We start from the raw sequence: 57,671 nt of genomic DNA, 5'->3' as shown, positions 1-57,671 counted from the left end.
TAGATAAAAGCGCTAAATAATTAAGCTAGTCGCAATTAGAGGCACAATAAAAATTAGGATAAAGTTGATAATGTTCATATAGCAATCAGGAATTAGTTGTGAGAATTGAGATGTTCCTTAAAAGTATAGAATATAGCAATTATTATATTCATATGATATGTTTTTTATTCTTCTCTGTTCCCTGTTCCCTGTTCCCTAAAAGTTTTCAATATCTAACAACTCAAATCATATTGCTATAGTTATTAACTGAAATGTAGATAGAGATACTTCTGAAGTAAGGTTAAGGGTTTTCCTCCGGAATGCTCCGCAAATATGTCGGCGACAGCCGAAAACGTTATTCATGTTATCATCGGTGGATAAAATTGACTAGGGATTAACAAATGCCGGATGATTTAGTACCATTTCTTATCGGTATAAGTATTTTGATTTTTTATCTAGTATTCTCAGCTATGACTGAAATGGGAACAAAATGGTTTGATAGGAAAAAAAATGATTAATACTGTTGCTCTAACTCTTCCTGAAAAAAGAATTGTTTTCTATAACTTGAATTGGCATAAATACCAAAAAATTCTTGAAGCTCTGGGAGAAAATCGCAATGCCAGAATTATATATGACCAAGGAATATTGGAAATTACTATGCCTCTGGAAGAACATGAATTTGCTAGAGAAATAATTGGTTTATTTATCAGAATTTTAGTTTTTGAAATGGGTTTAAAAATTAAAACTTTAGGTTCGACGACTTTGAATTATCCACAGTTAGACAGAGGTGCAGAACCTGACAATTGTTATTACATTCAAAATCAATCAAAGGTGGCAGGAAAAAAAATTGATTTAACTGAAGATCCTCCGCCTGATTTAGTAGTAGAAGTTGATATTACTCATACCGATATTAATAAAGTTAATCTTTATGCGAGCATGGGAATCTCAGAATTTTGGCGTTATAACGGAGAAGTTTTACTAATTTATAAACTGCAAAATAAAAAATATGTTGAAGTTGAAACTAGCCCTACATTTCCTAAGATTGAAAAAGCAATATTTTATGAGTTTATTGAACAATCAAAACTAGATGAAGTAGAAGCAGAAAAAAAATTAAGAGCTGATTTAAGTAATTAATAATTAATAATTAATAATGACTAATTAGGTAGGTGAGCAGAAATAAACACAATATTAGAGGGCGGGTTTTTAGCACTCGAGCGTGCTTAAGTCAAAGCTTTCGTTTTGGTTAAATCCGCTCATACAATTTTTTTAACGTTTAATTAGACTTACCTACTTAATAATTACCGAAAAATCGTGGTCTAAAGCCTCCCTTTTTAAGGGGATAAAAAAAGAAAATACGGAATTTTCTTGCTTCCTTATTACAGAGGCGCTGTTAACTGATAACTGAAATTACCTCTCCTAAAAACTGATAGGACTGGCGAACAGGATTTTTTTTGTTTTAAAGAAGAGGCTTTAAACCTTAATTATTCGGTAACTGAAAGAAGGTAAAAGTTATAACAGGGAACACTTAATTGGGAACAGCGGAAAAAACATTATCTAGTCTAAGATTCATCATTCATCATCAGCATAAATCTTAACAGCTTTGGCTATTGCTATATCTGAGATTTAAAATTTAAAACTTGAAGCTAGTGGGAATTAGTTGTTAATTGAAAAAAAGTAAAAATTATCTAAAATTTAAAATTTAAAACTTGAAGCTAGTGGGAATTAGTTGTTAATTGAAAAAAAGTAAAAATTATCTAAAATTTAAAATTTAAAACTTGAAGCTAGTGGGAATCAGTTGTTAATTGAAAAAAAGTAAAAATTATCTAAAATTTAAAATTTAAAACTTGAAGCTAGTGGGAATCAGTTATTAACTATTAGGTAAAAAAGAGTAAAAGTTATCTAAAAGTTTCTTGAAAATTATTGTTCAACTTACGAAATTAATTTGTAATGTTTTATAGCTTCCTATTTTGTATGTAGCGTTTCCCAAGTTACTGAGGTACAGTTGTTTTTGTTCTTTTCTATTCCCTACTCCCGATTTCCTAAAGATATTTTTGCCCGCAACTGAAATAGAATTGCTATAGATTAATAAAACTGATAAAAACTATTTTTATTTTGTTATAGCAGTCGAAGCAAAGGGCGCGGACATATCAAAAGCTGAAAACTCAGACAACGCAATATTTTTCCTTCTTCCTTCTTTCTTTTTCCTTCTTTCTTCTGCTATAAAATACAAAAGTTGAAACTGAATTTGTAATAAAAATGAATAGTACTGAAAAGGCAAAAAAATACCAAAACAAAATTCAGCGAGTGGGTGTCATTGGTGGAGGTCAGTTGGCATGGATGATGGCGGATGCTGCTAAAAAATTGGGAGTAGATTTAATTATTCAAACTCCTGAAAAAGATGACCCGGCAGTATCTATAGCAAAAGATACTATTTTGGCAGAAATTGATGATGCTCGGGCAACTGCTCAGTTAGCAAATAGTTGTGATGTGATTACTTTTGAAAATGAATTTATTAATATAGATGAGTTGTCGCTTCTGAGTAAAAAAAATGTAATTTTTCGTCCTAATTTATCTGTGTTAAAGCCCTTATTAGATAAATATCAACAGTTGTGTTATTTACGAGATTTAGGTTTACCTGTTCCCCAATTTTGGGAGTGGGAAACAGAAGCTGAAGCAATAAAATTTCCTCTAGTATTAAAAGCACGTCGTCATGGTTATGATGGTCATGGTATTTCTGTTATTCAAGATATTAATAGTTTAAAATATCAGAGAAATTCAAATATTTTCATTCAAGAATTTATCCCTTTTGACCGGGAAGTTGCAATTATTGCTGCTCGTTCAGTGACTGGTGAAATTAAAGTTTACCCAGTAGTAGAAACACAACAAGAAAATCAGGTTTGTCGGCGGGTTTTTGTATGTGATGAAAATTTAGAATTAGTCAAAGAAATTCAAGCGATCGCTCAAACTCTCCTCAATAGTTTAGAAGTTGTGGGAGTATTTGGTATTGAATTATTTATTACTAAAAATCAAACAATTTTAATTAATGAAATTGCTCCGAGAACTCATAACTCTGGTCATTACACTTTGGATGCTTGTGAGACTTCTCAATTTGAACAACATCTACGGGCAGTTTGTGGTCTACCTCTGGGTAGTACCGCTCTTAAGTCTAGGGGTGCGGTGATGGTGAATTTGTTGGGTTATGAATTTGCGGTAAATGACTACTTGACAAAACGGCAACAATTAGCTCAGATTCCTAATGCTTCAGTTTGGTGGTATGGCAAAACAGAATCTCGTCCAGGACGAAAGTTGGGTCATGTAACAGTATTGGTGCATAAGGAAAATTCCACCAAGTGCCGTCAGAAAGCTGAGGCGATCGCCCACAAAATTGAAAGTATCTGGCAGAGTTAACGAAGTCAGAAGTCAGAAGTCAGAAGTCAGAAGTTAACCCACCCCTAACCCCTCCCAGGAGGGGAAGTAGGGGATGTGTGAGCAACTCTCCAAAAATATTTCGACTTAGAAGGCGGAGTTTTATACCAATTTGATAAATGTTTGCTACATTTTATTGAGAGGGGGAGTAGGGAAGTGAGAGAGTAGGGGAGAGGTAAAAATAAGAATAATTAACAATAACTGGCTAATAATTATCAAAAAAAATATTCAGTCTGTGTTAATTACTTAATAATTGAAGTGTCACTTAAATATAGCATTCTTTTTTGACGCTTGGTATTAGACCCACATGATTTTGATAAAAATTAAGTGTCAAGGCTCCAATTTATGACTTTTAACTTTTGACTTTTAATTTTTGACTTTTGAGTTTCCTGATAGGGGGTGACATTCAAAAAATAATCGCTATAATAGTTTCTAGGTTCTACTGCGACGTTGGTGACTGCCAAAAATGTTTTTTTGACCTACAAATCAAAAAACATCGGGACCTAGATGTTTGAGTGGCAGTAAACTGAGCTTGCACTCAGAAACTTTAAACTTGAGCCGAGGAACCCACCTGGTATTATCCAGGTCAAAAGCTGAGGTAAGACGGCGTTGCGGTGAACTATTTTTTTTGTGAGCAGGATATAGAAAGGTATTGCCAAAAAATTAAGCTGGGCAATGGTTATCCTAAGGCCAATAATTCTGTAATTTACAAGAAAACTTGCAGCAAGAGTTATGCTCAATACTTGATAAGGTAGCGAAACAAAAAGTTACTTATTAAAGTGGCAAACCAAATAATTTATAAAGTTAAAAATTTAAAATAAAAAGCTAATAAACTAGGGCAAAATCAAAATAATAAATAGAGGAAAAATATTGTAGTTAATTAGGAAGTATACTCGTTAAGTGGCATCATAATTAGAAGAAGTTCCTCTAAACTAAACCAATAGTCTTAAAAACTTAGGGATAGATTCAGTAAATCTAGCATAAATTATTATGATGGTGATGGAAGAATTATCCTTAAATATCCCCCACATTGAACTAGCTGGAGCAAAAAATATTGGAGAATTAGCTGATTTATTTTCAGCCAAGTTATAACTACATAAATCAATGGTTCAAATTCATTAGACATCTCCAATAATAAAAAATCGAATCAATTATCGCACAGAAATTATCAATTCTTTCTCCCTACTCCCTACTCCCTATTTTCTGGAGATGTGTATTAATAAATTAGGTTGATTTAGGAAAAAGTAACCTAAAGATATTCTGAATCAATTTTTCTGCTCCTGATAAAGTGACTTGAATATTTGTTGTCGTTTTTTATGGTCAACAATAGGCGCAGGATAACCTATACCCTCTCTTTCATCTGCGGGAATTTTACCAGTAACCAAATATTTCGTATCCACACTCCGCAACTCTGACACCCACTCCCGAATATATTCTGCTTCTGGGTCATATTTTTGTGTCTGAGATGAAGGATTAAATATTCTCAACGGTTTTGGGTCCATTCCACTCGATGCACTCCACTGCCAACCCCCATTATTTGCAGAAAGGTCTCCATCTATCAACTTCTGCATAAAATATTTCTCCCCCCACTGCCAATTAATTATTAAATCTTTGGTCAGAAAACTAGCAACTATCATTCGGCAACGGTTGTGCATCCAACCTGTTTCATTTAACTGACGCATGGCAGCATCAACAATAGGATAACCTGTTTTACCTTCACACCAAGCTTGAAAATATGCTTCATTATTCTCCCAGGGAAAATTTTTCCAATGTGGGCGATAAGGACCTGTTTCTAGTTCGGGATAATGATACATAACATATTGATAAAATTCGCGCCATGCTATTTCTTTTTGCCAAGTTTCGATATTGTCAAATGCTTCATCGCTGGAACAATTTTCGATTAATTCTTGAGTTTTTGCCCAAACTGTCCGAATACCAATAGCACCAAATTTTAGGGCAGGACTGAGTTGGGATGTACCATCAATGCTAGGGAAATTTCGTTGTTGTTGGTATGAGTATATTGCCCCTTGGCAAAATGTTTCTAATTTTTCTAATGCAATAGTTTCTCCGGGTTCGAGAATGAGTGGGTTTTCCCAATTCAATCCTAATTCTTTCGCAGTGGGTAAGTCAATAGTTGCTACTTTTTTGGTTTGTTGAAGTTGCTCTTCAGTTAACCCTTTAAGTAGGGGAGTATTGACTGGTTTAGATTTTTTTTTGCCACTCCAAGTTCTCCAGAATGGGGTATAGACACTATAGGGTTTTTTAGTAGAAGTAAATATTTCTTCTGGGCAATGGAGGAGTTGATCCCAAAATGTTTTTACTTGAATATTTACTGTTTCTAAATTTTCAGTAACTTGGCGGTCGCGTTCCCGACTATAAGGTTCAACATCTCGATTCCAATATACTGCTTTTGCCTCCAAAAAAGTTGCTAATTTTGGTATAGCTTCGGTAGGTTTTCCTAAGAGTATTAATAGTTGACTTCCTATTTCTTGGTAGCGTTTTTGTAGATGTTGTAAACAACCAATCATATAGGTTATTCTTGCGGGTGCAATGTCGTCTCGTTTAAGAATATTTTGGTCAAGGCAAAATATACCTACTACTTTTTGATTTTGTTGAGATGCTTGTGTCAGTCCGATATTATCTGAAATGCGTAAATCGCGTCGATGCCAAAAGAGAATTAAGTTAGACATTTATTTTAATTTTATTGTTATAGTAGAAGAAAGAAAGAAGAAGGAAAAAGGAAGAAGAAAAAATCTTACCTTGTCTTAATTTTAAGCTTTTGATTTTTCCTAACTTTTCCTTCGACTGCTATAATTTTCAGTTTACTGTTAATTAGAAAATTTTTGTTTATAGGTAAGCATTTCCTGTGGAATGCTTACGTTTATAGTAATTCCAAGTCAGCTATAATCTCGATCTTAACAAAATTATTAATGATTAATTATTTTAGGTTTTAAGTCTCTAATTTTCACGAAAAAAATCATTCTTTTGTCTTTTTAGTTAATCCTCTTATTTTTCAGGAGAGGTCATTTCAGTTATCAGTTATCAGTTATCAGTTATCAGTTATCAGTTATCAGTTATCAGTTATCAGTTATCAGTTATCAGTTATCAGTTATCAGTTATCAGTTATCAGTTATCAGTTATCAGTTATCAGTACCTCCTGCAATAAGGAGTCTTTAGACCAAAATTTTTCGGTAATTGTTAATTATCGTTTTTATTTATGGGTTTAATACCATTTATCAAAAAGAATGCGATGCTGATGCAAAACTTCAATGATTAAGTAATTAGTAGGATTTAATAACCTTAAGAGCGATGATTAGCCAGTAAGTGCATATTATTCTTATGTTTACTACTCCCTGAGTCCCTTATACCAATTACCAAAAGTAATGCTATACTTAGGTAACACTTCAGTTATTAAGTAATTAAACTATCCTAATAAACTTTTTGCTAATTTGAGTCAATTTAATATTAATTATTATTATTTTTATTTCTCCCTAACTCCCCAACTCCCCAACTCCCCAACTCCCCAGCTCAAGAAAATGTAGAAAAGTTTTTGAGAAATGGTATTACTCTCCCACTCCATTCTGGTAGATAACTAAATATCTTCTTCCTCCTTCAATAATTGTTAACTGTTAATTTTTGAACTGTAGTTTAGCTAATAAATATTTCTATTTGTCAAATCAAATAGGTTTTGCAAATTAATTTTTTCTACTTCGCTACTCCTTTACAGTCTTCATTTTTGTTATTTGCTTGCTTTGTTCAAAGGAAAAATTTCATTTTAAGCTTAATACCAATTTTCAGGCGTTGATACTAAATTATTGGTTAATATAGCAGTCAAAGCAAAGCTTAGGAAATATCAAAAACTTAACATTCAGAGAACCCAAGCTTTTTCCTTCTGTTATAGATAACTCATCGCCTAGATAACTAAACGCCTTATTCCTTCTTCCTTCTTACTTCTTACTTCTTACTTCTTATTTCCTAATAAAAATGGTTTAGCCAAGAATAAACTACAGATTGACTTAGCATCAACAATTTCTCCATCAAAGATAGCCTGTTCTAATTCTTGAAGTGTCATTAAAACTGTTTCTATATCTTCATCAATATCTTGCGCTGGCGGACTTTCCAACTTTTCTAAATCTTCTGCTAAAAAAGCATAAATAAATTCATCCGAGTATCCAGGAGCGAGAGGAAATTCTCCTAACTTTCGCCATTTATGAGCGCGATAACCTGTTTCTTCTTCTATTTCTCGTTTGATAGTATCAGCAGGATTTTCATTTTCTTCTATTGTACCTGCTGGAAATTCTAAAATCCTATCTTTAATGGCAAATCGATATTGTTTTACTAAGATTAATTTTCCATCTGAAGTAACAGGAATACATAAAGCTCCACCCGGATGACGAATACATTCCCAGTCTCCTTCAACTCCATTGGGTAGACGTAGATGGTTAACGTCAAAGTTAAATTTTCTACCCTGATATTGCAGACGTTGTTTAATAATTTTGGGTGGTTCTTGATTGTGCATAAAATATCATCAAAAATAAGTTTTAAACATCATATCATCTTTGTCTGAATAAAAGGTAGCTGATTAAAATCTATCTTCTATAAAATGATAATTAGAGATACTTATACAGCTCGAGCTATTGATTTTTTGCCAGTCCATAAATGAATTAAATAACACTATGAGCGATGGGCGAAACTTGATATTTTTTTAGGTATAGCAGGTCTGATTTTGAGTTGCACCTTGTTTTTGTATAAAAATTATACTAATCAACTAATCTACAAAAAATCAATCTTAGTAAAGCTTCAAATAATACTTTTTAATATTAAATTTTAAAGCTTGATAGTAGAGGCATTGAATCGGTTATCCTCCTGTAGACGAACTGCCTTAATAGCGATTGTGTATAGGATCAGGAATGGCTGATCCACCACAAAGATGCACCTGTTATTTTTAAGTAGAAACATGGGCATCTTCAAGCTAATTAATGCGACCGGTATAGATATAGAAAAAACTGAAAAACAACGTCTAAAATAATTTTTCATAAAAACATATTTATAGATAACATTTTCAAATTAAATGTCAAACAAAAGTTAGTTATTTACTAACAGTAAAAAATCCGGCAAACCTTCTTGCCTGTTGCCTAAAAGCGTTCGGTTTTTTTAACGCAAATCAAATGAAATTACTAGAGTGAGCTTTTGATATAAATGATATTAATTCCAAGTGATATGTTTATGCTTAATTTTTCCAAAATATAGACTAAAAAATTATTGAGTGAAAGACCTCAATATCAAGTTACTATTGCTTCATTTTTAACGAGAGATAATTATTAATTTTTGAAGAGTAGAAAGCAGATGAAGATATAAAGCTAATGAATTTTGTGCCAGAATATCTTAGAAAATAAGTAGATAGGCATGAAAAAAATTAAGTCTTTAACAAAAAGTAAAGTAGTTTATAAGCCTTTTCCCTTCTGCCTTCTGCCTTCCTAAGTACGATAAATTTTAACGCCTACCTACTTAATTAAAAACCATCGTTTACTTAGTGAAGCTGAATGGGAATATATCTGTCCGTGCAAATACAACTACACCTTTTTACCTAATTAAAGTGGAAATTATACTGATGAAAAAGTCTCTATAGTCATCAAATATTGTCAAACAACAAAAATCGATAGTTTTTCAGATAATGCTTTTAGTTTATGTGATATAGCAGTCGAAGCAAAGGTTAGGATATATCAAAAAGCTTAAAACTCAGACAACGCCAAATTTTTCCCTATTCCTTTCTTCTTCTGCTATATGCACAAAAATGTTTAGAAATAATCCGCTAATTGTTGGCATAATGATTATAATTTTTCCCTATCAAATGGCAAGGTTTGGGAATATAAGTCAAAAAATTAATATAAAATTTCATAGAGCACACTCTTGGAATATTGGTGCTAGGCATTGTCGTAGTGCATCCTCTTATGCTCTAATTCCTGATAGTAAAGATAATTTTTCAGGATTTCTAGTAGTTTATTGAAGAAGATTTTAAGTAGTAGGTTAAAGTGAAAATAAGATTGTAAGTCTTAGGTAGTAGGTATGAGGTAAAAAAAGTTGAGCCACCTAAAACTTAACATCTAATACCTTATACAGTGTAGCAAGAATAAAAATTATGAGAGAGTTACCTAGCAATCAAACAAATATAGTTCATAAGATAATTTGGGGCACAATTGGTGGTACTGTTTGGGGTGTTTTATTTGGTGCTACTTTGGCTGGTTTATCCATAGGAATTAATCAAAATTTAGTCACTATTGTAAGTGCATTATTAATGGGTATCTTGTGGTGTACAGTTATTAGCCTAATTTGGAAATCATTAATGGGAAGACAGGATGAATCTAGCAAAAATTATATAATATTTGGAATTATTGGTGGCTTTTTCCTGGGCAGCGTTATAGGAGGATTAATGTTAGCAATATTAAATCGGGATGCTAATGTTGGTAAAGCATATATATCAGGAGCATTTTTGGGAGCAACTTTTGGTTTTGTTTGGAGTTTATTTAAACCTCCTATGTTTTTGGGAGGTGCGAGAATTTGGGGTAAGTCGGGAGCAATTTTAGGTGCAATTTGGGGGTCTTTTTTTGGCACAATTATAGGTATAATTGCCACAGTTTGCTTATTGTTTTGGAGTCAAGCAAATATGGATATTACTTCTAGTAACTTGCCTCAACTATTAATAGCTACAGTAATTTTTGGTGGTGGTAATGGTGCTATTGGTGGAGCAATATCTGGAATTATATTAGGTGGATTAATTATGGCTCCTCCTTTACCTTTAGCATTAGAATTAATTGGGATCAGAGGTGCAATTGTTGGAGCAATTTGGGGTTGTTTTTTGATGGCGATCGCTTGGGGAATTATTGGAGCTATTTTGTCTACAACTATGGGAGATGATTTCTTTTTAAGTTTAGGAATTATTCGTCAAGTTACTTTACTTAGAGGAGTAATTATTGGTGCAGGTATTGGTTCAATTTGGGGCATAATTTCTGGGGCAGTATGGGGTACTTTTGGTAGATGGTAATTTTCAACAATTAATAATTAATAATTAGGGTTTGCTGAAAAAGTCTTATGGGTGAGGGTAGGAGTCAACCCACCCCTAACCCCTCCCAGGAGGGGAACTCAGGATAAATGGGAATTATAGAGGAGATAGTAGGAAGAATCGCCCCTTGATTTTTCTGCCCAACTCTTGACAAAAATCCTAAATTTTTGAACCATTACCACCTAAAACCTCGCACTTTTATCAAATTGGTATAAGAAGGTTTGCCGGATTTTTTACTGTTAGTAAATAACCAATTCTTGTTTGAAATCTCATTTGAAAAGGCTATAGAAGAAGTGATCTCTTAAAAATTTGCTATTGCAACATTTAAGATTAAACAGTCCAATACTAGAATACTAGGTTTTATAGCAACTGTCATTACTACTCTTTACTTCTAGAATATCTAAAACAAAAAAATATCAATAATCAACCTTCCTTCTACCTTCTTTCTTCCCTCTACCTTCTACCTTCTTTTTTCTTCCTTATCCCCTCTTTCCTCTACCTTATTCTTTCTTCCATCTTCCCTCTTCCTTCTTCATTAATTTCTCAATTTAGGATTAACAAACTCATTCCATCCTTCCCCTAATAAAGATAAACCAATTACCATTAAAGTTAAAGCACAACCAGGGAAAAAAGCAGTCCACCAAATACCTGTAGGTAAAGCATCTAAAGCTAACCTTAAATCATTTCCCCATTCAGCAGTTTCAGGAGGTAATCCTAATCCTAAAAATCCCAATCCTCCTAATACTAAAACTGCATCCGCAGCATTAAGAGTAAATAACACAGGCACACTCTGAATAACATTAAGAAATAAATAACGAGTTAATACTCTCCAAGTATTAGCACCCATCGCTTTTGCTGCTTCAATAAATAGTTCATTTTTTACACTAACTGTATGGTTACGAACTACTCGATAATATTGTGGAATATAAGCAATACTCAGAGCGATCGCTGCATTTAATATTCCTTTTCCCACAACAAAAGCTAGAGTTATTGAAAGTAATAATCCTGGCAAAGTATAAACAGTATCCATAAAAAATATTAAAACCTTATCAATTATACCGCCAAGATAACCGCTTACCATTCCTAGAGGTACGCCAATAATTAAACTTAATGCTGTGGCTAAAATTACAACTTTCCAAGCAACTTGTACCCCGAATAATGTTCGAGAAAATACATCATAACCTTGACGGTTTGTACCAAACCAATGTTCAAAAGATGGTGATTGATGAATGGGGTTACTGAGAAATTCTTGGGGGTCTTGGAGCAAGTCTAAATTTTCTAAAAGTGGAGATAAAATAGCAATTAATATAAATAAAATTGTAATGATTAAGCCGACCCACATCATCTGCATTGAAATAGTTGGTTTACTAGACAGGTTAAACATTTTATTTGCTGAAAATCTACTTGCCATAATTCTATAATTTCTCTGGTTTCAGAAATAGCATTTTAGCATATACAGAGTTGACATTTGAGATATGAACGGAGAATAAAGGAAGGTTATTTCAGTTATCAGTTATCAGTACCTCCTGCAATAAGGAAGCTTGACATTAGGAATATTCTATTTTTTTATCCCCTTAAAATAGGAGGCTTTATACCACAATTTTTAGGTAATATAACGTTTCTCAAGTTACTGAGGCACAGTTGTTTTTCTTATTTTCTACTTCCTACTCCCTACTCCCTATTCCCTACTCCCTAAAAAAAAAGGAATTTTGTACCTCACCAGCATAGGAATTGCTATAAGAGGGATTTTATTGTCACAAAAATGACGGACAAAATGACAGACAAAAAGTATTTCATAATTTATCTAAATATTATCTCGCAATAGTAGGTTTTTTTTTCGGAAATTATCAAATTTTGTAAGCATTCAGCTGTCATCTATCAGCCATCATTTATTGATTTTTTTAGTTCTAGATAAAAGCTTTACTAATTGAGTGAGAATTAAATTTTACGCCTAAAAACTGGCTTTAAAGTCTATATATTAAAATCTCCTTATAAGAGCTGAGAGCTGACAGCTAATAGCTGTTTGCGCAGCATTCCGCAGGAAATGCTTACCAATTTTTTTTTACCTCATTAAATAAAAAAATCTTTTTAGTCAATTCTCTTGTTTGAAGTAAAGGTCATTATTAATTATTAATTGTTCATTATTAATTGTTCATATCCTTCCTTTTTCCTGACTCCTGACTCCGTCTTCCGCTAATCATTGGATAACTAATTATCCGGATACTATATCAAGTCTCTCCTTAACAGCGCCACTGACTTTTGCCCGACAAGGAGAAAGAGAAAAGAAAAAAAATCTTTTGAGTCAATTCTCTTGTTTGAAGTAGAGGTCATTATGAATTATTAATTGTTCATTATTAATTCTTCATAGCCTATCTTTAACAGTTTAATTTCTCCAGATCCAACCATTAATAGTAAAGCGACTATCTGCAAAAGTTTTAGAAGGACAATTTACTGGTAAAACTTCATGCCAGTAACGACTAGGAAAGAAAATAATAGTATTATTTATAGGTGCAATTTTTTTGAATGAATTTGCCTGAGTATAATAATTATTATCTATTTTTCCATCATATAGCACTAATTCTCCACCAGAAAATTTTTTAGGTTGTTGGTAAAAATAATAAATGTAGGTAATTTCTCTTTTAGCAACTTCAGGCATTCCATTATCATTATGAGCTTGATAATAATGACCATGATTATGAGCTGTTACTTGCCCTTCTATTTTAGCTATGGGAAATATTTGATGACTCAGTTTCGATAAAACTTGAGGTAAAACTAATTTAATTCGATTACTAATTCTAACTTTGGAAATAGGCGCTAAATGTAAGACTCTTGATTTGCGAAAGTCAGAGTCATTTATGCTAGTAGTACTTTTTTCAAAATATGCTTCTAGTTTAATTACAGATGCTAGAATTTTTTGATTTTCTACTTCTGTTAAAAAATTCTCAATTTTCACACATTTTGATTTAATCAGATTTTGATTATCTTTGTCACTCAGCATAATTACACCAATTTAATAAACGTATACTTTCTTGAGGAGGGAAGTGGGGGAGCGAGAGATAAGTAAATAGCAAGAATAATTAACACTAATTAGGGTTTGTCGAAAAAGTCCATTGGTAAAGGTAGGAGTCAGGAGAAATGAGAATTATAGAGGAGGAAGTTGTAATTATTAATTATTTTTGTTGTAAGCATTCAACCTTCAGTTATTAGCTAGTCTCCTATGGTCAGAACTGCGTTAACAGCTATTAATTTTGAGGAAGATAAAAGCAACCTTTGAAATTGAGGAAAGAATAAAAATTACTGGTAAATTTCCCTGACTAAACCTTAGAAGTAATTATTTATTGCTGATAGCTGACTGCTAATAGCTGTTTGCGCAGCATTCCGCAGGAAATGCTTACTTTTTGTTTGCCCGAAATATGTTGTAATTATTAATTATTAATTATTAATTATTTCTCCGTATCCAACCATTAATAGTAAATCGACTATCTGAAAAAGCTTTAGAGGGGCAACTTACTGATAAAACTTCGTGCATATAACGACTGAGAAAAAATATAATACTATTATTTTTAGGTTCTATAGTTTTAAATGTGTCAGCTTTGACATAATATTTTCCTTTGATTTGACTATCGTAAATTATTAAATTACCACCTGTAAATGCTTTAGGTTCTTGATAAAAATAATAAACATAGGTAAAAACTCTAGTAGCAGTATCCGGAGAACCATTATCATTGTGAATTTTATAGAAATTATTATCATTATGAGCTGTTAACTGACTTTCAATTTCGGCAATTGAAAATTCTGGGATACTTAACTTTTTTAACGCATCAGCTAAAACTTCTTGAATTCTGTTGACTATTAATTCTCTGAATTTTGGGAACGAGTGCAATACTAGAGAGCGACGATAATTTTCTGCTTTAGTTGATGTTGTAGTTGGTACAAAATCAGATTGTCTTTGCAAAACATAATTAAATAGTTGTTGATTTTCTGATTGGGTGAGAAAATTTTCTATGAGTAAATAACGAGATTCTAAATTGTCTGTTTTAGAGGGAGGAGGAGGAGTAGAAGTTTTGATATTAGATTGAGTATCTTGTGACTGTAAATGCTGCAAATATATTGGTGGTTCCGTCACCATTCCGACTAAATGTTCGCTAGGAAAACATAAAGCAGAATGACCTTCTACTATGGGAATTTGAAATAGAGTAGAATTTTCTGTTTTTTGATGTTTAGATAATAGTGTTTTGGCTAAAAGTTGGAGTAGTTGTGCATCAGATTTGAGATAAATAGTATATTGATGTCCTCCTGCTAATAATAGGTTAATTTTTACTTCTTGAGGTAAATTTTGTGGTGGAGTAAATGTCATAATTTTTGCCAAATAATCAATTGTTTTAAAGAGTAGGGAGTATGAAAGTAGGGCAGTAGGGAGTATGAAAAACTTTTACTCTTTATTTAATTTTCCTATATGCCAAATCTAGGTCTTCCCTAACTACAAAAAAAGTTATAGCGCTACATGCAAGGCAACAGGAAATAGGCAACAGGAAAATACAAAAGGGTTTTAGCTTTATTTATGTCCTAGCCTTAATGTGTAGCGCTATAATCGTAATATTTGATATTAAGTTGGTTAATACTGTGTAATACTTCAAACCACATCCGACTTTTTTCTCATCCTAAGTAGACTATATTTTGCCTTGCCACTTCCAGAACCAAGAGTCAGAAAAATTATATGAATTCTCACTGACAACTGATAACTGAAATGGCGACTTTTATACTTATACATACAGATTTTTACTGGGTTACTTATACCAAATCCGGTTATTTCTCCTACAACAGAAATAAAAAGTCATGCATTAAGATTTTATAGGCTAAAAATTTTACCTTTTTCTCATCTCAAAAGTTCTGATAAGTAGGCAGACAAAATCAACTACAGAAAATTAAAACTCAAACCTTTATCTACTTACGAATAACCCAGTATTTAACGAAGTCAGAAGTTATTTTTGTAAGGAGGATTTGAGCTTCGCTCCAAAAATATTTCGCCTTAAAAGGCGGGGTTGCGCGACCCAATTCTTTTGATAAATATTTCTGTCCAGGTACTTATTGTACAGAAATTATCAATTATTTCCGCCTATTCCCTATTCCCTATTCCCTATTTTATTAATGTAAAAAATGACGCATTCCAGTTAGTATCATTACCAAACCTAACTCATTTGCAGCAGCAATAGAATCTTTATCTCGCATACTACCTCCTGGCTGAATAATAGCAGTTATTCCCGCTGCTGCTGCCGTTTTTACCGAATCATCAAAAGGGAAAAAAGCATCACTAGCTAATACTCCTCCAACAGCCTTTTCTCCTGCTTGTTCCAAAGCAATTTTTACTGCCCCAACTCGATTCATTTGACCAGCACCAATACCAGCAGTTGCCAAATTTTTAGTCACCACAATAGCATTAGACTTAACGTGCTTTACCACCTTCCAAGCAAACATTAATTCCTCCATTTCTTCCGGAGTCGGTTGTTTTTCAGTAACAACTTTCCAATCACTAGAATTTTCTACTGCATCATCACTATCTTGTACTAAAAAACCACCAGCAATTACCTTTATAGTTTCCGACGGACTCTGTTTTAAATCAGGTGAAATTAACACTCTTAATTTAGATTTTTTCTGAAAAATTTCCTCCGCTTCTGGTTCGCATCCCGGAGCAACTACACATTCCAAAAAAGTCTTAGTCATAGCAGTCGCAGTAGGAGCATCAATAGACTTATTCAAAGCAACAATTCCCCCAAAAGCAGAAACCGAATCTCCAGCAAAAGCTTTTTCATAAGCCTCCAAAAGAGTTTCACTAATTGCAATTCCACAAGGATTTGTATGTTTAAGAATTGCCACAGTCGGAGCATCAGAAAATTCCGTAATAATACGTCTCGCTGCCTCTAAATCTACTAAATTGTTATAACTTAATTCTTTACCTTGAAGAATTTTACTTGCCGCCCACCCACTAGGAATAATTCCGCTTTGATACCAAGTAGCAGATTGATGAGGATTTTCTCCATAACGCAGAGATTTAATATTTTTACCAGAGAGGAAAAATGTTTCTTTTTCCTGTTCAGAAGTTGTTTGTTGCTCTTGTAAATAAGTAGCGATCGCCTGGTCGTAAGTTGCTGTATGTTTAAATCCAGCTAAGGCACATTTTTGACGAAATTCTAATGATATTTCACCCTGATTTTTCCGTAGTTCTTCCAAGTATGAATTATATTGATTAGGCTTACATAAAACTGTTAGATGAGCAAAATTTTTAGCTGATGCTCTTAACATTGCTGGTCCGCCAATATCAATTTTTTCAATTGCTTCTACTAAGGTAACTCCCGGCTGAGAAATTGTTTGTTCAAACGGGTATAAATTAACTACAACTAGATCGATAGGTCGAATATTATTAGCATTTAAGTCTTCAATATCTTGCTCTAAATCTCTTCTTGCTAATATACCTCCATGAATCCGAGGATGTAAGGTTTTAACTCTACCTCCAAGAATTTCTGGAAATCCCGTATAGTCAGATACTTTTGTCACAGAAATTCCTGCTTCTTTCAGAGTTTTAGCAGTACCGCCACTACTAATTATTTCATAGTCAAATTCTGTAACTAGAGTTTTTGCTAAGTCAATTAGACCTGTTTTATCTGATGTGCTGAGTAATGCTAAACGTGCCATTTTTTTCAAATCCTGATATAGGAAAACTAACAGTCTATATTTTAAGAATTAAAATTAGAATCTTCAAACTTTGCGGATTCTTTTAATGTTTTTGTCAGACATTTTAGTTAAATAAGTGCCTGTTCATCAATCAAGTTAATTTTGACTCTTGAGATGTTAAGTAGGGTAGCCGTCAGATGGGAAAAATACAGCTATTTTGTGTTTAATTTTCCCTCGCTACTTATGATTAATATCAAATCTGTTTAATGTTTAATTAGTCCTAAAAAAATCATTTTGAAAAGCTCCAAAAGCACAAAATACATCTCGAGCTATAATAACTTAAAATTTGTGGTATCGTAATGTTTTTATATGTAATTTGTCTATTTAATTGACTTTTTAGTCAAATAAGATGCTATAAAAAAAATAATTATCAATTAAATTAATTAGCTATAAAAAAAAACATTTTGCAAAGCTCCAAAAGGAAAAAAGCATCTCAAGCTGTAAGAATTTAAAAATTGTGGTATTGTAATGTTATTGAATGTAACTCGTCTATATGCATGACTTTTTATTCAACCAAAATAAAGGTGTATTTGATTATAATTAGTAGAATAATTATCAATTATTAATAGTCGATTGACTACCTCTATCTGGAAAGCCTTGACCTTTATGGAAACCTCCAGCTTTTATCGACTGAAAAAAATCTTCAGTTACTTATTAACCACAGGAATTATTATTACTACTCTGTTTTCTCTAGGAGGTTATTGGCAAAAAGGTATCATTTTCGAGCTAATCTCTCATTTTAAAGTTCAATATTTTGTCATCAGCTTAATTTTGTTATGTTGCTTAGGTATAACAGGCAAAAAGAGATTATTATTAGTAGGCATATTTTGCACAATTATTAACCTCACCCCAATTTTACCTTGGTATATTCATAAAAATGGTATTAGCCAAGAAACTCCTAACCTGCGAATTTTAGTTTATAACCTTTATGGAGGCATAAATTATCAATATTCACAAGTTACCAGAATGGTAAGACAAGAAAATCCAGATATAGCAATTTTTTTAGAACCTACTAATAAATGGTTTCAAAATCTACAAACATTATCTGATATTTTACCTAATTCAATTAATTCTGTTTCTCAGTCTACCTATGGAACTCTTCCCTATGGACTTGTTGCAGTTTACAGCAAATTTCCTCTCAATAATTACTCAATAGAATTTTTTGCTCCCAACAAACCTACTATTATTACCAACTTCAACATTAATCAGCAAACCATTTATTTAATAGCAACCCATCCTACTGTTCCGATATATAGAAGCACCTTTAAACAACGCAATCAAATATTAAAAAAACTTAGTAAATATATTCAACAATTAAATCATCCAGTTATTCTTGCAGGAGATTTGAATATAACTATGTGGTCTCCTGATTATCACAAATTAGAACAAGAAACTGGATTAAGAAATAGTCGTTTAGGTTTTGGTATTATTCCCACTTGGCCTGCAAGATTTAATAACTCTGTACTCTTGTATATTTTATCTAGATTTTTTCAAATTCCCATAGATCATTGTTTAATCAGTTCAGAAATTAAAGTTGTAAACGTTAAGACCAGAGCTAATTCAGGTTTAAATTTCGGTTCAGATCATCTCCCTTTAATTACAGATTTATTTATTAGTAAATCAGGAAATTAATAATATCATGCCCAGATAATTAGTTATCAAAAAAACTATCCTTTCACTAGCGATCGCAAATCTCTTTTTGCTCCCTACTCTCTACTCTCTACTCCCTAATCATTTATTTATTTATAAATATTCAACCGGACATGATATAAGGTTCAGTTTTCTGCTCCGTTTCCAATGAATTTTTCCTACAATACATCAAAGCTTATATTCATTATCTAAATTAAATTTTTATTGATGTCATAGCAAATTAGCATTAGTTAAACCAGAATAAAAAGCTATTAACTTACCATCTTAAGTCAGTATTGCCTCTTTCATTTTGTCTCGCTCATTTTGTATTAAATTAAGTAGCGGTCTTTGTAGATTAGTTCTTAATAACTAAGGATATGTGCCAACTAATATCACTACTTTGACAAGACTAACTAGAATCTATCTCTAGAAATAAAATAAATTTAGCTAAAAAAAATCTCAATGTTAATTTTCAAAACTAACTCAAAGAAAGTAAGTATATTTTAGTTAACCAAGATCTTATGTTTTTCTTTCAGAGAAAATTTTCTACCGAATAATTAAAGTTTAAAGCCTCTTCTTTAAAGGAGAAAAAAGAAAAAATTTTACTTAAGCTTCAATCCTCTTCTTTTAAAGGATAGGTAATTGTTAATAATTAATTATTAATTGTTTAACTTGGCTCCACTATCAAATTAATCTCAAATAAATCAATTTTTTGACCGATACTCTTCAATTTGTTTTGCATTAATCTCCACCGCAGATACATCAATAGTACCAGGAGGAGTTAACCTACTAAAATTACCCCCTTCAACCTTAAGTGGTTCTCCACAACTAGGACATTGAAATTGAGTCTGATTTAAAGCAGTAAATTCATAACTACAAACAGGACATTTATCTATAATTAAATTACGATTCAACCACCAACGTAACCCAATAAATGCAATTATAGGTGCAATCAATATAAAACCAATTAATATCAAAACAGAATTAACTAACCATCCTAACCCTACAGACCCTAAAAGCCAAACAACAGCTAAAACAATTATCCAATTACCAATACTGGCCAGTGTTAATTTAAATACCTTTGAATTGCCTTGATTCACTTCATGATCTCCTTAAATATCCATCCTTTTTATATCCTAATCACAAATCTAAAAGTTGTTTGACCCTTTTAGTAAAAGCAACCCTACCAAACACTTTTACGCTTTCTTCTCGCAACCAATTACCATCAGACCTTCGGTCCTCTCCCTTCAACATCTCAATGCAAGCATTAGTTACTGCTTCTGGATCTCTATAGGGTACGCGCCATCCTAATTTTCCATCCTGTAAAGGGTCTGCCGATCCATCTGCATCACCTGATAATACTGGTATTCCACAGGCCATTGCTTCTAAATAAACTATACCGAATCCTTCCTGAGAAGGCATCACATAAGCATCAGCTACTTGATAATGTCTGACCAAATCTTCTGTAGGCACAAACCCAGCAAATATAACTTGTTTCTCCACCCCTAAATCTTGAGCTAACTTGGCTAACCGAGGTTGGTCGTCTCCTCTTCCAATGACTAAATACTTTACTTCTGGGAATATTTGTAGTATCTTAGAAAGGGCACGGATAGTAACATCAACACCTTTATAGGGGTCTCCTGACCAAAGTCTAGCGACAGTCATTAACACCTTTGCCCCTTCCAGGTTGTAACGCTCAATCAAATCTTTCGGTTTAGGCTGAGGAATAAAAGTATTCTCATCCACCATACAAGGTAACAATTGAAACTTTTCTTGATCTAGATGATTATTTTCACAACAGCGATCGCGACTATAACGACTAATAGTTAAAATACGAGCTGCTTGTTTTAATGCCTGTTGATATTTATTTGGTAGTGGTTCCCACACTTCCTTACCATAAGTCAAAACTGTGTAGGGAATGCCGAGAGGTACACACAAAATTTGAACTAAGGGAGCTAAATTAATATGACCACAAAAAACTTGTTGAGGTTGTTTTTTCAGCAAACACCATAATAATTTTGCTGCTAACCTAAAACGCCCTAACCAAAGAGGCTGAGTTTTTAAATAATAGAAATTTATATTCTTCGACTGATAGGGATTTTCACATTCTAATCCATCTCTCAGTAATAATATATCAGTATCTAGAACCGAATCAGAAGCATTTGTAGAATTTGTTAGGTCTTGGTAAGCCTGGAAAATATCTCTAACATAAGATTGAATGCCACCTTCACGAGATAAAATTTCCAGAAAAACAAATGTATTTCCTTTTTTTTGATTAATCTTGTTAGCCAACTTAATCTCCACATTGTTAATTAAATTTTTTATTTCCAAGCACCTCTAGATACTATTTATAGCACAACCTAGTAAAAGCCAATTATATGTAACTTTTAACCAGGGATAATTAATGATAATTAATATCAACTATAAATTATAATTTATCTAACTTTTGGCGATCATATTACAATTACAACTCAAAAAAAGGCGATCCACAACGATCGACCTATGCCAGTAATAATATTTTTCCTAAAAACCCTAAATATTTTGAGAGTAAAAAATGAAAAATTAAGCTTTTCAAACATATTTTACTTAAATAAATAAGCCTGTTGAAAATAGTGAGATAGATTGATGAATTATTTGATATTTTTGATGAAAAGCATTGTATATTTGAGAATTGCTTGAACAATTAATATTAGGTTTTTTTAGTCAAAGTATCAATGAACTTTTGGCAATATTATTCCATAATTTGCAACCCCAAAAAACTTTGACAAAAGAACTGGCGGAACTTTGAAAGTCCCTACCCTTTAGAGAGGGGTAGAAAACAGACACTGGGAGACAAATCCCGCAGTATCCACATAATCTTAACATTACAAATACATAAAAATGAGATAATTCATAATATATATTCAATTAAGGAGGTAATTTATTTGTATGGCTGTCAGCACAATCTAATCAAGCCCGATTATGACTTAAAATCAATTCTTGAATTTATTTGTTCTCAATCCCACAAGCTAACCAATTGTGGTATTTATTATGGCCGTCAATTGTTTTTTAAAGCTAAGAAAATAATTGGTAAGTATGACCTAGAAAAAGAGTACAAATCAAATAAACATTATCAAGTTTTGCATTCACAGGCAGCACAGCAAATACTTAGGTCTGTCGCTGAATCTTTTAAGTAATTTAAGGAGTTAGACAAAAAATACAAAAAAGGCAATCTGCATTTTAAACCAAGGGTTCCTAGCTATCGTAAAAAAGATGGTTTAGCAATGGTGACTTATCCCAAGCAAGCTTTAAGAATTGTTGAGGATAACATGATAATGCCTCTGGAACTGTAAAATGATGATTTAAATTAGACAGTTTTTTGATACCCATGCCATCTAAGTCTACAGTTTTCAGATATCAAACATTTGTGAATACTACCACACAATCAGTGTTTTTATGCTGAGTTTGTTGATCAAAAAGAGATTGTAATTCAACACAAGTTAAACCCGAAGAACGTCTTGGGTGTAGACCCCGGAATTAATAATTGGTTAAGTAGCCGTGTAAAAATAACTTGAACAATTTAAGTTATTGTTCTCGGCTTAATCACATAATTCCATTCACCATCAAAAAAGTCTGGCTCAATTCTAATGGCATTAAATTCTTCGCGACTTACTTTAATTCCTGTTTCGTAAAAATTTTCGTCTAGGTGAGCAACTACATTCAATACTTGTGTGGTAGTAGTATTGTTAATAAGATTAATCACGACTTGCAAGCTAGTTAAAGGTCTGCCACGCCAGTTTTGGGTGATCTGGCAACACAAGCGATGTTCAATTTTGTTCCATTTACTTGTACCGGCAGGAAAATGAGACACATGAATAGTCCGATTAATCTCGTCGGCAAATTCTTGTAGTTTTAACTTCCACAGTCGGGAGCGATAACTATTACTACCACAACTGTCGGCTTCCCTCTTGAACTTTTGACTATCTGGATCAAGTTCTTCACCCATTGAGTACCACCAATGGCGAATCGACTCCACTGCAAAGCAGGCTGTGTCATGGTCGATACCAACATTGACCCATCCAGTATTAAAACTTAAGTCATAAATTCCATAGGGAATTGCTTTACTTAATTTTGGGTCAGCAAAGTCGTGCATTCGTACTTCTACTGGTTGTCCATTAACACACCATTCATGACCAGAGTTCTGAAAATCCCCAATTAATTCTTTTTTCTTGGTATCAACAGAAATGACTGGTTGATTTTCAGATTGGAAATATTTATTGAGCAATATGTAAAAACTGAGCATCTCGATCTGGGTGAGATGAGCGATCGCGAGTCTTACGATTTGATTGTAGGCTGTAACCAAGAGACTCCAGTAAATGATCAACACTTTTAGGGCTGATTCTGTGTCCCCCTTGATTCAATCCTGCTGCTAATTTAGCTACACTTTTTGAGGTCCATTTCAGAGGAGATTCTGGGTCTCCTAAAGTTGCGGGTTCAATCAGTAATTCCAAATCTGTTCACAGAGTTGGGTCTTTTTCTTCTAGTAGTTTATGGCCACCACCAAATTCACGAATTCGATCGCTGTAGTCCGATCTTGTTGTTCCATCTGATTTACAGAGATTATCCATACCAGCATGAATTGTTGTCCGGGAAAGTCCAGTTGCTTTGGCTACCAAGGTGATACCTCCCCAACCCAGGCTTTGAGCTTCAATGGCTGCCCATATACGTCGTGTTTTTTTCGTTTAAGTAAGGCCACAACAATTCATACTTGTCTTGAATAGTTTTGACTACAGAGTGATCAGACATATTACCCAACAATAAACGTGATACTTTGATTATTTAGCTTTGGGAGTAATTTGTTCAAGTTATTTTTACACGGCTCCTAAGTTGCGTTTCTAACGTTGGTACTAGCTTGATTATTGATGGGCGTAATGTTAAAAGCCTTAACCAGTGGTATAATAAACGGGTTTCCACTCTCAAAGAGGGTAAACCCCAGGGTTATTCGGATGAGCAATTAGCCCACATCACAGAAAAACGTAATCGCCAGATGAGAGATGCAGTTAATAAAGCTGCAAAAATGGTGCGTTGGTGAATCAAGCTATGAAACCTAAATTTAGCCAAATAAATATAAAATGCTTTTCAGTTAATAGTAGAGTCTAAGCTAGGTAAAACAACACAGTCATTCGTACAAATTCCCACAACTAAACTTAAAGAATGAGTTAAACAACTGTGCCTTGAGTACGGGATTAAGTTTGTTGAAACTGAAGAGTCATATACCAGCAAGGCTAGTTTTCTAGATGGCGATTTTCTACCTACTTTCGGTGAAAAACCTGAAGGGGAGTCAGCGCATTGCGGGGGTTCCCCCCGTTGTAGCGACTGCCGTTGGAAACCATCAGGGAAACGAGTTAAACGTGGGATATACCACACTGGTAAAGGTTTGTGGGTCAAAGCTGACTTAAATGGTGCAGCGAATATACTTGCTTTCGGCACGCTTCGTGAACGTAAAGTAGAGACACAATTAGATCTAAGCCTAGTCAAGGTCTGTAGGCGAGTTTTAACCCTCGCGCTCCAGATTTCCTATCTGGGAAACCAAAACTAAAAAAGCTACCAGATTTGGCTTTATCCCCTAATCGTAGCAACAGTTTAGAATCCCCGCGCTTAAAAGCGCGGGGAGAGGTAAAACCCCTTGAAAATTTATACAAGTACACAACTACAAATGTACTCATCAAGAAAATCAACAAAGGGTGTAAAATCTTATTTTAGAAGTCTCATTCTTAGAATAGACCAAAAGTCAAGGATTTCTCAATTGGTAAAGTAGCACCAATACCCAACCACAGAGTTACTGCTGTACCAAACAAGAAAACAGCAGTAGCTACTGGACGACGGAAAGGGTTTTGAAACTTATTTACACTTTCAATGAAAGGAACCAACATTAATCCCAGAGGAATAGAAGCCATTGCTACAATACCCAACAACTTATTAGGTACAGTACGCAGAATTTGAAACACTGGCCAGAAATACCATTCAGGCAGAATTTCTAGAGGTGTAGCAAATGGGTCTGCTGGTTCGCCAACCATAGCAGGATCTAGTACTGCTAGACCTACACACAAAGCAAATGTACCAACAATTACGACTGGAAATATATAGAGTAAGTCGTTAGGCCAAGCAGGTTCACCGTAATAATTGTGACCCATACCTTTAGCTAACTTAGCTCTTAATTGAGGATCACTCAGATCCGGCTTTTTTAAAGTGGACATAATATTTTTTTCTCCGTAATCACCGAGAGCTAGTATTTGATTATTTTTGACACTATCACCACTAAATAAAAGATTATAGTGGGATATTCTTGCTTCACAGACTCTATAACTAGATGCACATAAACTCGTATCAAACAAGTTAAGTTGCATTTCTGTCAGACCATCTCTAGAAGCTTTATTTCTCCGTCTTTACCCTAAGTATACCTCAGCGCAGGCGTTGTACTTTTATTGGGCGGTCTGTCCCGCCACTATTAATCCTAATATTTCTGATGATTTATGCTATAGCTACATCATCACGATTCGTATAGGTTAACTTACAAAGGTCCAGAGATACCTTGCTTACGAATCATCAAGAAATGCAGTAACATAAATACTGCAATTAACCAAGGTAGTACAAAAGTATGAAGACTGTAGAAGCGAGTTAAAGTTGCTTGACCAACACTTGTACTACCACGCATTAGTTCTACAATAAATGGACCAACAAATGGAATTGCATCAGGTACCCCAGAAACAATTTTCACAGCCCAGTAACCAATTTGGTCCCAAGGTAGAGAATAACCTGTAACACCAAAACTAACCGTAATTACAGCCATAACTACACCTGTTACCCAAGTAAGTTCCCGGGGTTTCTTGAAACCACCTGTGAGATAAACTCGGAAAACATGAAGAATCATCATCAGCACCATCATACTGGCCGACCAACGATGGATAGAACGAATTAGCCAACCAAAGTTAACCTCAGTCATAATATATTGAACTGATGCCAGTGCTTCTGTTACTGTTGGCTTGTAGTAGAAAGTCATAGCAAACCCAGTAGCAAACTGGATGAGGAAGCAAACCAAAGTAATACCACCCAAGCAGTAAAAAATATTTACATGGGGTGGGACATATTTGCTGGAGATATCGTCAGCGAGTGCTTGAACTTCTAAGCGCTCATCGAACCACTTATAAGCTGCTGAATCAGTTACCTGTTTTGTGAACATGAAGCCAAAAATCCTAGATGAATATTGCTTTTTTTTAATCGATGGTTTTGGGTAGTTAGAAAAGTATACTTACCTAAAAGCTGTAGCCAGCTATACAAAAATCATACTAACCGGCAAAGGAATCCAGAGACAAGTCTACCTTAACTTTAATAAACAAATATTAATTCTTTTCTACCCTCCCTTTAAAAAATTTAACATAACTTATGGATAAATTTCATCAAGTTGACACTCTGCGCTCCAAGGAATAGTCAAATATTCCCCTAGACGCTCAAAACGACTATTGATTTACCAATACTGCAATTGCGCTTACTTGTTAATTTTTTACGCTTTCCAAGTCCATCACGATGTCAGGAACGATAGGGTCAACACCCTGCTGTTACTTGCTCGTATAGTGGTTTCATACTCTGTACATTCGGTTCTTCGTTGCAGGAATTTTACCTTACTAGGAATGCCTCAAAGCGTAGATAGTTGTTCTTAACTTGCTTGGTTCAATTGTATCATTTTTTACTGAAAATAAATCCGCACGAGTCACTTTTCAACCCTGTCTTCAAAGAACAGGGCTAACAAACTCCCGATATATTAACGTGTCAGCTTTTATCAAGTTTGGGATATTAAGTATTTTTCATTTATACTATAAATTTTACCCAATAACCTTTATAAGGCAATAATTTTTGTATCTATGAAAAAAAGATTTATCCGAGTTATATTTCTCTTTATTTTTCCAGTGATTCTGAGTTGTGGATTTTGGACATCATCTGCATCAGCACTGACAGAGGAACAGAGTTTATTGGGCGAAGCTTGGCGGATAGTTAACTTGGCTTATGTTGATGATTCTTTCAATCATCAGAATTGGTGGTTTGTACGTCAAAAATTGATTAAGAAACCCCTTGAGAACAGAGACGATACTTATAATGCCATTCAAGAAATGTTGGCAAGTCTGGAAGACCCCTTCACCAGACTTCTCAAACCAGAACAATACCATAATTTGCAGGTTAATACCTCTGGAGAATTAACAGGAGTCGGTTTACAAATTGCTTTAGATCCTCAAACAGGAGAACTAATAGTCATCTCTCCCCTGGAGGGTTCTCCTGCTGAAGCTGCTGGTATTCAACCTCGCGATCGCGTCCTCAAAATTGATGGCCAATCAACTTCAGAATTTACTTTGGATGAAGCTGCAAATAGAATGCGAGGTCCTGTTGGTTCTTCAGTAGTATTGACAATTTTGACAGAAAGCAACGACCAACCTCAAGAAATTAAACTAATTAGGGATACTATTGAAATTAACCCAGTCTATGCTGAATTAAAGTCTGGCCCGGAAACAGGAAAAATTGGTTATATTCGTCTGAGTCAATTTAATGCTAATGCTGCGACAGAAGTCAGCCAGGCAGTAGAAAGTTTTGAGCAGCAGGGGGTTATTGGTTATGTGCTTGATTTACGAAATAATCCAGGTGGACTATTACAAGCTGGCATAGAAATTGCTCGTCTATGGTTGGATGATGGTACTATTGTTTACACGGTTAATAGACAAAGATTTCTTGGTAGTTTTTCTGCTGAAGGACTAGCCATAACTGATTCCCCATTAGTTGTATTAACTAATCAGGGTACTGCCAGTGCCAGTGAAATTCTTGCAGGTGCTCTTCAGGATAATGGCCGTGCTTTGTTAGTAGGTGAAAAAACTTTTGGCAAAGGGTTAATTCAGTCTTTGTTTGATTTGTCTGATGGTTCGGGGTTGGCTGTGACGGTGGCCAAGTATGAAACACCAAACCATACAGATATCAATAAACAGGGAATTATGCCTGATGTTGTGGTGGAAGAAGACCCGATTTTGCCTTACCAAATTACCACAGAAGCTGACAAACAATATCAAGCTGCAGTAGAAATTCTTACATCTGAAATTGCATTAGCAAATGCAGCATAGTGCCACTACGCGGAAGTTAAAAGTCAAAAGTATTGATTGGTAAAGCTTTTAGGATTTTATAATTGGTTAGTTATTTCTGCGATCCTGCACTCGTGACTTTTTATCCATATTTTCTTAGGGGGAAATATTCAGGATTGTGTTTCTACATAATATTAATAATCATTCAATAAATCCAGGGCTGTTTCATTCTAAACTTTGCCATTTTATTTATTGAGGAAACCAGATTATTTCAAGCTTGAGGAAATTTATATTTCGCTGTCTGAAAATAAATAAATTCATTGTTCAAATCTAGAATGAAATGACTCTGCAATAAATCTGAAATTTCTGCACAAATTATCAAAAGTAGACTGAGGAGAAAGTGGGCAAGCAAGCAGAAATACATTCAAATAATATCTATATATACTTTTTTCTCCCTTGTGCTGCTTGTCTCCCTCCTACTAAAAACTACTGACTACTTTTTCAAGGGGAGCTAATAGATTCTGAATTTGGTTTAATACCATTATCTTCTAGCCAAATTATCGGTATTTGATGAGGGTCTACTCGGTTGCTTTGCTCTTGCATAATACTTTTGGCCTGACTAGGATCGAAATAACGAGTAAAATCTGCTTTCTCTTGATTAAGTCTTTCAGTTGTGGCTTCAATTTCAGATTCAATTACTTGTAGCTTTTCTTGAATAGATTGGTAATGAGGCCACAATTTCAAGAAAGCTGATGTTACAAAAACAGAAATTACAATATTAGTAAATAATTTGACTGTAGTTTCAATTGTTATTCCTAGATAAGAAGACTTGATTCTTTTGGAAAATATTTGAGGTTTTACCTGAGTAGGAGTGTTGTGAGAAACTGGTGAAAATGTTACAGGTTTAGTAGCTTGCATAATTTTGTCAAGATAGCTTCATCAATTAGAATATTTTTCTATTTAGATATTAATCTATCGATTGAGTTTACATTTAAGATGTCAAAATAAAATTAAATATTGAAGTAAACTGCGATTATTGTGAACAAGTACAAGTGAAAGCTAATTAAGAATATTATTGTTGAAAAAATGATTTAACAAGATTGCACAACTCATCTAAAAGGACTATTATAGTGTTTTGATTTGATATGTAAATATAGATTGAGTTTTTTTATAATAAAAAAAGTGCTGTGTTGAGTACCATATATCCTTGTGTGTACTAATCTTTAATGCTATTTTCCCTCCTTTAGTATTCCCTATCCTCTACTACCTCAATACTTTTTTCATAGCACTTAGTATCCACATCCCAGATAAAAAGGCTGTAGTATGAAAAATCAGATAAATAATTGGTTCGTATTTGAATTTGATTTTAATTACCTTTGGTTTTCACAGCAAAGAAATTTTTTGAAGATTCCTATTCCATCTCCATAAAAAATTTGTCCCAACAGTTTTTAACATAGTAACTTCTCTATCATACTTAGTTTTGGTAAAAAGCAAAAATTTAACTGTATCTTGAGAAGCAACTGTTAGGACAAATTTAGATTTTGATAATTGACCGAGATTTTATTTGTAAAGCTCAGTTGAGAGTCGGAATGCTAAGATTCCTGGGATGAGAGCAATTACTAGAGCAACTAATACTTGAGTGTCAGATAGAGGCATAGTTCAAAACTCCTAATGTTTGTATTTGTAGTTTGCAGTTAATGTTCCATATTTTACCCGTAATTGGCAAATTTACAACTTGTAAACAAACACTAATTTTTTTTCTTCTTTCTACACTACCCATTTGATGTATTTAGCTGCGGGGTTTGCTCTTGCCTGAAACATCTCATAAGATTCTTAATATAAGTCAACATAAGTTTACAAAAAAAAATAATTTTCAAGAATATAAAATTAGTTAAACTACTATTAATATTCGGTAAGTGGTCATTAGTATTGATAATTAGTATAGTAGGTGTTTCAGCCCTAATTTGCCATGACGATACAGAACTACTTGAACCTGAGAGTCAAATATACAATTAATTTTGCTTGACTACTTAGATATATTTTCTCAGACTAACGTTTATTCAAAGGCTATTTAAGGTCGCTATATTAGTTATAATTATCAACCAAATATATAGTTTATTCAGAATAGTTAATAATTGATATTTTAAGTATTTCTATATTTATACAGGATAGGGATTTCTTCAGACAAATATTCCTGCTAAATTGAACAAATAAAGCTGAAATTTATTGAGATTTCAATATGGCATTGAAATAGTTAGCTCTCTAAATCAGGGAGCTAACTCATAGACATTTAAGACAAGAAAATTTTCTCTATTTCTCTATATTATTCAACAATCCAGGGAGTTAAAGTTGGCTGCCATGATACTAACTCTTCCTCTTTAAACCAAAGACTAATTTCAGTTTGAGCAGTCTCAATCGCATCAGAACCATGTATTAGATTACGGCCAACACTAATTCCATAATCACCACGAATTGTACCAGGTTCAGCACTCAAAGGATTAGTTGCCCCAATAATTTTTCTCGCAGATGCCACAACCCCTTCACCTTCCCAAACCATTGCTACTACAGGGCCAGATGTAATAAATTGTATTAAGCTTGGAAAAAATGGTCTTTCTTTATGAACTTCATAGTGTTTTTCAGCTAGTTCCTTACTTACACTCATAATTTTTAGACCAACTAGGGTAAAACCTTTTGTTTCAAAGCGACTGATAATTTGGCCAACAAGTCCTCTTTGGACACCATCGGGTTTAATAGCTATGAAGGTGCGTTCCAAACTGATACTCCTCAAAAATTTTCTGAATACACAATACAGATTAACCTGATTTGACGCTCTGCTGTACAATACCTACACAATTCCACCAAAACTCGGTAAAACCTGGTAATGCCAGTCAAAGATGTTTGCTTCTTGCTTCAACCTGGGAGGCCACCCTCTTCCAGTTCACAAGCGTAAATTCGGGTACAGCCTACCCTATTAAATTGATTAATTTCCCCATACTGAGATAACAACAGTGCAGCATTCAAGTCGCGGTCTATTCTCATTCCACAGTGAGGACAATTCCCCGGTGCGGTCTTTTAACTTTAATTCTTGATTAATACGACCACAACTATGACAAGTTTTGGATGATTGAAACCACTGGTCAGCTAGCACTACTGTCCCACCATAGCTTACGATTTTGGTTGTCAATCGTTGTTGAAAAATACTCTCTATATCCCCATCTCTTTTTAAATAGGTCTCCAATGGGTTAGTATGAGAGTAAACACTACCTGTACTATAGTGCTATAGTTTTTGCCTACTACATCTAGCGCTAATGGTTAATTATCCGAACTTACCAATAATTAAGTTAAAATTATTGCAATCTTAGTATATTAAAAGTAAAACACATCATGGATTTACAGTCAACTATAAATCAAAATACTTCTGATATTTCAAATAACACATCATTAACTAATACTTCTAAAACAGAAATCGAGCGGATAAACTCTCAACAAAAAAAAGTATGGACTATTGAAGATAGTGAGAAATTATATAGAATTCAAGGATGGGGTAATCCCTATTTCTCAATTAATTCTGCTGGTCATATTACAGTTTCTCCTAAAGGCGATCTAGGAGGTTCAATAGACCTATTTGAACTGATTGAATCTATTAAACAAAGAAATATAGGATTGCCTTTAATTATTAGATTTTCCGATATCCTTGAAGATAGAATTGAGCGCTTAAATGCTTGTTTTTCTAAGGCGATCGCTCGTTATAAATATAAAAATATTTATCGTGGTGTATTTCCAGTAAAATGTAATCAAAATCGTCAATTAGTAGAAGAAATTGTTAAATTTGGTAAGCCTCATAAATTTGGTTTAGAAGCAGGTTCAAAACCTGAATTATTAATTGCGATCGCGACTTTGAATACTCCTGATTCACTAATAATTTGTAATGGTTATAAAGACCGAGAATACATTGAGACTGCAATGCTAGCTCAAAGATTAGGAAAAACACCAATAATTGTGATTGAACAGGTAGAAGAAGTACAGTTAGTAATAGAAGCTAGTCGAAAATTAAATATTAAACCAGTAGTAGGAGTTAGAGTAAAACTCAGCACTAAAGGTATCGGTCGTTGGGCAGGAACTACAGGCGACCGCGCTAAATTTGGTCTTGGTATTCCGGAAATAATTCAAGTTGTTAATCAGTTAAAAAATGCAGATATTTTAGATTCTTTGCAGCTCTTACATTTTCATATCGGTTCTCAAATTTCTTCAATTAGTGTAATTAAAGATGCTATTAGAGAAGCAAGTCAAATTTATGTTGAATTAGCTCAACTAGGAGCTAATATGAAATACTTAGATGTCGGCGGTGGTTTGGCAGTTGATTATGATGGCTCAAAAAGTAAGTTTTATGCTTCCAAAAACTATGATATGCAGAACTATGCCAATGATATTGTGGCAGAAGTTAAAGAAGCTTGTGAAGAGAAAAATATATTACCACCAATATTAGTTAGTGAAAGTGGCAGAGCTGTTGCATCTCATCAATCAGTTCTTATTTTTGATGTTTTAGGAGTTAGTCAAGTTCCAAAAGAAGAACCTAAAATTGTTGGAAAAGAAGAGCATTTAATTCTACAAAACCTCTACGAAACTTATCAATCTATTAACAAAAATAATTACCAGGAAGCATATCACGATGCAATTCAATTCAAAGAAGAATCTATAAGTCTATTTAATTTTGGATATCTGAGTATTAGCGATCGCGCCAAAGTAGAACAACTGTATTGGGGATGTTTTCGGAAAATTCAAGAGATATTAAAAGGTTCTGAATATATTCCAGATGATTTAGAAGAACTAGAAAAAATCATGGCATCTATTTATTACATTAATCTTTCTGTTTTTCAATCTGCTCCTGATAGTTGGGCGATTAATCAATTATTTCCAATTATGCCTATTCACAGGTTAGATGAAGAACCTACAGAAAGAGCTATATTAGCTGACCTTACCTGCGATAGTGATGGAAAAATTGAGAAATTTATCGATTTACGAGATGTCAAATCATTATTAGAATTACATCCTCTTCAAACTCAAGTTAGTGAGAAATATTCTGAACATTTCGCAAGTCAAACATTAGAAAATTCCTCAAAAGAAATTGCTTCTATCTTTAAACCTTACTATCTAGCAATGTTTCTTGGAGGTGCTTATCAAGAAATAATGGGTAATCTACATAACCTATTTGGTGATGTTAATGTTTTGCATATTAAATTAACCCCTTCAGGTTACAAAATCGAACACGTTGTTAAAGGTGACACAATGACAGAAGTATTAAATTATGTTCAGTATAATTCTGATGGTTTAGTAGAAAGTATTCGTCGTCAAACTGAGCAAGCTTTACAAGAAGAGAAAATTACCATTAAAGAGTCGCGAATGCTGCTGCAAAATTATGAGAATAGTCTCAGCAGTTACACTTATCTAATCTAAGGGATGATTTGGATCGGAAAGACTACTAAAAGGAATTAAAAAGCAAGAAGGAAGAAGTTATATTATGTCCGGTTAAATACTTATAAATAAAGATGAAGGAGTCATGAGTCAGGAGGGAAGAATAAGGAAGAGAAGAAAAAAGTTTTTCCTGAGCGCTATTAAACGGACATGATATTAAGAGTAAATTTCAGACAATTACTTCACAGAATTCAAAAGTCAAAAAAAAGTTAATCAACCTCTTTCCCTCTTCCTTCAACTTAAACTCTACAAACTAATATCAAATCCCCTAGTATTAATATAATTCAGCATTTAGTAATAAGAGTTAATATAGTAGGAGTAAAATACCTTTTGCCCATACTAACTTTAGGAATTATACTACTCAGAAACTAATATATAGAACTTTGTAGAACAATTAGGTAAAATGCTCAAAGCAATAAGCAAAGATAAAAATGAAATCTTATTATTTACTCAATACTTTTACTCTTTTACTGTACCAATTAAGGATTGCTGATTAAATCTCAAAGCATTTATAGATAAAGGTTTTAGCCTTTTTAGAGCGAAACAAAGTGCAATTTTTTAAGCTTGAGCGAGCAAAAAGTTAGGATTTTGGGCTAACTATGGCAAAAAAAATAAAGGGATAAATATATCCGACTACCTCCTCTAAATTCCCCGTTCCTCCTAAGACCTACCCCTGCCAAAAGACTTTTTCAGCAAACCCCAATTAGTCGTGCAAAGGGCAGCAATTGAAATATAGCAGTCGAAAGAAAGGTTAAGACATATCAAAAGCTTAAAACTCAGACAACGCCAGATTTTTTCAACTTCAGTCCTCTCCTAGATAACTAATCGCCTAGATAACTAAAGGCCTTCTTCCTTCTTCCTTCTTCCTTCTTACTTCTTACTTATGTTATAAACTTTAGAAAGTTGAATGAAGCAACTTACTTATTTTTCTTGACAATAACAAACAGTAGCTAAACCGTTTAGCTTGTTATTATCTCCCCTAAAAACTTCTGAGAATTAGGTTTTTTATTGTTTTCACAGTTTGAATCTATTAGAAATTGCCACTTCTTTCTGAATAATCCAGTAGTGACTTTACTGATACAATACTCCGCAAACAGCAGCTGTACAGCCAGGAAAATATTGCTCATATACTATTGTGGATATAAACTATATTCTGCTAATTTCTAAAGTTTAAACTCAATAAGTGAACAACTCTTGTTTCCTAGAATTCTCATCTATAGAAGAGGTAACACACAGTCAAAAAAATTATCAACCCTTCCTTCTTCATTAGAAATTAACCACCATTTTCTTGCAAAAAATCCTTAATATCTATATGTTCTTGAGGAGGATCAGGATGACGAGTATCAGTAATTAGCCAATCAAGAGCAGCAGCTTGAACATCAATAGATGCTCCAGTCTTATCCACACAATAGCGACCAAATACTAACTTATCAATCAAACGAATTCCTGGGCCTAAGCGAGAATACTCAAAAATTACACTGCTATTAACAGTAGCTCCACTACAAATCCAGCAATTCGGACCAATCATGCTCGGCCCAACAATTTTTGCTCCATCTTCAATTCTGGTCATACCACCGATATATACAGGCCCTTGGATATCCACCTTATCCCAGTTAACCGCTACATTTAAGCCTGTATAAATTCCTGGAAATACCTCCTTACCAGGAATAGAAACATTTTTGACTTGCCCCATAAGTACATCATTAATTGCTCGCCAGTAGTCTGGAACTTTTCCAATATCCACCCATTCAAAATCCATTGCCACACCATAAAACGGCGCTCCTATCTCCACCAACTTGGGAAATAACTGACTACCAATATCAAATTCAACACCAGACGGAATATAATCAAGCACTTCTGGCTCAAAAATATAAATACCAGTATTAATATCGGTACTAAGAGCTTCTTCAACTTTTGGCTTCTCCTGAAAAGATTGAATTCGCCCTGTTTCATCTGTCACTACAACACCATAACTAGAAACCTGTTCGCGAGGAATAGATTTCATAATAACGGTAGCCATCGATCCTTTTTCTTTGTGCCATTTGAGTGCTGCGGTCAAATCCAAATCTATCAAAGCATCACCACAAAGGACTATAAAAGTATCATCAAAGTAAGGATAAAAGTCTTGAATTCGCCTCATACCACCAGCAGAACCCAGTGCCTCCCCAATCAAGTTTCCATCCTCAATTCGTCCTTCAAAAGAATAAGCAATATCTACCCCAAACTTTTGACCATCACGAAAATAATCCTCTATTTCCTTTGCTAAATGGCTAACATTGACCATAATTTGGTTAACACCATGTTGACGAAGCAACTCTACCAAAAATTCCATTACTGGTTTTTGCAGAATAGGAATCATTGGTTTAGGAATGCGATAAGTAATTGGACGAACACGAGTTCCTTTACCGGCTGCCAGAATCATGGCCTTCATTTAAGTTTCCTCCACCTTTGAAATATCAAAAATACTTATATCTGTGTTTTCAATTAACACAATTCACTCCGTTAAAATCTCAGATTAACAGAGAGAAGAGCAAAATGAGAATTTTTCACTTTCCCTATTTAAAGGTAGATCGATAAATTTTTATCTACCAATATTTTATTTATTTTTGGCTAAACATTGAACTAATGGACACATTTTTCTCGCTGATATATAAATAAATACCGGAGAAATAATTTTCCTTGGATGTTTTCTAATTTTCAGCTTGATGGTTTTAATTAAACTAGGAGGAAGTAAGAAAGAGGGAAAAAAGAAGAAGGTTGAGTAATATTTTTGACACCGTGTAACCTGATCCTTAGGTAGAAGCTTAGGAGAGCAAGGGGGTCAATCTCCAACTTTTTAAATTAGATTAAATATCGTTATGGACTAACCACAACTATATGCTGTCAACTTCTTTCCTACTTCTTACTTCTTTTAAAGATAGAGATTTTAAGTGTACATCATTATACTACGCTTTTTTTTCAGAGAAAAGTTAATAAATAAGAGTTTTATTCAGATATAAATTAAAGTTCCAAATTTTGAGTTTTAGGAAAGAAGGCATTAAATATTCTTCTCTAAAACCGATCGCCCCTCGGAAGTGGATGAAATAGTACGGATTCTAATATCTTGATAAAATTCTTCTTGGGATAATTCAACTTTAGATTGAGCAGAAAGGAGTAGTAATGCCCAAAATACACCTACTCGGTCATAGTTTACTTGGACATTAGTACATTCATTTTCAGCTTTAGACTGTAATACTGAAGACCACAATTCCAAAAGGCGATCGAATTCAAAGCAACCTTCACTGCTCTGTGATGATTTTTCTAGAAGGAACTTTTCTAAGTCACTAGCTGTATCTACTAAATTTTCCTGGTGGGCTAATTCTGCAATTGCTCTAGCTGCTTGCTCTCTTGCTTTTGAGCTATTTTTGCGAATACGGGGACGTACTTTTCTATCTTCTATAGTAGATTTGATCAGTTGTAACTGCTCGATTAATTCTTGAAGGGTGACTCGACGTTTGCGCTGAGAAGGAGCAACAGCACGACGACGCAATTGTTGTTCTAATTTCAGTGGTATTTTTGGTGTTTCAAAAGTTTCTGCTTCTGGAATTTGGACTTCTTCAGATATCTCTGAATTTGTTTCAGATGATTCTGAATTAGCTAAGTGATCTGCTTTTAGCCATACTAAAATAGATGCGTATAAAAATGCTTGGCCTGACTGAGACAAATTTGTAAAGTCATCACTTGCAGAAATATTTGATTCAGGAGTTAGTTTACTTAAGTAGCGGTCTATTACGTCAATTACTTGAACATCCCAAGGATTAATTTCTCCCTTTTCTGCTAAGTTTGTGAGTAAAGCAATTCCTTCTGAAACTGTTTCTGAAACTTGAGGAACTCCAACTGTCATGTCTATCGTTTTTTCCTATATTTTATATAAATAATTCTCAGATTAACTTGGAAACTTGTTAACCTAAGAACTCACACTTTCTAGTAAGCGCAGGACTATATTAGAGTAACTAATTTGAACAATGGGAAGGTTAGTATGATTCAAATACAAATATCCATATAGAAAAATATTTCAATCAATCTGAAACTATATTTCTGCTAACTTAACTAATTATGATTTTATTTAGAAGCCTCTGCTTCAGTAGATTTATCTGTTTCAGATACAGTTTCTGCAGCAGGTAAACTAGCTCTTTGGATCAGTTCCTCTTGATAACGTTCCATATCTTTTTCTAATTCTTTAATGCGTTTATTTCTGGTACGAATTTCTCGCATTTCTCCCAAAGTTGTTATGGTACGTTGCATTCTTGACCACAAGTTAAATAGCCATGCCAAAATAGCTCCTAACCCTGTGGCAATTACAAGTTCTACAGATAAAGGGGCTTCAAATTCAATGCCTTGAATAAGTTTGATTGTAGTTAATTGGGTATTCTGTAAACTGAATATAACCAACGCTAAACAAACTAAAAAAATTAGCAAAAAGTTAATCGGTCTCATTATTTTTGTTTTGATTTATTTTGACAACTACCGATACTTAATTTATACCAGATAAAGTATAGATTGACAACAATATATTTGTCAGCAAACAGCCGTCAGCTATTAGCTATCAGCTATTAATTTTGGGGAAGGTCATTTCAGTTATCAGTACCTCTCCAATAAGGAGGCTTGACATCAGGAATATTATCTTTTTTTCTCCCCTTAAAAGGGAGGCTTTAGACCAGGAATTTGCGGTAAAAGCAACCCTTGAAATTGAGAAAGAATAAAAAGTTACTGTCAAAGTATCCTTCCCAAACCTTAGAAGTAATTATTTGTTATTAATTGCTGTTAATGTAGTTCCGACCCAGTCAGCTAGCTGACTGCTAATAGTTGTTTGCGCATTCCGCAGGAAATGCTTACATATATTTTATAATTTTGATGCAGCAGCTTAATTTTTTAATCCTCAAATTTTAGGCAATATTATATAGTATAAAAATCAATATTGATTAATCTATTTTTTAATAATTCCTAAAGCGGGCAGTACTTGATATTTTAAAGCTATACCTAAATAAACAAATAAACCAATTAAGATTGTACCTATTCCTATGGGACTAGGAATCCAAAAGACTACATCTAATGAATTTGATTCTCCTGGATTTAATTTCCAGACAATTTGTCGCTCGTTTAGATAAGTTATTGCATCATTTTCATTTGCTTGAATTTTGTTAAAACCCCAAGGCGTAGTTAACTGAAACTCTAAATCTAATAACTCATCTGGATTAACTATAACTTTGCTATTAGATGTAGATAATTGCAAATCTAAATTAATGCTCAATTTATTCCGCAGTACTAAAAATAAATTATTCTGACTTACTTCAATCTGAGATTCAAATTTAGGTAAATCTGCTGTAATATCGGCAGCATAATTATTAGATTCTTGTGCATCTATAGGTTTAAAAAATTGATTAAATTTGTCTTCCAAGTCAGCACCATTATTAAAAGGAATCGTAACAAAAATTTCTTGAGAAGATATTTTTTTAGTTTTTCCTTGTAATTGATTAACTCTAGTGTCTATACTTCTTAACCATTCAGAAACTATCTTCCTACTGAAATTCTTTAACTCATCTGCTAATTTAATATGTTGCACAATTTCACCGTGGTTTTGGCTCTCAAAATTTATTCCAACTTCATATTGAACACATCCATTCAATAGTAAAACTGCTAAAAAACTAATCAAAATAACTTTAAGGACTTTCATATCTAAGCCTCCCTTGTTGCTACACCTAAATTTTGAAATACAATACATGGCAAATAATAACTATTGCCAACTAACTCAGGAAAATTGCCTATATCTACCAAATTTTGAAATGCTTCAAAAATATTACCTGCCACCATTGTATTCTTAACTCTACCCGTTATTTCACCTTTTTCTACCTTATAACCTAAATCTAAATTGACAGAAAATTCTCCTGCTAATTGATTAGATTGACCAGCTCCTAATACCTGGTCTATAATTAGACCTTCTTTTATATTACTAATCAATTCTCTTGGAGAAGCTTGGCCAGGATTAATACTCAAATTTACTAAACTAGGAGTTGGTTGAGATAGTCCATCTCGGAAACCATTCCCAGTGGACTTACGTCCAGCACGAGCAGCCCATTGTTGGTCCCAATAGAAACTTTTTAAAGTGCCTGCTTCTATAAAAGTCTTGACCGTAGTTGGGATACCTTCGTCATCAAAGGGACAAGCATAAGGGACTATATTTGGGTCTTCAAAGAGAGTAAAGCGAGGATCGAACATAGTTTCTCCAACTTTATTGGTAAGAGGGGAAGCTTTTTGTACCACAAGCTGTCCAGATAAAGCAGTTTTAAATAATCTAGCGATCGTCTTTCCTACTGCTGTGGGAGTAAAAAATACGGGAAAATTTCCAGTAGTAATCTTAGCTGAATTTTCTGCCCATCGATATTTTTGGATTAATTTTTCTAGTAGTTTATTGATATCTAAGGTTCGATCGCTTATTGCATCTGAAGTAGATATTTGCAGAAAGTCTTCATTCCGAACTAAGTTACCGGAAATACTCACATTAACTAATTGATTAAACCTTTGAGCGTAAACATCAGTATTAGTCAAAATTTTAATATTTTTGTTCCGAATATTAAAGTCTATATTGACTAGAAGATGGGGGTTATAATTATGAATCCTTTCAATAATTTCTTTACCAGAAGTAATTAATTCATTAACTTGAGGTAAATTAAACTCTAATTTTGGGTAATTAAAATTATATGAGGAAGCAAATTGAAATGGTGCAATATCGCTAACTTTTGCTGTTTGAATTGCTCCTGCAACTAAATCCTCAATTCTCGTCAAATCTGTAGAACTAGCAAAACCTAATTTACCTTGATAAATTAATCTAAGAGCTACTCCTTGTTGAGCCTTTGTTTGTAGAGACTTTAAACGATTATTTTCAAATTTTATTGGTGTTTCCTGAGTAGACAAATAATAAATTTCTACAGCTTCAGCTTTATTAGTAGCTAATTTAAGAATTTGCTCTAGAGTAGACTCACTCATAATAGACATCTGCGGAGTAGGGGAGTAGGGGGAAATAATGGATAATGGATAATTATTCGGTAAAAAAAAGTTAATATTAGTTAAACTTATAATTTTCAAAAAATATATTTGTAATTTAAACTGAATTTTCCAAAAAAAGTTTAAATGAGCTATTTAGAGGGAAAAATAGGGGTAAAAAGGGTACGATCGCGCTTGTTTTGGCCATTTGTCAAAAGCATTGATATGTAAGGAATACATCAGCATTGATTTGAAGGAAATTTTGGTGTATTTTTGAAGTAAGTGATTCGCTATGCGTAGGTGCTGCTGAAAATGAAAAATAAAGATAATAAAAATAAGTGAGTGAGAGTGCGATCGCGTAGCGGAACGGAGTTCGATCGCGTTTGTGTAGCATGACCTAGGAAAGCGGAACGGAGTTCTATATGGATGGCCAGGAAAAAGGAAAACAATAACTTGTAAAAGTTGTCATAGTAAACAAGTGAATTTCTTAGGATTAATGAATCGTAAAAACGAATTATGTTACGAAATAGTCAAGGGGTATATTAATAGTGAAGTTGTGATAAATTTTTTGGATAAATTTAGTCATAACTTGCCCAAAAAAAACCGTAGTAATTATAGACAAAGCTTCAATTCATACAAGCGATCGCATACTGAATAAATTAGAAGAATGGAATTCTTGCCTACCTATTCACCAAAACATAACAGAATAGAAATATTATGGAAATTTATCAAATACAAGTGAATTGAAGTAGAGGATACCCGAAAACTGGAATAGCTTACTTCCATATCTCAAAAAAGTGCTTGATAATTTAGGAAAGGAATATGTAATTAATTTTGCTTATGCACTTAATTATTAATTATTAAATACTCCCCTACTCCTAACTCAAGAACTTATAAAATTAAAATTCATCGTAACTTTGTGCATCGTCACGTTTAGAGCCTAATAATTCTAATTGGTATACTCTAATTACTGGTTTAGAGCGATTTGTCCCTGTATTACGGTCTTGCCAGTAATCAAACTTTAGAGAACCTTTTATCCCAATCAAACTACCTTTACGAACATAGTCAGCAGCAATCTCCCCAGTTCTATCCCAAATTTCTAAATTGAACCAGTCTGGTTGGTCATTCTTACTAGAACGACGATTTACTGCCAAAGTTAAATTGCAAACCATACTACCAGACTCAAAATATTTAACATTAGGGTCTCCACCTGCCCTACCAACCAAAGTAACAATATTTAGACTCATATAATATATATCAGTAATTAAATTCCAGTCTGATTATCTACCAGAATATATCAAGAGGACTAATTATTCAACTATCGCTCAAATCTAACACATCCTCCGGATTCTGTCCTTATCATGTAGCACTATAAAATCAGGGACAGTTAAATTTGCTTACATCGATTCTTGTATAGAACCCATTTGAGATCTATTTAAAAAAAGATGGGGATCTGGGGAGATAGGGATCTGGGGAGTATTTTTCAACCTTTTTCCCTTATACCTTCCCTCTACCTCCTGACTCCTGAGGACTGACTCCTGAGGACTGGCAAAAAAACTGAATCGCCGACAAAGATACGATCAGAGGTTCTATAGTCCTGATAGACTGAGGGTTAAAAACAGAATAGAGTGCCTCAGCTATATTTATTGATAAATTATTACACAAACTTAAGATTGAATTTTGGGGGTCAAAAGTCAGTGGGTTGGATAAATCGCTTTTCTTTGTCTCGGGACATGGGAATTGACTTGGGTACTGCAAATACCCTTGTATATGTATCTGGTAAAGGTATTGTTCTTCAAGAACCATCTGTGGTAGCTATTGACCAGGAGCAAAAAACTTCTATAGCAGTAGGGGAAGAAGCGAAAAGGATGCTGGGGCGAACTCCAGCAAATGTAATTGCGGTCAGACCTTTACGGGATGGAGTCATTGCTGATTTTGATATAGCAGAATTAATGCTAAAGCATTTTATTAGAAAAGTTCATGAAGGAAAAACCTTGGTATCTCCAAGAATTGTAATTGGCATTCCGAGCGGAGTAACTGGTGTAGAAAGAAGAGCTGTAATGGAAGCTGCAGCTCATGCTGGTGCTAGAGAGGTACGATTAATTGATGAACCAGTTGCTGCTGCTATTGGCGCAGGGTTGCCTATGGCTGAACCCACAGGTAATATGATTGTGGATATTGGTGGGGGGACTACAGAAGTTGCTGTTCTTAGTTTACAAGGTACAGTTCTTAGTGAATCTGTCCGTGTAGCTGGAGATGAATTGAATGATGCTATTACTCAGTATATGAAAAAAGTCCATAGCTTGGTAATAGGCGAGCGAACTGCTGAAGAGATCAAGATGAAATTGGGTTCAGCTTATCCGACTCAGGATGACAATGAGGCAACGATGGAAGTTAGGGGTTTACATTTATTATCAGGTTTGCCCAGAACTGTTACTGTCAAATCTGCAGAGACTAGAGAAAGTATGGCAGAACCTCTATCAATAATTGTAGAGGCAGTTAAGCGTACTTTGGAACGTACTCCTCCTGAACTAGCAGCAGATATTATAGATAGAGGTATTATGCTAGCTGGTGGTGGTGCTTTATTAAATGGGATAGATACTTTAATTAGCCATGAAACTGGAATTGTCACTCATATTGCTGCAGACCCACTTTCCTGCGTAGTCTTGGGTACTGGTCGTGTATTGGAGAATTTTAAACAACTAGAAAGGGTTTTTAGTGGACAGATGCGCTAAAATTCAGTTATTTTGTAGCCAAATTATAGGGGGTAGAAGGTTAATTATTTGTATTTCCTAGTTTTGTCTTGATTTATAATTCCTAACTTTTGTGAGTACTGCTATATTTGAGTACCTATTGAAAAGCGTTCTGATGATCAGAACCTATAGATATATTATTTTACAGAACTTTTGAGAACTGTGAGATACAAGTTTAATCACTGACCCATTTTTCCTAATTTCTCTAAAACTCTGTATTTTTAAAATTAGTAAATTAGTAAATTAGTAAATCTCGAAATTCAGTAAGAAGATTAATTACTAATAACTCATGGTTAATTGCGATTTCAATAATCAAATATTAGCTAGTTAGGGCTTGCTGATTAACTATCAAAGCATTGACAGATAAAGGTAAGTGCCTTTTTGGAGTGAAAAAAGCTACAAGGCTTTCGGTTGCTTAGAAGCTCATGAATGTATGCATTTTGGGCAAGAGTAGGGCAGAAAAATCAGGGGACAATTTCCAACTATCTCCTCTATAATTCCCATTTATCCTGACTTCTGAATTCTGACTTCTGACTCCTTATACAGAAGTTTCTGTTTTGAATATAAATTAGTAGTAATAAAGTTTAAAGTAGTAGCAAATTTTCAGGTTTTACCAATGCAAACATTGCGTCGTCGAAGCTTAAAAATCATCAGAAAAGCTGCATTATTAATTTTAGCAGTAAGTGCAGCTTTTTGGGTTAGACAAACTCAAGGTTCTTTACTTTTTGAAATTTATAATTGGCTGAGTTTACCATTTCAACCTAGTCCTGTTAAACAAGAAGTATTAGTGAATGCTCGTATAGAAGAACTAGAAATTCAATTACAAGAATTAGAGAAACAAAATAATACTCTCAAGCAACTTTTTAATTATACAAAAACTAAAAAAACAAAAGGAATAGTAGCTCCTGTAGTGGGTAGAAGTCCAGACTATTGGTGGCAAAAAGTAACTCTAGGAAGAGGTAGTAAAGATGGTATTCAAAAAGATTTTATTGTGATTGGAACTGGTGGTATAGTAGGTAGAATAACTAGCGTTACACCCCATACTAGCCAGGTATTATTAGTAAGTGACTCTACCAGTAAAGTTGGCGCAGGAATTATTCGCAGTCGTCAGATGGGTTTTATGAAGGGTCAGGGTAATGATACAGTTGTCTTAGAATTTTTTAACGATCTTCCTGATGTTAAGGTTGGTGATTTTGTATCTACTTCTGCTTATAGTCAATTATTCCCGGCAGGTTTGGCTATCGGAAAAGTTGAATCTATTAATTTGAATAATACTCCTGCTCCACAAGCGAAGGTTAAATTATCAGCACCACTATATACTTTGGAATGGGTGACTGTTTATCAAAATAAACAAAGTGAAACAGAAAAGTAATTCAACTATCAATGATAGACTTTTTAATTTTTCTTTAGTTGTCTTTCTTGAGTTATTTGGTTATTGGATGTATTTAATAAAAATTAAAAGCTTTTGATTGGTCAATTTTTTATTCAACAGAGACAGTATATATAGCAGTCATACTTTAATTTTGCAGAAAATATCTGGGAATTAGGGAATAGGGGTAAGGCTTTCCAATTTTTGACAATTCATTTAAGACTGCCATAATTAAAATCATGCAAAAATATTAATAATTTGCACGACCTAAAATTATTAGGAAATCAGTCTCATTCTGCTCACAGTTATTTTATTTCCCATTTTTTTTATTTTCAATAATGGCAATTCTTCTGTTACAAAGACTCTTTTTACCTAATTATCTTTTACCTAAGACAAATGAAAATTATCATTGACTTGGAAAAAACTCTATATAGTAATTCCCAAGAAGCGTGAGGTACGCGCATTCGTTTGTTTTAGGTAGAGACGTTGCATACAACGTCCGTAGGTCTGAGTAATACCAATTTGATAAATATTTGCTACAAATAACTAGGTTATTTCTTAGGAGGACCGAAGACCGAGTCAGGTAGGGAAGCTGTCGGATTGGCGACGTACAGAATGAATAGCTTTGATACTATTTATTAGGTTGTAATTTATCTTTTTAGTCCAAGGGGCATCTCTTTTAAAGTCTTTTAACTGCCCTGATTATTCGTAACATTCTTTTTCCAAATTGGTATAATTAGGGAAAAGAAAATTAAAAGAATAAAAACAACCTTACCTCAGTAATTTGAGAAACTCTATAGATGTTTTTTGCAGCAAAAAAAAATAGTATAAATTACCAAGAGCCTAAAATTTTTCTCCTGGTTAAAAATTGAAAAATTAACTTATCCTCAACAACTTTAAAATTATTAAATTTATTTTCTTAATTCAGATGTCTAATATATCTCAGCAAGCTATTTTCAAATCATTAATCACTATTGCTTCTGCACTAGTTTGTGCACTATTATTGTTCACCCGTATTCCAGGAATGGAGATTTTTGGTATAGGACCTAACTGGTTATTAATTTGGGTAGTTGCTTGGAGTAGCCAGAGTTCAACTATAGAAGCTTTAGTCGCTGGCTTAGTTTTAGGATTAATTCAAGATGGCATCACAGCTCCCTATCCCACTCATGTTATTCCTTTAGTTTTTGCAGGATTTGTCATAGTGTTTTTACAGAAGCAACGCTTTATTCAAGAAGATTTTATTTTCATAGCTTTAGTAACATTTATTCTGGCAATTATTGCAGAAACTTTCATGGCAATTCAGTTAGGATTAATCGGCAATCAAACCTTTGGAGAAATTTGGGTTTACTATAAGCAAGTTGCTTTGGGTTCTGCTGTTATTAGTAGTCTTTGGGCTCCTGTTATTTATTTTCCTCTCAGTCAATTGTGGAAACTTTAAAATAACTAAGTAGTTAACTTTTAAATTGAAATAAACTATATATTGATATGGTTCAAATTATAAATTCAAAAGGGTAACTGTCTATGCTAAAAAGTACAGATTTTGAAAATCAGTCAGAAATCAACCGAGTCAAAGTGCTAAGTGAAGCACTACCTTACATTCAAAAATTTGCAGGTCGTAAAATCGTCGTCAAATATGGCGGTGCGGCCATGAAAGATAGTAACCTCAAAGATCAAGTAATTAGGGACATTGTACTACTATCTTGTGTGGGTATACGTCCGATTGTGGTTCATGGTGGTGGCCCAGAGATTAACTCTTGGTTGGGTAAATTAGGAATTGAACCGCAGTTTAAGGATGGTTTGCGAGTTACTGATGCGCCCACTATGGAAGTAGTAGAGATGGTATTAGTGGGAAGGGTTAATAAGGAAATTGTTTCTTTAATTAATCAAGCTGGTGGCCGTGCTGTGGGTCTGTGTGGCAAGGATGCGAACTTAATAAAAGCACGTCCCGAAGGAAGAGAAGGTATTGGTTTTGTTGGGGAAGTAAGTAACGTCAAAATAGATATTCTAGAATCCCTAGTTGATAATGGCTATATTCCCGTGGTATCTAGTGTAGCTGCAGATGAAAAAGGACAAGCTTACAATATTAATGCAGATACTGTTGCGGGTGAAATTGCTGCTGCGATGGATGCAGAAAAGTTAATTCTCCTTACAGATACAGCGGGAATTTTGGAAGACTATCATAATCCAGATAGTTTAATTGTTAAGTTAGATATCCAGGAAGCTAGACAATTGATTGAAAAAGGAATTGTATCTGGTGGAATGATTCCTAAAGTAAATTGTTGTGTGCGGAGTTTAGCTCAGGGAGTTCGAGCTGCCCATATTCTTGATGGTAGAGTTCCCCATACACTTTTACAGGAAATTTTTACAGATTCTGGAGTTGGCTCAATGATAGTAAGTAGTTTGGCAGTTAATAACTTTTAACTAGGGTTTGCTGAAAAAGTATTTTAGTAGGGGTAGGAGACAGGAGACAGGAGACAGGAGACAGGAGAAATGGGAATTATAGAGGAGGTAGTCGGAAAAATTGTAAGAGTGATTTTTCTGCCATAATCGTCCTAAAATACTAGCATGCATGAACTTCTTCCGCTGAAAAGCTGATACTCTTTGAGACCAAAAAATGCTAAAACCAATATCAGTCAATGCTTTGATATTTAATCAGCAAGACCTAACTATAGTGCTGTGCGCAGGCAACAGGCAACAGGCAACAGGGGGAATAAAAAAACCGATAATATAAAACTATTAGCTATTGGACAGTTCTTGTTTTTTGTACATAAGTCAGCGCACATTGCTATAGGGTACAGGGGAGAAAACTTTTCTCTGTCTAAGGTTTATCATCTAGAGTAGAATCCTCAGTTGCAGAAGCAGGAGGAATATCTTTGTAAAGATGGCTTTGAGCGACATTTTTATGAGAAGATGATAAAGAATGCTTTAATGGTCTCCTCGTATTTTCTTTTGTTTTTGGTTTTAAATTAAATGTTTTCCAGGCTACTTTAATACCAGTAAAAATACTTTTCGTTGTAGTTTTAACTTCCTTGGTTTGTTGACGGACATTACCAATACTTCGATCGACTTGCTTAACAATTTCTCCTGCACTCTGGACACTATCATTAACATCATCAGTCAACTCACTAATTTCTATGCCAGTGAGACGAATTGCTTCTAAAGTTGGTGGTAATTCGCGAGCTAGGATGTCTGCTAACTTTTCTAGACTACGAGCAGCTCTTGCTAATGCCAACATCGCAGGTAAGGTGACAATTAAAACAGTAGTGAGGCTCAATGCAACCAGGAAAAGGGACAATCCAAGCCAAAACAAGGGGTTGTTCACAGGTATTTCGCCTAAACAGGGGAATGATAACTTCCTATTCCTGGATAATCTTAACAATAATAGGTGCTATTGTAGAGTATTTTAAGATTAAAAAAAAGCTTTTTGTTTTAATTTTCCCTGTTTATAACTACTGAAACTTCAGAGTTTTTGGCTTCTAGTTGAGATAATATTTCTCTCTCCTTTTGACTAGCTTCTAATCCAGCAGCGATCGCCTCTCTTAGTCTTTCTAAAGTTTCCTCCCAAGAATTAGCAGTAGATCCTGAAAAGCGGTCTGCTTGAAATTTGACACTGGTAGACAAGTCTGTTACAAGTTGGGGAATAGCTGATGCAGATTTTTTCACCAACTGTCTTGTTTTTTTGCCCGTTCTAGGAGCTATTAATAACCCTGTTAATGTACCTATAGCTGAACCTAGCAGTAGACCACTGATAAATAGTCCAGATTTTTTGTTTGACATACTTAAAAAATATATATATCTCTGTCTAGAATACTTCTTTATTATCAATCATATCTAAATTTTTGAAAGAGTACTCCCATTATAATCGCTCTTATTTGATGGTAAGATTTGATGCTGAGAGTGTCAATATATTTAGTGCAGGAAGGCGCAAATATAGACCGTAATAAAGTCAAAAAACAATTACAAATCAATACTTTTGACTGTCTTGAGTGCGTCTTGCATTCTGAGGAAACCTCAGAATTACGCACTCGCTTTTAACTTTTGATATCAAATCCGTTTAATTGGACATAAAAAAAATCTTCAATCGTCATAACTACCCTCATCTTTGTAATTCTTTCTCCTTCTGACTCCTGTCTTCCCCTCCTGGGAGGGGGAGGGGCGAGGGGTGGGTTGACTCCTGAGGACTCCATACTTAACCATTCTATGGCTGTTTAACCGGATTTGATATGACTTTTAACTTCCGCGTAGCGGCACTAGCGCCAAATTCTACAGAAACGATGCCAAATGGTTCTGAGCAACCACAGCATGGCCATAATTTGTTTAACCTGTTGAACTTGTAAATCCAGTTGTTTATATAGTTGTCGTAGTTGATTTATTTTCTGCTGGTGAAGTAGGAAAAATTCTGGTGTTTTATCAAGTACCTTACTGGTACAAAAATCTATCAAATTGAGAGTTTGTTCTACTTGTAGCAATGTTTGTCTAACTTTCCAGATTCTCCAAGCTAGGTAAAAACAAAAAATTGAGATCACAATATTTAGTTCAATTACTAACCACAGCATTTTTCACTTCACCGAAATATCAAGAAAATAACTAAAACAAAAAGTCCAATCAGAATCAAAACTTATCAAAATCATATGGGTCGCGCAACCTCGCCTTTTAAGGCGCAATATTTTTGGAGAGTTGCTCACGCTTCCCCTATTTCCCCTCCTGGGAGGGGGAGGGGCGAGGGGTGGGTTAACTTCTGACTTTTGACTTTTGACTTCGTTAAGATGTTCCCTAAAACTCTTATGTTGGACCGACACATCTAAAATGGAGTGGGGGAGATTGAATATTTAAGTCATTATATAGCAATCCTAAATAGGTCGTGACAAATCAAAAAGTAAATAAAAAAACTGAAACTCTTACCAGTTAAGTGTTCCCAGTTAAGTGTTCCCTAAAAAGCAGTAAGATTTTTGACACGAATAAAATAGGATTGCGATAGAGTTATCAAAGTATATTATATCAAATCCACTCGGATTTGGTATCAAAAAATGTTCCATTAAAGCGCCATTGTCAAATCTTTCTCAATCTCCCCATCTTTCTGGTCAAGGTTTTGATAACTCAACGTTTTAGACGTGAAATAATTTCCGGAAATTACTGTAGCATCAAAGATTTAAGCCTATAAAATCTGACTTTTGACTTTTAACTTTTAACTTTTAACTTTTGACTTTTAACTTCGTTTCTGGTTATTTATATAAGGAGAAAAGCTACTATGAAATTTATCAATCCCAAGGTCGATTATGCTTTTAAAAAAATCTTTGGTTCCGAGCAAAGCAAAGAGATTTTAATCAGTTTTCTGAATGCGATAATTTATGATGGAGAAAAAACTATTAAGGATTTAACAATTGTCAATCCTTTTAATCCTGGTCAAATTATCAGTTTTAAAGATACCTATTTAGATATAAAAGCTGTTTTATTTGATGGCTCTATTGTAGTTATTGAAATGCAAGTCGCACGGATGACTGCTTTTAGCAAACGGGTAATGTACAACTTAGTTAAAGGTTATGGCAACCAGTTGGAAACAGGAGATGATTACCCCTTACTACGTCCAGCTATAGCGGTAACAATTACAGATTTTATCCTTTTTAAAGACAAGATAGATGTTATTAATCCATTTGTGTTTAAACATAGAGAGAAAAACTGGGAATATCCCGATCGGGAATTACAGTTAATTTTTGTGGAACTGCCGAAGTTTAAAAAAACTTTGGGAGAGTTAAAAACTTTAGCAGATAAGTGGATTTACTTTCTGAAAGAAGCTGCCAAATTTGATGATATTCCAGATAGTTTAGGGGAGGTTGCAGAAATTGAACTTGCTTTAAATATTGCTGAGAGAATTAATATGACTTCAGAAGAATTAGAGATAGTCGAGCGTCGGGCCATAGCATTACAAGATGAGAAAGGACGACTAATTTATGCAGAAGAACAAGGAGAAGCAAAAGGACGGCTTAATCAAGCGATCGCTCTAGTAAAACTGTTAATAACTCAACGTTTTGGAGAGGTTTCTAAAGACATTAATAGTCAGATAGAAGATTTGCCTTTAGCAGATGTGGAGGATTTAGTGAAGGTGTTTTTAAGTTTTAATAGTTTGGTAGATTTAGAGAGTTGGTTACAGGAACGTTTATAAGGATAAATACTACTATGAAATTTATTAATCCCAAGGTAGATTATGCTTTTAAAAAAATCTTTGGCTCTGAACAAAGCAAAGAGATTTTAATCAGTTTTCTGAATGCGATAATTTATAATGGAGAAAAAATCATTAAGTCTTTGACAATTATTAACCCTTTTAATCCTGGTAAAATTATCAGTTTAAAAGAAACTTATTTGGATGTTAAAGCAGTTTTAGTTGACGGTTCTATTGTAATTATTGAAATGCAAGTGGCACGAATGACTGCTTTTGATAAGCGGGTGGCTTACAATTTGTCTAAAGCTTATGCTAATCAGTTGGATAAAGGAGAGAATTATCCTTTATTAAATCCGGCAATAGCTGTCACAATTACAGATTTTATTCTGTTTAAAAATACTGATGATAATATTAGTAAAGATGATTATATTAATAAATTTGTGTTTCAGGAGGAAACTAAAAAGTTTAAATGCTTAGAAAAAGAATTGCGGTTAATTTTTGTGGAATTGCCGAAGTTTAATAAAAGTTTGTCAGAGTTAAATAGTTTGACAGATAAGTGGATTTATTTTCTGAAAGAGGCGGATAGTTTTGATGAAATACCAGAGAATTTGGGGGAAGTTGCGGAAATAGAACAGGCATTAAATATTGCTAACTTTATTAATATGAGTCCAGAGGAGTTAGAGATAGTTGAAAACCGAGGGATAGCGATGCAAGATGAAAGAGGACGGATAGCTTATGCAGAAGAAATTGCACGACTTAATCAAACTATAGCTCTAGTCAAGCTATTAATAACTCAACGTTTTGGAGAGGTTTCTCAAGAGATTAGTAGTCAGATAAAAGGTTTGCCTTTAGTAGATGTGGAGGATTTGGTGAAGGTATTTTTAAGTTTTAATAGTTTGGCAGATTTGGAAAGTTGGTTGCAGGAACGTTTGATTTAGAATCCTGTGATACTTTATCAGTTTCTAATTCTGTTATAAAATTAAATATTCCATAACTAAAGGTTACCGAATAATTGTGGTTTCAAGCCTCTCCTTTCCAGGGGATAAAAATAAAAAAAATCCTTTTTACCAATCCTCTCATTTCTCAGATGAGGCAATTCTAAATTCTAAATAATAAATTCATTATTCTGGAATTTCATGTTGTTAATCGAACAAGTTGCTAGTGATGAGGCGATCGATAAAGCTTTTGATTGGCTCTGCGAAAAGCGCAAAGACTATCACTACAATAATGATGTCTGGCAGCTACGACGCTGGTGGCATGAGAAAAAGCCAAAGTTGATTGCCCAACTTTTGGCTGGTAACTTTCGCTTTGGCGAGCAGCGTCGGGTTATGTCCAGGGGTGAGGTGAAAGAAATATGGTCTGCTCAAGATGCTCTGGTTTTGAAGGCTTTGGCTATTGTCCTTCAGGAGGTTTTGCAACCCCATTTGTCTCCCCGTTGCTTTCATCTGGCCGGGACTGGCGGACTTAAGGGGGCGGTGCGGGAGGTGGATGCCCATCTGCATGAGTTTGAGTTTGTGTTTCGGACTGATGTGAAGGGGTATTATGCCAGTATTGACCAGAAAATTGGGTTTCAAGCCTCGCCCTTCTAGGGCGACTTTTTAGTTGATTTTGTGCAACAAATTATGTTATCATGTTGTGAGTCAAGAGGCTATTCTATGAAAGCTAGATTTAAGTATCGTATCTATCCAACACGGGGACAAAAATACCGACTAGCCAAGCTATTTGGCTGTGTCCGTGTGGTTTGGAATGATAGTCTAGCTTGCTGTCAAGAAAAGTACAAAATAGGAGAGAAGAAACCTGTTAACTCTGAGCTACAAAAACAGTTTATCACATCTGCTAAAAAGACTGAATACAGAGAGTGGTTGTCAGAGGTTTCTAACATACCATTACAGCAATCTTTAAATGATTTGAACCAGGCTTATCAAAACTTTTTTAAGTCAACCAGAGGCCAGAGAAAAGGCAAACCTATAAAACCTCCGCAATTCAAAAGAAGAAAATCAAGGCAGACTGCTAGGTTTACAAAGGGAGGATTTAAAGTTGGTCAACATAAAGTTTATTTGGCTAAGATTGGAAAGCTGAAAATAGTTTGGTCTAGAGAGTTACCTGGTTCTCCATCATCAGTAACAGTAATTAAAGATTCAGCTAATAGATATTTCTTGAGTTTTGTAGTAGAAATACAACCAGAAATCTTACCTCAAACTGATAATTCAGTAGGTATAGATTTAGGTATTAAAACCTTTGCTACATTTAGTGACGGTACAAAGGTTGATGCTCCTAAACCACTGAAGAAACGAATTAAGAAATTAAGAAAGTTAAGCAAGTCATTATCTCATAAAACTAAAGGCTCTAAAAGGTATGAAAAAGCAAGGATTAGAGTTGCTAAGTTCCATGCCAAACTGAAAGATACAAGGACAGATTTTCTACATAAATTATCTACTGAAATAATTCGTGAAAACCAAACAATTGTTTTAGAAGATTTAAACGTTTCTGGAATGGTTAAAAACCGTAAATTATCCAGAGCAATTTCTGATTTAGGTTGGAGAACATTCAGGACTTTTTTAGAAGGAAAAGCAGAAAAATATGGTCGTGATTTTAGAGTAATTAGTCGTTGGGAGCCAACATCCCAAATTTGCTCAAATTGTGGCTTTAAAGGTGGGAAGCTAGACCTTCAGGTGCGAGAATGGGAGTGTCTCAACTGTGGTGCAAAACATGATAGAGATGAGAATGCAGCAATAAATATATTAGTCGCGGGCGGGCAGTCCGAGACACTAAACGGACGTGGAGGCAAGCGTAAGACTACTGCAAAAGTAGCAGCAGCCTGTGAAAGGTCAACTCGCCGAGGAGCTACGGCTCGGTAGGAATCCCCGTGCCTTCAGGCCGGGGAGGATGTCAACATGATATTCTTTTCAGTCAGGTGGCTGAATATGTGAGATACCCTGTAGTGTTGGACTTGGTTGGGCAGTACCTCCGGCGGTTTGTTTCTGATGGGGGGATATATGTGGATATCCAACGGGGTATTTCTCTGGGTTGCCCTTTGTCGCCGTTGATGGGGGCTTTGTATCTGAAGCCGTTGGACGATAGGATGGCCGCGATGGGCTGCTTTTATGTGCGGTATATGGATGATTGGGTGGTTTTAGCTCCGACGCGGTGGGCGTTGCGGCGGGCGATCAAGGCGACTAATCAGGTGATGGCGGAGTTGAAGGTGGAAAAGCACCCGGAAAAAACTTTTATCAAAATAATATGGGTCGCGCAACCCCGCCTTTTAAGGCGTAATATTTTTGGAGCCTTGCTCAAATCCCCGACTTCCCCTACTGGGAGGGGTTAGGGGTGGGTTGACTTCTGACTTCTGACTTCTGACTTCTGACTTCGTTAACGGTAGGGTGGGGCGGGGGTTCGATTTTTTGGGGTATCGGTTCGCATCTGGGGGGTTGGCGGTGGCGCGGGTGACGGTGGAACGGTTTTTGGAGCGGGTTTCTCGGCTTTATGAGCAAAATGCGACTGCGAGTCGCATTGAGGAATACGCTCGCCGTTGGTTGATTTGGGTTAGGAGTGGGGTTCAGAGGGTGGAGTTGACAGAGATAGTGAGGGGGCTAACCCGTAATGTTGTCAATAATGTTTCGTCTAAAGCTGCTCCGCTGGTTTGATTTTGGTTACCACATCGAATATATGGGCCGTTTTCACATCAATGTTCAACATACTCGGTCGTGCCAAAGCTTCTGGATCTAGAACATGGTTCATGATCCAGTGTACATCTGCAAACCAGAAATAATGCATATTATCTCCCGGGCCAACCGGTTTCGGGAAATTTGCTCCAACCAACCCGCCAAAGTGGATTTGGGCCTCGTAGCTGATAGCTCCTGTTTCTAGTTTCCCTATCATCAACACTTCTCTCTTACTTTTTCCCGGCACTTTGACTACTATTGTTGATGATGAACTCCGGGACTCCGATTGACTTCCCCCTGTCTCTTCTGTGATCTCTACTGTATAACTTGCTCCTCCTTCCACTACCTCTAAATTAAACCCTCCATGTACCTCTACACCTCGTGAATTACTCCTTGTCCAATTGATCGTATCTTCCCATGATCCTTCTACCGTTGCCTCCAGAGTAGCTTCGTCTTCTCCCTCATTTATTACGACATTGCTCCCCACTACTACATCCTTTGGCTCGTCAGCATTATGCTTACCAACCCTGTTTATTTCGGTTATATACTTGTAACTCAAGTGTCCATATGTTTTTGTTATTGGTGGTTTATATCCTCCATACCGTATCTCTTCATTTATTGCTATTCCATCTGGTCGTCGCCCATAAATCATATCGAAATACTTCATTATATCTTCTGCATCTAATCCTAGTTGCTCTAGGTCATTAAATGATAAATATTCTCTTAGTATTGGGCCTTAATTCATCCATATGCTCCTCTTTTTTGTCTGCTCCCAGAATAACACACAAAATGAAATCCATGCTAATAATTATCAGCTTGTTTTGATTTTGGCACTCGCACCCGCCAAATGATTTTTTTCCTATATTGAAAATATCTTCTCTTCTCTATTGCTTTTCCATTTATTCTCGTTGTAGTAAATTTTACTTTCGGCTGCTTTTTTCGTCATAACTATACTTTCTTGTTCATTATCTTATGTTTACATTTCTCTGGTGAAGCAAAAGGTGGTAAAAATTAAGCTGTCTTTGTCCCTTTTCTTTCTCTTTTTCTCCTCTTTTCTTCTCACATTTCTCGTTTTTCTAATCTATTGTCTTTTTTTTTTGCTACAGCTTGTCGTGCGTTATGTTGGTGCTTACCGTATCAGTATATTTTTCTTCTTCAGTTTATTAGTTCAGCTTTTTCTGTAGATTAAAGTAATTTTTTTTCTTGTGATATTTGGGCAACATACCGAATATATTTCGCCTTGAGAAGAAGCTGGGTTTAAGACGATGATGTATATAAAGGAATAATAGGGATTAGAATGCCAGGAGGCGGACTTGAACCGCCGACACGAGGATTTTCAGTCCTCTGCTCTACCAACTGAGCTATCCCGGCTTTTTTTCACTTTTACTATAGTAGCAGACTAAATATAATTTTGACAAGCACTTGAGCAATTTTTTTTATTATTATCTGAAATGCTCGCTAGATAATAATTTTGGCTTGTTATACCCAATCCTAGCTTTTCAGAAGAAGCAACACATAAACTATAAAAAAATACTATAAATTTTTCAGTTAGTCAAGATTCATTTTGACTAAAAAATAAGGTCAATAGCCTCCCCTTTTAATGGCAGGGCTGTTTCAAAGTCAAATGAATGAGAATTGGGGACATCATTACCATAATTTGGGGAAAAGTTACGAAAAATGGGCGATTTTTAGAGGTGGAGGTAGGGAAAAGCTTCCAAAGAATCTTGGTCAAATCAACAGAATTTCTGGAAAATCAATTGTCACACCAAAATTATTGATAGATTTATTTGGGAAAAATCCAATGGTATTGGGTAGAAAATTCTCCCCTGCTCCCTTAAGCAAGAATGAAACAGCTCTACCCTTTGAATGGGATGAAAAGAATAAACTAACTTTAGTATTCTTAGCCATAGCGGGACTTTTGAAAAAAATAGGTTAAAAATGAGGTAAAAACATTACTGTATAAGATTTTTACCTTAAATAAAATTTTTTCTTAATATATCTAGGTTTTCCTACGGAATGCTACGCAAACAGCCATTTTTAGCACTGTGATGTATTTCTCTTGCTAATACTTGGTTTGAAGCTATTTTCGGTGTAAAAAAATCTCAAAGTACCGATAGGCTTAATTTAGAAGTACTGATAACTGATAATTGAAATGACTTTTATATCCTTTAACTATGCTCTATTTTTATTAATAGTACTAGGAATCTACTGGTCAATGCCACGTCAATCTTGGCGAGTATTTATTCTCCTAGTTGGGAGTTTAATTTTCTACGCTACTATTCAACCCCAATATATTCCACTGCTATTAATAATTACTCTATTGAATTTTTACCTGGCTCAAGCTATTGGGGAACCAAAAGATTGGCGTATTGCTAATAAACAATGGAACCGCAGTCGCTTGCTATTATTGTGGTTAGGTATAATCTGCAATATCTTACTTTTATTAAGTTTCAAATATATACCTTTTTTATTAAATAGTATTGGCATTCTCTACAATATACCTAATATTTTAGAAACTGCTAATTGGGTTGATAGTAATGTAATTGCACCATTAGGTTTAAGCTTTTTTTGTTTTGAATGTCTTGCTTATCTAATTGATGTTTATCGAGGCGCTCCTTCAGCTTCTTCTTTATTAGAATTTACATCTTATAAATTATTTTTTCCGAAACTTATTTCTGGTCCGATAACTCGTTATCATTATCTACAAAATCAGTTAGGAATGGTTGGGAAAAAAACTACTCAAGCTTTAGTTAAAACTCCAGCTTTAAAATTACCAACTTTAGAGCAAATAACGGAAGGAATTTGGTTAATTGCGACTGGGGCGGTAAAAAAAGCTTTAATAGCTGATAATTTAGGAATTTTTGTAGACCTGAGTTTTAGTAATTTACAACGTGCTGGAAGTGGCGATCTATGGTTAGCAACAACTGCTTATGGGTTACAACTTTATCTTGATTTTAGTGCTTATGTTGATATTGCCCGTGGTACTGCTTTTTTAATGGGTTTAAGTTTGCCACAAAATTTTGATTTTCCTTATTTCAGCACAAGTATTGCAGAATTTTGGCGCAGGTGGCATACAACTTTGGGAGATTGGTTGAGAAACTATTTATATTTTCCTTTGGGAGGTTCAAGGGTAGGTTTATTTCGGACTTGTTTGAATTTATTAATTGTGATGTTAATTGCTGGTATTTGGCATGGTGCTGCCTGGGGATTTATTGTTTGGGGAGTTTTACATGGTTTGGCATTAGTAGTTCATCGGTTAATAGAGGCAATTTCTCAACATTTTAAAGTACAGAAAATCTGGGAAAGTTTGCCAGGAATTT

The 57,671-nt window shown here is 34.5% G+C and carries 43 protein-coding genes, 1 tRNA gene, 1 other RNA gene and 1 pseudogene (1 of these 46 cut by a window edge); 20 read left to right on the top strand and 26 right to left on the bottom strand.

The features are described 5' to 3' along the window. Positions 1-489 precede the first annotated feature (489 nt). The 3 genes from F6K27_RS04805 to ssrS all read left to right on the top strand — a co-directional run bounded on the left by F6K27_RS04805 (position 490) and on the right by ssrS (position 4,027). Positions 490-1,113, top strand: coding sequence for a Uma2 family endonuclease (locus tag F6K27_RS04805; RefSeq protein ID WP_287273564.1), 624 nt, complete (start codon positions 490-492; stop codon positions 1,111-1,113). 1,122 nt (positions 1,114-2,235) lie between these two features. Further along, positions 2,236-3,387: a 5-(carboxyamino)imidazole ribonucleotide synthase gene (locus tag F6K27_RS04800; RefSeq protein ID WP_287273566.1), complete on the top strand. Its 1,152-nt coding sequence runs from the start codon at positions 2,236-2,238 to the stop codon at positions 3,385-3,387. Positions 3,388-3,841: 454 nt separating this feature from the next. Beyond that, positions 3,842-4,027: non-coding RNA, 6S RNA (ssrS, locus tag F6K27_RS04795), on the top strand. Between the two features lie 643 nt (positions 4,028-4,670). Here ssrS and F6K27_RS04790 read toward each other — a convergent pair. Then, entirely contained in the window at positions 4,671-6,095 is a 1,425-nt protein-coding gene (locus tag F6K27_RS04790; RefSeq protein WP_287273567.1) for a deoxyribodipyrimidine photo-lyase, 8-HDF type, read from the bottom strand. Between the two features lie 1,271 nt (positions 6,096-7,366). Further along, entirely contained in the window at positions 7,367-7,924 is a 558-nt protein-coding gene (locus F6K27_RS04785) for an NUDIX hydrolase (protein ID WP_287273569.1), read from the bottom strand. A 1,620-nt stretch (positions 7,925-9,544) separates the two neighbouring features. Between F6K27_RS04785 and F6K27_RS04780 the strand changes: the two genes are divergently transcribed. Next, on the top strand, positions 9,545-10,447 hold the full coding sequence (locus F6K27_RS04780) for a hypothetical protein (protein WP_287273570.1): 903 nt from the start codon (positions 9,545-9,547) through the stop codon (positions 10,445-10,447). A 553-nt stretch (positions 10,448-11,000) separates the two neighbouring features. Here F6K27_RS04780 and F6K27_RS04775 read toward each other — a convergent pair. The 4 genes from F6K27_RS04775 to purH form a co-directional block, all read right to left on the bottom strand. Further along, a complete protein-coding gene (locus F6K27_RS04775) occupies positions 11,001-11,876 on the bottom strand; it encodes an ABC transporter permease (RefSeq protein ID WP_287273572.1) in 876 nt (291 codons plus the stop codon). A 972-nt stretch (positions 11,877-12,848) separates the two neighbouring features. Next, positions 12,849-13,463 carry a 2OG-Fe(II) oxygenase gene (locus F6K27_RS04770; protein WP_287273573.1) on the bottom strand — a complete coding sequence of 205 codons (615 nt, stop codon included), beginning with the start codon at positions 13,461-13,463 and terminating at the stop codon, positions 12,849-12,851. Between the two features lie 441 nt (positions 13,464-13,904). Continuing rightward, a complete protein-coding gene (locus F6K27_RS04765; protein ID WP_287273574.1) occupies positions 13,905-14,822 on the bottom strand; it encodes a 2OG-Fe(II) oxygenase in 918 nt (305 codons plus the stop codon). Between the two features lie 788 nt (positions 14,823-15,610). Then, a complete protein-coding gene (gene purH / locus F6K27_RS04760; protein ID WP_124154516.1) occupies positions 15,611-17,155 on the bottom strand; it encodes a bifunctional phosphoribosylaminoimidazolecarboxamide formyltransferase/IMP cyclohydrolase in 1,545 nt (514 codons plus the stop codon). A gap of 645 nt (positions 17,156-17,800) precedes the next feature. Here purH and F6K27_RS04755 point away from each other — a divergent pair. After that, positions 17,801-18,826 (top strand): endonuclease/exonuclease/phosphatase family protein, encoded by a 1,026-nt coding sequence (locus F6K27_RS04755; RefSeq protein ID WP_287273576.1) that lies wholly within the window; start codon positions 17,801-17,803, stop codon positions 18,824-18,826. A gap of 701 nt (positions 18,827-19,527) precedes the next feature. On the opposite strand, the gene F6K27_RS04750 is transcribed toward F6K27_RS04755, so the two are convergent. The 3 genes and pseudogenes from F6K27_RS04750 to F6K27_RS04740 form a co-directional block, all read right to left on the bottom strand. Then, a complete protein-coding gene (locus F6K27_RS04750; RefSeq protein WP_124145010.1) occupies positions 19,528-19,923 on the bottom strand; it encodes a hypothetical protein in 396 nt (131 codons plus the stop codon). A gap of 40 nt (positions 19,924-19,963) precedes the next feature. Further along, positions 19,964-21,115: a glycosyltransferase gene (locus tag F6K27_RS04745; protein ID WP_287273660.1), complete on the bottom strand. Its 1,152-nt coding sequence runs from the start codon at positions 21,113-21,115 to the stop codon at positions 19,964-19,966. 1,267 nt (positions 21,116-22,382) lie between these two features. Then, positions 22,383-23,608 (bottom strand): annotated as a pseudogene (locus tag F6K27_RS04740) (ISAzo13 family transposase). A gap of 61 nt (positions 23,609-23,669) precedes the next feature. On the opposite strand from F6K27_RS04740, the gene F6K27_RS04735 reads away from it, so the two are divergent. Further along, the gene (locus tag F6K27_RS04735) at positions 23,670-23,894 is read left to right on the top strand and encodes a transposase (protein ID WP_353735935.1); all 225 of its coding nucleotides are present in this window, start codon (positions 23,670-23,672) and stop codon (positions 23,892-23,894) included. Between the two features lie 682 nt (positions 23,895-24,576). On the opposite strand, the gene petD is transcribed toward F6K27_RS04735, so the two are convergent. After that, positions 24,577-25,059 carry a cytochrome b6-f complex subunit IV gene (gene petD / locus F6K27_RS04730; protein ID WP_124145046.1) on the bottom strand — a complete coding sequence of 161 codons (483 nt, stop codon included), beginning with the start codon at positions 25,057-25,059 and terminating at the stop codon, positions 24,577-24,579. Positions 25,060-25,373: 314 nt separating this feature from the next. Beyond that, entirely contained in the window at positions 25,374-26,042 is a 669-nt protein-coding gene (petB, locus tag F6K27_RS04725; RefSeq protein ID WP_124145008.1) for a cytochrome b6, read from the bottom strand. 679 nt (positions 26,043-26,721) lie between these two features. On the opposite strand from petB, the gene ctpA reads away from it, so the two are divergent. Beyond that, on the top strand, positions 26,722-27,960 hold the full coding sequence (ctpA, locus tag F6K27_RS04720) for a carboxyl-terminal processing protease CtpA (protein WP_287273579.1): 1,239 nt from the start codon (positions 26,722-26,724) through the stop codon (positions 27,958-27,960). A gap of 459 nt (positions 27,961-28,419) precedes the next feature. Here the strand turns inward: ctpA and F6K27_RS04715 are convergent, their stop codons facing one another. The 4 genes from F6K27_RS04715 to F6K27_RS04700 all read right to left on the bottom strand — a co-directional run bounded on the left by F6K27_RS04715 (position 28,420) and on the right by F6K27_RS04700 (position 31,102). Continuing rightward, on the bottom strand, positions 28,420-28,836 hold the full coding sequence (locus tag F6K27_RS04715; RefSeq protein WP_287273580.1) for a hypothetical protein: 417 nt from the start codon (positions 28,834-28,836) through the stop codon (positions 28,420-28,422). Positions 28,837-29,478: 642 nt separating this feature from the next. Then, the gene (gene psaM / locus F6K27_RS04710; protein ID WP_071525264.1) at positions 29,479-29,574 is read right to left on the bottom strand and encodes a photosystem I reaction center subunit XII; all 96 of its coding nucleotides are present in this window, start codon (positions 29,572-29,574) and stop codon (positions 29,479-29,481) included. A 667-nt stretch (positions 29,575-30,241) separates the two neighbouring features. Further along, the gene (gene ndk / locus F6K27_RS04705; RefSeq protein WP_124145004.1) at positions 30,242-30,691 is read right to left on the bottom strand and encodes a nucleoside-diphosphate kinase; all 450 of its coding nucleotides are present in this window, start codon (positions 30,689-30,691) and stop codon (positions 30,242-30,244) included. A 207-nt stretch (positions 30,692-30,898) separates the two neighbouring features. Beyond that, the gene (locus F6K27_RS04700; RefSeq protein ID WP_287273581.1) at positions 30,899-31,102 is read right to left on the bottom strand and encodes a zinc ribbon domain-containing protein; all 204 of its coding nucleotides are present in this window, start codon (positions 31,100-31,102) and stop codon (positions 30,899-30,901) included. A gap of 200 nt (positions 31,103-31,302) precedes the next feature. On the opposite strand from F6K27_RS04700, the gene speA reads away from it, so the two are divergent. Then, the gene (gene speA / locus F6K27_RS04695) at positions 31,303-33,372 is read left to right on the top strand and encodes a biosynthetic arginine decarboxylase (protein ID WP_287238716.1); all 2,070 of its coding nucleotides are present in this window, start codon (positions 31,303-31,305) and stop codon (positions 33,370-33,372) included. Between the two features lie 1,291 nt (positions 33,373-34,663). On the opposite strand, the gene F6K27_RS04690 is transcribed toward speA, so the two are convergent. From F6K27_RS04690 to F6K27_RS04660, 6 genes are all read right to left on the bottom strand, one after another. After that, a complete protein-coding gene (locus tag F6K27_RS04690) occupies positions 34,664-35,821 on the bottom strand; it encodes a sugar phosphate nucleotidyltransferase (protein WP_124145001.1) in 1,158 nt (385 codons plus the stop codon). Between the two features lie 606 nt (positions 35,822-36,427). Beyond that, complete coding sequence (locus F6K27_RS04685) at positions 36,428-37,273, bottom strand: segregation/condensation protein A (RefSeq protein ID WP_287273583.1); 846 nt, start codon at positions 37,271-37,273, stop codon at positions 36,428-36,430. Between the two features lie 218 nt (positions 37,274-37,491). Then, a complete protein-coding gene (locus F6K27_RS04680; RefSeq protein WP_287273585.1) occupies positions 37,492-37,866 on the bottom strand; it encodes a lipopolysaccharide assembly LapA domain-containing protein in 375 nt (124 codons plus the stop codon). Between the two features lie 490 nt (positions 37,867-38,356). Beyond that, positions 38,357-39,103, bottom strand: coding sequence for a DUF3153 domain-containing protein (locus tag F6K27_RS04675; protein WP_287273586.1), 747 nt, complete (start codon positions 39,101-39,103; stop codon positions 38,357-38,359). Positions 39,104-39,105: 2 nt separating this feature from the next. Further along, positions 39,106-40,413, bottom strand: coding sequence for a TldD/PmbA family protein (locus F6K27_RS04670; RefSeq protein WP_287273588.1), 1,308 nt, complete (start codon positions 40,411-40,413; stop codon positions 39,106-39,108). Between the two features lie 896 nt (positions 40,414-41,309). After that, entirely contained in the window at positions 41,310-41,657 is a 348-nt protein-coding gene (locus F6K27_RS04660) for a single-stranded DNA-binding protein (RefSeq protein ID WP_287273590.1), read from the bottom strand. A 486-nt stretch (positions 41,658-42,143) separates the two neighbouring features. Between F6K27_RS04660 and F6K27_RS04655 the strand changes: the two genes are divergently transcribed. The 4 genes from F6K27_RS04655 (at position 42,144) to argB (ending at position 46,953) form a co-directional block, all read left to right on the top strand. Beyond that, complete coding sequence (locus F6K27_RS04655; RefSeq protein WP_287273662.1) at positions 42,144-43,145, top strand: rod shape-determining protein; 1,002 nt, start codon at positions 42,144-42,146, stop codon at positions 43,143-43,145. 634 nt (positions 43,146-43,779) lie between these two features. Beyond that, positions 43,780-44,535, top strand: coding sequence for a rod shape-determining protein MreC (gene mreC / locus F6K27_RS04650; RefSeq protein ID WP_287273592.1), 756 nt, complete (start codon positions 43,780-43,782; stop codon positions 44,533-44,535). Positions 44,536-45,460: 925 nt separating this feature from the next. Beyond that, positions 45,461-45,970, top strand: a complete 510-nt coding sequence (gene mreD / locus F6K27_RS04645; RefSeq protein ID WP_287273594.1) for a rod shape-determining protein MreD — start codon at positions 45,461-45,463, stop codon at positions 45,968-45,970. Between the two features lie 83 nt (positions 45,971-46,053). Further along, positions 46,054-46,953, top strand: coding sequence for an acetylglutamate kinase (gene argB / locus F6K27_RS04640; RefSeq protein ID WP_287273596.1), 900 nt, complete (start codon positions 46,054-46,056; stop codon positions 46,951-46,953). A 397-nt stretch (positions 46,954-47,350) separates the two neighbouring features. On the opposite strand, the gene F6K27_RS04635 is transcribed toward argB, so the two are convergent. The 3 genes from F6K27_RS04635 to F6K27_RS04625 form a co-directional block, all read right to left on the bottom strand. Beyond that, positions 47,351-47,854, bottom strand: coding sequence for a DUF948 domain-containing protein (locus tag F6K27_RS04635; protein ID WP_124144992.1), 504 nt, complete (start codon positions 47,852-47,854; stop codon positions 47,351-47,353). A gap of 107 nt (positions 47,855-47,961) precedes the next feature. Beyond that, positions 47,962-48,309 carry a YtxH domain-containing protein gene (locus F6K27_RS04630; RefSeq protein ID WP_287273598.1) on the bottom strand — a complete coding sequence of 116 codons (348 nt, stop codon included), beginning with the start codon at positions 48,307-48,309 and terminating at the stop codon, positions 47,962-47,964. A 473-nt stretch (positions 48,310-48,782) separates the two neighbouring features. Further along, on the bottom strand, positions 48,783-49,088 hold the full coding sequence (locus F6K27_RS04625; RefSeq protein ID WP_287273600.1) for a hypothetical protein: 306 nt from the start codon (positions 49,086-49,088) through the stop codon (positions 48,783-48,785). A 692-nt stretch (positions 49,089-49,780) separates the two neighbouring features. Between F6K27_RS04625 and F6K27_RS04620 the strand changes: the two genes are divergently transcribed. The 6 genes from F6K27_RS04620 to F6K27_RS04600 all read left to right on the top strand — a co-directional run bounded on the left by F6K27_RS04620 (position 49,781) and on the right by F6K27_RS04600 (position 54,333). Continuing rightward, a complete protein-coding gene (locus F6K27_RS04620; protein WP_287273601.1) occupies positions 49,781-50,692 on the top strand; it encodes an Rpn family recombination-promoting nuclease/putative transposase in 912 nt (303 codons plus the stop codon). A gap of 14 nt (positions 50,693-50,706) precedes the next feature. Continuing rightward, positions 50,707-51,627 carry an Rpn family recombination-promoting nuclease/putative transposase gene (locus F6K27_RS04615; protein ID WP_287273603.1) on the top strand — a complete coding sequence of 307 codons (921 nt, stop codon included), beginning with the start codon at positions 50,707-50,709 and terminating at the stop codon, positions 51,625-51,627. 198 nt (positions 51,628-51,825) lie between these two features. Next, positions 51,826-52,278 (top strand): hypothetical protein, encoded by a 453-nt coding sequence (locus F6K27_RS04610; protein ID WP_287273604.1) that lies wholly within the window; start codon positions 51,826-51,828, stop codon positions 52,276-52,278. A 66-nt stretch (positions 52,279-52,344) separates the two neighbouring features. Beyond that, a complete protein-coding gene (locus F6K27_RS04605) occupies positions 52,345-53,547 on the top strand; it encodes an RNA-guided endonuclease TnpB family protein (protein ID WP_287238688.1) in 1,203 nt (400 codons plus the stop codon). Between the two features lie 8 nt (positions 53,548-53,555). Further along, positions 53,556-54,014, top strand: a complete 459-nt coding sequence (locus F6K27_RS33530; protein WP_353735931.1) for a reverse transcriptase domain-containing protein — start codon at positions 53,556-53,558, stop codon at positions 54,012-54,014. 76 nt (positions 54,015-54,090) lie between these two features. Continuing rightward, positions 54,091-54,333, top strand: a complete 243-nt coding sequence (locus F6K27_RS04600; protein WP_287273605.1) for a hypothetical protein — start codon at positions 54,091-54,093, stop codon at positions 54,331-54,333. On the opposite strand, the gene F6K27_RS04595 is transcribed toward F6K27_RS04600, so the two are convergent. Together F6K27_RS04595 and F6K27_RS04590 are read right to left on the bottom strand one after the other, a co-directional pair. Beyond that, positions 54,311-55,018, bottom strand: a complete 708-nt coding sequence (locus F6K27_RS04595; protein WP_287273606.1) for a hypothetical protein — start codon at positions 55,016-55,018, stop codon at positions 54,311-54,313. The genes F6K27_RS04600 and F6K27_RS04595 overlap by 23 nt on opposite strands. Before the next feature lie 631 nt (positions 55,019-55,649). Continuing rightward, positions 55,650-55,722 (bottom strand) — tRNA-Phe (locus F6K27_RS04590). 253 nt (positions 55,723-55,975) lie between these two features. Between F6K27_RS04590 and F6K27_RS04585 the strand changes: the two genes are divergently transcribed. Beyond that, positions 55,976-56,287, top strand: coding sequence for a hypothetical protein (locus F6K27_RS04585; protein WP_287273607.1), 312 nt, complete (start codon positions 55,976-55,978; stop codon positions 56,285-56,287). Positions 56,288-56,503: 216 nt separating this feature from the next. Continuing rightward, positions 56,504-57,671 carry the 5' portion of an MBOAT family protein gene (locus F6K27_RS04580; RefSeq protein ID WP_287273608.1) on the top strand. The gene runs 344 nt beyond the window's last position, so the window shows 1,168 of its 1,512 coding nt (coding positions 1-1,168); it begins with the start codon at positions 56,504-56,506; the stop codon falls past the right edge of the window.

It is taken from the genome of Okeania sp. SIO2F5 (assembly GCF_010692685.1).
Lineage (GTDB): Bacteria > Cyanobacteriota > Cyanobacteriia > Cyanobacteriales > Microcoleaceae > Okeania > Okeania hirsuta.
Note: the sequence above shows the minus strand (reverse complement) of the source record. Positions and strands in the feature narration are given on the sequence as shown.

Excerpts from the sequence above, each read along its gene's own strand:
- F6K27_RS04805 (WP_287273564.1), top strand. The coding sequence starts at position 490 with ATGATTAATACTGTTGCTCTAACTCTTCCTGAAAAAAGAATTGTTTTC.
- F6K27_RS04800 (WP_287273566.1), top strand. The coding sequence starts at position 2,236 with ATGAATAGTACTGAAAAGGCAAAAAAATACCAAAACAAAATTCAGCGA.
- F6K27_RS04790 (WP_287273567.1), bottom strand. The coding sequence starts at position 6,095 with ATGTCTAACTTAATTCTCTTTTGGCATCGACGCGATTTACGCATTTCA.
- F6K27_RS04785 (WP_287273569.1), bottom strand. The coding sequence starts at position 7,924 with ATGCACAATCAAGAACCACCCAAAATTATTAAACAACGTCTGCAATAT.
- F6K27_RS04780 (WP_287273570.1), top strand. The coding sequence starts at position 9,545 with ATGAGAGAGTTACCTAGCAATCAAACAAATATAGTTCATAAGATAATT.
- F6K27_RS04775 (WP_287273572.1), bottom strand. The coding sequence starts at position 11,876 with ATGGCAAGTAGATTTTCAGCAAATAAAATGTTTAACCTGTCTAGTAAA.
- F6K27_RS04770 (WP_287273573.1), bottom strand. The coding sequence starts at position 13,463 with ATGCTGAGTGACAAAGATAATCAAAATCTGATTAAATCAAAATGTGTG.
- F6K27_RS04765 (WP_287273574.1), bottom strand. The coding sequence starts at position 14,822 with ATGACATTTACTCCACCACAAAATTTACCTCAAGAAGTAAAAATTAAC.
- purH (WP_124154516.1), bottom strand. The coding sequence starts at position 17,155 with ATGGCACGTTTAGCATTACTCAGCACATCAGATAAAACAGGTCTAATT.
- F6K27_RS04755 (WP_287273576.1), top strand. The coding sequence starts at position 17,801 with ATGGAAACCTCCAGCTTTTATCGACTGAAAAAAATCTTCAGTTACTTA.
- petD (WP_124145046.1), bottom strand. The coding sequence starts at position 25,059 with ATGTCCACTTTAAAAAAGCCGGATCTGAGTGATCCTCAATTAAGAGCT.
- petB (WP_124145008.1), bottom strand. The coding sequence starts at position 26,042 with ATGTTCACAAAACAGGTAACTGATTCAGCAGCTTATAAGTGGTTCGAT.
- ctpA (WP_287273579.1), top strand. The coding sequence starts at position 26,722 with ATGAAAAAAAGATTTATCCGAGTTATATTTCTCTTTATTTTTCCAGTG.
- F6K27_RS04715 (WP_287273580.1), bottom strand. The coding sequence starts at position 28,836 with ATGCAAGCTACTAAACCTGTAACATTTTCACCAGTTTCTCACAACACT.
- psaM (WP_071525264.1), bottom strand. The coding sequence starts at position 29,574 with ATGCCTCTATCTGACACTCAAGTATTAGTTGCTCTAGTAATTGCTCTC.
- speA (WP_287238716.1), top strand. The coding sequence starts at position 31,303 with ATGGATTTACAGTCAACTATAAATCAAAATACTTCTGATATTTCAAAT.
- F6K27_RS04690 (WP_124145001.1), bottom strand. The coding sequence starts at position 35,821 with ATGAAGGCCATGATTCTGGCAGCCGGTAAAGGAACTCGTGTTCGTCCA.
- F6K27_RS04685 (WP_287273583.1), bottom strand. The coding sequence starts at position 37,273 with ATGACAGTTGGAGTTCCTCAAGTTTCAGAAACAGTTTCAGAAGGAATT.
- F6K27_RS04680 (WP_287273585.1), bottom strand. The coding sequence starts at position 37,866 with ATGAGACCGATTAACTTTTTGCTAATTTTTTTAGTTTGTTTAGCGTTG.
- F6K27_RS04675 (WP_287273586.1), bottom strand. The coding sequence starts at position 39,103 with ATGAAAGTCCTTAAAGTTATTTTGATTAGTTTTTTAGCAGTTTTACTA.
- F6K27_RS04670 (WP_287273588.1), bottom strand. The coding sequence starts at position 40,413 with ATGAGTGAGTCTACTCTAGAGCAAATTCTTAAATTAGCTACTAATAAA.
- F6K27_RS04660 (WP_287273590.1), bottom strand. The coding sequence starts at position 41,657 with ATGAGTCTAAATATTGTTACTTTGGTTGGTAGGGCAGGTGGAGACCCT.
- F6K27_RS04655 (WP_287273662.1), top strand. The coding sequence starts at position 42,144 with ATGGGAATTGACTTGGGTACTGCAAATACCCTTGTATATGTATCTGGT.
- mreC (WP_287273592.1), top strand. The coding sequence starts at position 43,780 with ATGCAAACATTGCGTCGTCGAAGCTTAAAAATCATCAGAAAAGCTGCA.
- mreD (WP_287273594.1), top strand. The coding sequence starts at position 45,461 with ATGTCTAATATATCTCAGCAAGCTATTTTCAAATCATTAATCACTATT.
- argB (WP_287273596.1), top strand. The coding sequence starts at position 46,054 with ATGCTAAAAAGTACAGATTTTGAAAATCAGTCAGAAATCAACCGAGTC.
- F6K27_RS04630 (WP_287273598.1), bottom strand. The coding sequence starts at position 48,309 with ATGTCAAACAAAAAATCTGGACTATTTATCAGTGGTCTACTGCTAGGT.
- F6K27_RS04625 (WP_287273600.1), bottom strand. The coding sequence starts at position 49,088 with ATGCTGTGGTTAGTAATTGAACTAAATATTGTGATCTCAATTTTTTGT.
- F6K27_RS04620 (WP_287273601.1), top strand. The coding sequence starts at position 49,781 with ATGAAATTTATCAATCCCAAGGTCGATTATGCTTTTAAAAAAATCTTT.
- F6K27_RS04615 (WP_287273603.1), top strand. The coding sequence starts at position 50,707 with ATGAAATTTATTAATCCCAAGGTAGATTATGCTTTTAAAAAAATCTTT.
- F6K27_RS04610 (WP_287273604.1), top strand. The coding sequence starts at position 51,826 with ATGTTGTTAATCGAACAAGTTGCTAGTGATGAGGCGATCGATAAAGCT.
- F6K27_RS04605 (WP_287238688.1), top strand. The coding sequence starts at position 52,345 with ATGAAAGCTAGATTTAAGTATCGTATCTATCCAACACGGGGACAAAAA.
- F6K27_RS04595 (WP_287273606.1), bottom strand. The coding sequence starts at position 55,018 with ATGAAGTATTTCGATATGATTTATGGGCGACGACCAGATGGAATAGCA.
- F6K27_RS04585 (WP_287273607.1), top strand. The coding sequence starts at position 55,976 with ATGAATGAGAATTGGGGACATCATTACCATAATTTGGGGAAAAGTTAC.